Source organism: Ferrigenium sp. UT5, from assembly GCF_045866295.1.
Lineage (GTDB): Bacteria > Pseudomonadota > Gammaproteobacteria > Burkholderiales > Gallionellaceae > Sideroxyarcus.
Window position 1 is genome coordinate 1 of the sequence record NZ_BAAFRY010000012.1, and the last position, 57,497, is coordinate 57,497.

At 59.1% G+C, this 57,497-nt stretch carries 51 protein-coding genes, 1 tRNA gene and 1 pseudogene (1 of these 53 running past the window's edge); 13 read left to right on the plus strand and 40 right to left on the minus strand.

What is annotated here, in order from left to right; translation table 11 throughout:
• Window positions 1–162 precede the first annotated feature (162 nt).
• The 4 genes from ACKTSJ_RS05995 to ACKTSJ_RS06010 form a co-directional block, all read right to left on the minus strand.
• Window positions 163–4,014, minus strand: a complete 3,852-nt coding sequence (locus ACKTSJ_RS05995; protein ID WP_407898365.1) for a methionine synthase — start codon at window positions 4,012–4,014, stop codon at window positions 163–165.
• 142 nt (window positions 4,015–4,156) lie between these two features.
• The gene (locus ACKTSJ_RS06000) at window positions 4,157–6,430 is read right to left on the minus strand and encodes a nitric oxide reductase activation protein NorD (protein ID WP_407898366.1); all 2,274 of its coding nucleotides are present in this window, start codon (window positions 6,428–6,430) and stop codon (window positions 4,157–4,159) included.
• Window positions 6,431–6,460: 30 nt separating this feature from the next.
• Window positions 6,461–7,264, minus strand: coding sequence for a CbbQ/NirQ/NorQ/GpvN family protein (locus ACKTSJ_RS06005; RefSeq protein ID WP_407898368.1), 804 nt, complete (start codon window positions 7,262–7,264; stop codon window positions 6,461–6,463).
• Window positions 7,265–7,386: 122 nt separating this feature from the next.
• Window positions 7,387–8,799 (minus strand): ribulose-bisphosphate carboxylase, encoded by a 1,413-nt coding sequence (locus tag ACKTSJ_RS06010; RefSeq protein ID WP_407898370.1) that lies wholly within the window; start codon window positions 8,797–8,799, stop codon window positions 7,387–7,389.
• Between the two features lie 128 nt (window positions 8,800–8,927).
• On the opposite strand from ACKTSJ_RS06010, the gene ACKTSJ_RS06015 reads away from it, so the two are divergent.
• Window positions 8,928–9,863 (plus strand): LysR family transcriptional regulator, encoded by a 936-nt coding sequence (locus ACKTSJ_RS06015; protein WP_407898372.1) that lies wholly within the window; start codon window positions 8,928–8,930, stop codon window positions 9,861–9,863.
• A gap of 43 nt (window positions 9,864–9,906) precedes the next feature.
• Here the strand turns inward: ACKTSJ_RS06015 and fba are convergent, their stop codons facing one another.
• From fba to def, 12 genes and pseudogenes are all read right to left on the minus strand, one after another.
• Window positions 9,907–10,971 (minus strand): class II fructose-bisphosphate aldolase, encoded by a 1,065-nt coding sequence (fba, locus tag ACKTSJ_RS06020; protein WP_407898374.1) that lies wholly within the window; start codon window positions 10,969–10,971, stop codon window positions 9,907–9,909.
• 60 nt (window positions 10,972–11,031) lie between these two features.
• Complete coding sequence (gene pyk / locus ACKTSJ_RS06025; protein ID WP_407898376.1) at window positions 11,032–12,480, minus strand: pyruvate kinase; 1,449 nt, start codon at window positions 12,478–12,480, stop codon at window positions 11,032–11,034.
• Between the two features lie 15 nt (window positions 12,481–12,495).
• Window positions 12,496–13,677 (minus strand): phosphoglycerate kinase, encoded by a 1,182-nt coding sequence (locus ACKTSJ_RS06030; RefSeq protein ID WP_407898378.1) that lies wholly within the window; start codon window positions 13,675–13,677, stop codon window positions 12,496–12,498.
• A gap of 63 nt (window positions 13,678–13,740) precedes the next feature.
• On the minus strand, window positions 13,741–14,745 hold the full coding sequence (gene gap / locus ACKTSJ_RS06035; protein WP_407898380.1) for a type I glyceraldehyde-3-phosphate dehydrogenase: 1,005 nt from the start codon (window positions 14,743–14,745) through the stop codon (window positions 13,741–13,743).
• A 41-nt stretch (window positions 14,746–14,786) separates the two neighbouring features.
• On the minus strand, window positions 14,787–16,802 hold the full coding sequence (gene tkt, locus ACKTSJ_RS06040) for a transketolase (protein ID WP_407898382.1): 2,016 nt from the start codon (window positions 16,800–16,802) through the stop codon (window positions 14,787–14,789).
• 137 nt (window positions 16,803–16,939) lie between these two features.
• Window positions 16,940–17,227 carry a helix-turn-helix domain-containing protein gene (locus ACKTSJ_RS06045; protein ID WP_407898479.1) on the minus strand — a complete coding sequence of 96 codons (288 nt, stop codon included), beginning with the start codon at window positions 17,225–17,227 and terminating at the stop codon, window positions 16,940–16,942.
• Window positions 17,204–17,563 (minus strand): annotated as a pseudogene (locus ACKTSJ_RS06050) (response regulator); the annotation flags it as partial. The gene ACKTSJ_RS06045 and the pseudogene ACKTSJ_RS06050, both read right to left, overlap by 24 nt.
• Entirely contained in the window at window positions 17,560–19,692 is a 2,133-nt protein-coding gene (locus tag ACKTSJ_RS06055) for an ATP-binding protein (protein ID WP_407898384.1), read from the minus strand. The pseudogene ACKTSJ_RS06050 and the gene ACKTSJ_RS06055, both read right to left, overlap by 4 nt.
• The gene (locus ACKTSJ_RS06060) at window positions 19,689–20,330 is read right to left on the minus strand and encodes a DUF4390 domain-containing protein (RefSeq protein ID WP_407898386.1); all 642 of its coding nucleotides are present in this window, start codon (window positions 20,328–20,330) and stop codon (window positions 19,689–19,691) included. Before ACKTSJ_RS06060 ends, ACKTSJ_RS06055 begins: the two co-directional genes overlap by 4 nt.
• Entirely contained in the window at window positions 20,293–21,570 is a 1,278-nt protein-coding gene (rsmB, locus tag ACKTSJ_RS06065; protein WP_407898388.1) for a 16S rRNA (cytosine(967)-C(5))-methyltransferase RsmB, read from the minus strand. The genes ACKTSJ_RS06060 and rsmB overlap by 38 nt, the downstream gene beginning before the upstream one ends.
• A complete protein-coding gene (gene fmt / locus ACKTSJ_RS06070) occupies window positions 21,567–22,502 on the minus strand; it encodes a methionyl-tRNA formyltransferase (RefSeq protein WP_407898390.1) in 936 nt (311 codons plus the stop codon). The genes rsmB and fmt overlap by 4 nt, the downstream gene beginning before the upstream one ends.
• A 9-nt stretch (window positions 22,503–22,511) precedes the next feature.
• Window positions 22,512–23,015, minus strand: a complete 504-nt coding sequence (gene def / locus ACKTSJ_RS06075; protein WP_407898392.1) for a peptide deformylase — start codon at window positions 23,013–23,015, stop codon at window positions 22,512–22,514.
• Between the two features lie 89 nt (window positions 23,016–23,104).
• Between def and ACKTSJ_RS06080 the strand changes: the two genes are divergently transcribed.
• The 6 genes from ACKTSJ_RS06080 (at window position 23,105) to ACKTSJ_RS06105 (ending at window position 28,917) form a co-directional block, all read left to right on the plus strand.
• Window positions 23,105–24,133, plus strand: coding sequence for a LysM peptidoglycan-binding domain-containing protein (locus ACKTSJ_RS06080; RefSeq protein WP_407898394.1), 1,029 nt, complete (start codon window positions 23,105–23,107; stop codon window positions 24,131–24,133).
• Window positions 24,134–25,201, plus strand: coding sequence for a DNA-processing protein DprA (dprA, locus tag ACKTSJ_RS06085; protein ID WP_407898396.1), 1,068 nt, complete (start codon window positions 24,134–24,136; stop codon window positions 25,199–25,201). It abuts the gene before it with no gap.
• An 8-nt stretch (window positions 25,202–25,209) separates the two neighbouring features.
• On the plus strand, window positions 25,210–25,665 hold the full coding sequence (locus tag ACKTSJ_RS06090) for a DUF494 family protein (RefSeq protein ID WP_407898398.1): 456 nt from the start codon (window positions 25,210–25,212) through the stop codon (window positions 25,663–25,665).
• A gap of 6 nt (window positions 25,666–25,671) precedes the next feature.
• Window positions 25,672–28,281, plus strand: a complete 2,610-nt coding sequence (topA, locus tag ACKTSJ_RS06095) for a type I DNA topoisomerase (protein WP_407898400.1) — start codon at window positions 25,672–25,674, stop codon at window positions 28,279–28,281.
• A gap of 92 nt (window positions 28,282–28,373) precedes the next feature.
• Window positions 28,374–28,712: a zinc ribbon domain-containing protein YjdM gene (locus ACKTSJ_RS06100; RefSeq protein ID WP_407898402.1), complete on the plus strand. Its 339-nt coding sequence runs from the start codon at window positions 28,374–28,376 to the stop codon at window positions 28,710–28,712.
• A 4-nt stretch (window positions 28,713–28,716) separates the two neighbouring features.
• Window positions 28,717–28,917 (plus strand): hypothetical protein, encoded by a 201-nt coding sequence (locus ACKTSJ_RS06105; protein WP_407898404.1) that lies wholly within the window; start codon window positions 28,717–28,719, stop codon window positions 28,915–28,917.
• 80 nt (window positions 28,918–28,997) lie between these two features.
• Here ACKTSJ_RS06105 and ntrC read toward each other — a convergent pair whose 3' ends face one another.
• The 5 genes from ntrC to ACKTSJ_RS06130 all read right to left on the minus strand — a co-directional run bounded on the left by ntrC (window position 28,998) and on the right by ACKTSJ_RS06130 (window position 34,881).
• Window positions 28,998–30,401: a nitrogen regulation protein NR(I) gene (ntrC, locus tag ACKTSJ_RS06110; protein ID WP_407898406.1), complete on the minus strand. Its 1,404-nt coding sequence runs from the start codon at window positions 30,399–30,401 to the stop codon at window positions 28,998–29,000.
• Window positions 30,398–31,474, minus strand: coding sequence for a nitrogen regulation protein NR(II) (glnL, locus tag ACKTSJ_RS06115; RefSeq protein WP_407898408.1), 1,077 nt, complete (start codon window positions 31,472–31,474; stop codon window positions 30,398–30,400). Before glnL ends, ntrC begins: the two co-directional genes overlap by 4 nt.
• Before the next feature lie 36 nt (window positions 31,475–31,510).
• Window positions 31,511–31,987: a DUF4124 domain-containing protein gene (locus ACKTSJ_RS06120; protein WP_407898410.1), complete on the minus strand. Its 477-nt coding sequence runs from the start codon at window positions 31,985–31,987 to the stop codon at window positions 31,511–31,513.
• 113 nt (window positions 31,988–32,100) lie between these two features.
• Entirely contained in the window at window positions 32,101–33,516 is a 1,416-nt protein-coding gene (glnA, locus tag ACKTSJ_RS06125) for a type I glutamate--ammonia ligase (RefSeq protein WP_407898412.1), read from the minus strand.
• A 189-nt stretch (window positions 33,517–33,705) separates the two neighbouring features.
• Window positions 33,706–34,881 (minus strand): cation diffusion facilitator family transporter, encoded by a 1,176-nt coding sequence (locus ACKTSJ_RS06130; RefSeq protein WP_407898414.1) that lies wholly within the window; start codon window positions 34,879–34,881, stop codon window positions 33,706–33,708.
• Between the two features lie 76 nt (window positions 34,882–34,957).
• Here ACKTSJ_RS06130 and ACKTSJ_RS06135 point away from each other — a divergent pair, with 76 nt between their 5' ends.
• Window positions 34,958–35,410 carry a rhodanese-like domain-containing protein gene (locus tag ACKTSJ_RS06135; protein ID WP_407898416.1) on the plus strand — a complete coding sequence of 151 codons (453 nt, stop codon included), beginning with the start codon at window positions 34,958–34,960 and terminating at the stop codon, window positions 35,408–35,410.
• Between the two features lie 159 nt (window positions 35,411–35,569).
• Here ACKTSJ_RS06135 and ACKTSJ_RS06140 read toward each other — a convergent pair whose 3' ends face one another.
• Together ACKTSJ_RS06140 and ACKTSJ_RS06145 are read right to left on the minus strand one after the other, a co-directional pair.
• Window positions 35,570–36,397: an undecaprenyl-diphosphate phosphatase gene (locus tag ACKTSJ_RS06140; RefSeq protein ID WP_407898418.1), complete on the minus strand. Its 828-nt coding sequence runs from the start codon at window positions 36,395–36,397 to the stop codon at window positions 35,570–35,572.
• 36 nt (window positions 36,398–36,433) lie between these two features.
• Entirely contained in the window at window positions 36,434–36,709 is a 276-nt protein-coding gene (locus ACKTSJ_RS06145) for a DUF1289 domain-containing protein (RefSeq protein WP_407898420.1), read from the minus strand.
• Between the two features lie 25 nt (window positions 36,710–36,734).
• On the opposite strand from ACKTSJ_RS06145, the gene ACKTSJ_RS06150 reads away from it, so the two are divergent.
• Together ACKTSJ_RS06150 and mpl are read left to right on the plus strand one after the other, a co-directional pair.
• Window positions 36,735–37,088 (plus strand): DMT family protein, encoded by a 354-nt coding sequence (locus ACKTSJ_RS06150; protein ID WP_407898422.1) that lies wholly within the window; start codon window positions 36,735–36,737, stop codon window positions 37,086–37,088.
• Between the two features lie 89 nt (window positions 37,089–37,177).
• On the plus strand, window positions 37,178–38,584 hold the full coding sequence (gene mpl / locus ACKTSJ_RS06155; RefSeq protein ID WP_407898424.1) for a UDP-N-acetylmuramate:L-alanyl-gamma-D-glutamyl-meso-diaminopimelate ligase: 1,407 nt from the start codon (window positions 37,178–37,180) through the stop codon (window positions 38,582–38,584).
• A gap of 72 nt (window positions 38,585–38,656) precedes the next feature.
• Here mpl and ACKTSJ_RS06160 read toward each other — a convergent pair.
• From ACKTSJ_RS06160 to ACKTSJ_RS06180, 5 genes are all read right to left on the minus strand, one after another.
• A tRNA-Pro gene (locus tag ACKTSJ_RS06160) sits at window positions 38,657–38,733 on the minus strand.
• A 6-nt stretch (window positions 38,734–38,739) separates the two neighbouring features.
• Window positions 38,740–39,702: an octaprenyl diphosphate synthase gene (ispB, locus tag ACKTSJ_RS06165; RefSeq protein ID WP_407898426.1), complete on the minus strand. Its 963-nt coding sequence runs from the start codon at window positions 39,700–39,702 to the stop codon at window positions 38,740–38,742.
• A 57-nt stretch (window positions 39,703–39,759) separates the two neighbouring features.
• Entirely contained in the window at window positions 39,760–41,028 is a 1,269-nt protein-coding gene (locus ACKTSJ_RS06170; RefSeq protein ID WP_407898428.1) for an MFS transporter, read from the minus strand.
• Window positions 41,021–41,626: a hypothetical protein gene (locus tag ACKTSJ_RS06175; RefSeq protein WP_407898430.1), complete on the minus strand. Its 606-nt coding sequence runs from the start codon at window positions 41,624–41,626 to the stop codon at window positions 41,021–41,023. Before ACKTSJ_RS06175 ends, ACKTSJ_RS06170 begins: the two co-directional genes overlap by 8 nt.
• A gap of 37 nt (window positions 41,627–41,663) precedes the next feature.
• Window positions 41,664–43,085 carry an exo-alpha-sialidase gene (locus ACKTSJ_RS06180; protein ID WP_407898432.1) on the minus strand — a complete coding sequence of 474 codons (1,422 nt, stop codon included), beginning with the start codon at window positions 43,083–43,085 and terminating at the stop codon, window positions 41,664–41,666.
• A 209-nt stretch (window positions 43,086–43,294) separates the two neighbouring features.
• Between ACKTSJ_RS06180 and ACKTSJ_RS06185 the strand changes: the two genes are divergently transcribed.
• A complete protein-coding gene (locus tag ACKTSJ_RS06185) occupies window positions 43,295–44,572 on the plus strand; it encodes a protein kinase domain-containing protein (protein WP_407898434.1) in 1,278 nt (425 codons plus the stop codon).
• A 35-nt stretch (window positions 44,573–44,607) separates the two neighbouring features.
• Here the strand turns inward: ACKTSJ_RS06185 and rfbB are convergent, their stop codons facing one another.
• The 4 genes from rfbB to ACKTSJ_RS06205 are packed head-to-tail and all read right to left on the minus strand — an operon-like array spanning window position 44,608 to window position 48,937.
• Entirely contained in the window at window positions 44,608–45,669 is a 1,062-nt protein-coding gene (gene rfbB / locus ACKTSJ_RS06190) for a dTDP-glucose 4,6-dehydratase (RefSeq protein ID WP_407898436.1), read from the minus strand.
• A 33-nt stretch (window positions 45,670–45,702) separates the two neighbouring features.
• Entirely contained in the window at window positions 45,703–46,968 is a 1,266-nt protein-coding gene (gene waaA, locus ACKTSJ_RS06195; protein WP_407898438.1) for a lipid IV(A) 3-deoxy-D-manno-octulosonic acid transferase, read from the minus strand.
• On the minus strand, window positions 46,965–48,131 hold the full coding sequence (locus ACKTSJ_RS06200; RefSeq protein ID WP_407898440.1) for a glycosyltransferase family 9 protein: 1,167 nt from the start codon (window positions 48,129–48,131) through the stop codon (window positions 46,965–46,967). The genes waaA and ACKTSJ_RS06200 overlap by 4 nt, the downstream gene beginning before the upstream one ends.
• A gap of 38 nt (window positions 48,132–48,169) precedes the next feature.
• Entirely contained in the window at window positions 48,170–48,937 is a 768-nt protein-coding gene (locus ACKTSJ_RS06205) for an exodeoxyribonuclease III (RefSeq protein WP_407898441.1), read from the minus strand.
• A gap of 95 nt (window positions 48,938–49,032) precedes the next feature.
• Between ACKTSJ_RS06205 and pyrE the strand changes: the two genes are divergently transcribed.
• Together pyrE and ACKTSJ_RS06215 are read left to right on the plus strand one after the other, a co-directional pair.
• Complete coding sequence (gene pyrE / locus ACKTSJ_RS06210; protein ID WP_407898443.1) at window positions 49,033–49,674, plus strand: orotate phosphoribosyltransferase; 642 nt, start codon at window positions 49,033–49,035, stop codon at window positions 49,672–49,674.
• A complete protein-coding gene (locus ACKTSJ_RS06215; protein ID WP_407898445.1) occupies window positions 49,674–50,285 on the plus strand; it encodes a DUF4124 domain-containing protein in 612 nt (203 codons plus the stop codon). The genes pyrE and ACKTSJ_RS06215 overlap by 1 nt, the downstream gene beginning before the upstream one ends.
• Here the strand turns inward: ACKTSJ_RS06215 and ACKTSJ_RS06220 are convergent, their stop codons facing one another.
• From ACKTSJ_RS06220 to atpA, 8 genes are all read right to left on the minus strand, one after another.
• Window positions 50,286–50,924, minus strand: coding sequence for a carbonic anhydrase (locus ACKTSJ_RS06220; RefSeq protein ID WP_407898447.1), 639 nt, complete (start codon window positions 50,922–50,924; stop codon window positions 50,286–50,288). It abuts the gene before it with no gap.
• Complete coding sequence (locus ACKTSJ_RS06225; protein ID WP_407898449.1) at window positions 50,921–51,802, minus strand: phosphoribosylaminoimidazolesuccinocarboxamide synthase; 882 nt, start codon at window positions 51,800–51,802, stop codon at window positions 50,921–50,923. Before ACKTSJ_RS06225 ends, ACKTSJ_RS06220 begins: the two co-directional genes overlap by 4 nt.
• Before the next feature lie 16 nt (window positions 51,803–51,818).
• Window positions 51,819–52,310, minus strand: coding sequence for a 5-(carboxyamino)imidazole ribonucleotide mutase (purE, locus tag ACKTSJ_RS06230; RefSeq protein WP_407898451.1), 492 nt, complete (start codon window positions 52,308–52,310; stop codon window positions 51,819–51,821).
• Window positions 52,311–52,496: 186 nt separating this feature from the next.
• Window positions 52,497–53,498, minus strand: coding sequence for a class 1 fructose-bisphosphatase (locus ACKTSJ_RS06235; protein WP_407898453.1), 1,002 nt, complete (start codon window positions 53,496–53,498; stop codon window positions 52,497–52,499).
• Between the two features lie 371 nt (window positions 53,499–53,869).
• Window positions 53,870–54,295: a F0F1 ATP synthase subunit epsilon gene (locus ACKTSJ_RS06240; protein WP_407898455.1), complete on the minus strand. Its 426-nt coding sequence runs from the start codon at window positions 54,293–54,295 to the stop codon at window positions 53,870–53,872.
• A 15-nt stretch (window positions 54,296–54,310) separates the two neighbouring features.
• Window positions 54,311–55,732, minus strand: a complete 1,422-nt coding sequence (gene atpD, locus ACKTSJ_RS06245; protein WP_407898456.1) for a F0F1 ATP synthase subunit beta — start codon at window positions 55,730–55,732, stop codon at window positions 54,311–54,313.
• Between the two features lie 63 nt (window positions 55,733–55,795).
• A complete protein-coding gene (gene atpG / locus ACKTSJ_RS06250; protein WP_407898458.1) occupies window positions 55,796–56,662 on the minus strand; it encodes a F0F1 ATP synthase subunit gamma in 867 nt (288 codons plus the stop codon).
• Window positions 56,663–56,675: 13 nt separating this feature from the next.
• Window positions 56,676–57,497 carry the 3' portion of a F0F1 ATP synthase subunit alpha gene (gene atpA / locus ACKTSJ_RS06255; protein WP_407898460.1) on the minus strand. The gene runs 720 nt beyond the window's last position, so 822 of the gene's 1,542 nt are visible here — the last part of the coding sequence; its start codon lies beyond the right edge, outside the window; the stop codon is at window positions 56,676–56,678.

Genomic DNA, 57,497 nt, shown 5'->3' on the forward strand with positions numbered 1-57,497 from the left:
TAGCTCACCTCCAGCGGAATCGACCACTGGACGTTACTTGAACCGGAATATGGGTAAACTGATTTCAAATCGGCACCAAAATATTTGCGCCACAAACCCACCCGTTATTGACCTTCGTGGCGAGAATGACTAATTTAACCGGACACTACTGCACTCTTCCCATTAGTAACTCAACACCGGCGCCAGCCACCGCTCCGCCTCTTCCACCGTCCAACCCTTGCGCTGGGCATAGTCCGCCACCTGATCCTTGTCCACCTTGCCGGTGGCGAAGTATTGCGCCTGCGGATGCGAGAAGTAGAAGCCGCTGACAGCTGCGGTGGGCAGCATGGCGTAGCTGTCGGTGAGGGTGATGCCGGCGTTCTGCGGGGCTTGCAGCAGCTCGAACAAGGGGGCCTTCTCGCTGTGTTCGGGGCAGGCGGGATAGCCGGGCGCGGGGCGGATGCCGCGATATTTCTCGGCGATGAGGTCGTCGTTGCTCAAGCCTTCCTCTGCGGCGTAGCCCCAGAACTCGCGGCGCACGCGCAGGTGCAGATGTTCGGCGAAGGCTTCGGCCAATCTATCCGCCAACGCCTTCAACATGATGGCGTTGTAGTCGTCGTTCTGCTTTTCGAATTCCGCCACGCGCGCGTCGATGCCGATGCCGGTGGTGACGGCGAAGCCGCCGATGTAGTCCTTCACCTTGCTGTCCTTGGGTGCGATGTAATCGGCCAGACAGTAGTTCGGAATGTCGGCAGGTTTCTTGGTTTGCTGGCGCAGGTTGTGCCAGGTCATCGCCACCTTGTCGCGAGTGTCGTCGGTGTAGATCTCGATGTCGTCGCTGTTCACAGTGTTGGCAGGGAACAGGCCGAACACGGCGTTGGCAGTGAGCCATTTCTCTTTGACGATCTTATTCAACATGGCCTGCGCATCGGCGAATAGTTTGCGCGCTTCCACGCCCACCACTTCATCGTCCAATATCTTCGGGTAGCGTCCGGCCAGTTCCCATGCGTTAAAAAACGGCGACCAGTCGATGAAATCCACGAGGGTGTCGAGCGGATAGTTTTCCAGTTTTTGCACGCCGAGCAGCCTGGGTATGGGCGGTGTGTATTGCGTCCAGTCTGTTTTCAGCCCGTGCGCGCGCGCGTCGGCCAGGGTGACATAAGCCGCATTGCTTTTTCTGGCTTCGTGCTTTTCACGCACTGCGGCGTAATCATTCTTGATCCCGGCAATGTATTCATGGCGCGAGGTCAGGCTCAACAGATTGCTGCACACGCCCACCGCACGCGAAGCATCGACTACATATACGGTCTGCCCGCTCGGATAATTGGGTTCGATCTTCACCGCCGTATGCACGCGCGAAGTCGTCGCGCCGCCGATCAGCAGCGGTATCGTGAAGCCCTGGCGCTCCATCTCTTTCGCCACGTGCGCCATCTCTTCCAGCGACGGCGTGATGAGGCCCGACAGGCCGATGATGTCGGCCTTGTGTTCGCGCGCGGCATCGAGGATCTGCTGGGCGGGCACCATCACGCCCATGTTCACCACTTCGAAGTTGTTGCACTGCAACACCACGGTTACGATGTTCTTGCCGATGTCGTGCACGTCGCCCTTTACCGTCGCCATCACGATCTTGCCCTTGGTGCTGGTATCTCCCGAGCGCAGTTTTTCAGCTTCGATGTAGGGGATGAGATGCGCCACCGCCTGCTTCATCACGCGTGCGGACTTCACCACTTGCGGCAAAAACATCTTGCCCGCGCCGAACAAGTCGCCGACCACGTTCATGCCGGTCATCAGCGGACCTTCGATGACCTCGACCGGGAACCTGGCTTGCAGGCGCGCCTCTTCCGTGTCTTCGACGATGTAGGTCGTGATGCCGCGCACCAGCGCGTGGGTGAGGCGTTCCTGCACTGTGCCGTTGCGCCATTCCAGGTCTTCGACCTGTTCCTTGCCGCCGCCCTTGAAGTTCTCCGCCAGCGTGACCAGTTTCTCGCCCGCATCGGGATGACGGTTGAGCACCACGTCTTCCACCGCGTCGCGCAAGTCCTTTGGCAACTCTTCGTACACACCGAGCTGCCCCGCATTGACGATGCCCATGTTCATGCCCGCATGAATAGCGTGGTACAGGAACACGGTGTGGATCGCTTCGCGCACCGGTTCGTTGCCCCGGAAGCTGAACGACACGTTGGACACGCCACCGGAAATCTTCGCGTAAGGCAGATTTTTGCGGATCCATTCACAGGCCTGGATGAAGTCCACCGCGTAGTTGTTGTGCTCTTCGATACCCGTGGCGATGGCGAAGATGTTGGGGTCGAAGATGATGTCCTCGGGCGGGAAGCCGATGCCTGGATCGAAGCCACTACCTTGTCCCCTCTCCCCTCGGGAGAGGGTTAGGGTGAGGGCATCCTCTGACGCATTCCCGCTATCATCAAGCGACCCCCCACCCCCGCCCTCCCCCGGAGGGAGAGGGAGTGAGGTCGCTTCACTTTTGAAACGCGCCGGGTCTCCCGCCAGCAAGCGATAGGATCTCTCACAAATCTCGATCTTGCGCTGATAGGTGTCGGCCTGACCTTGCTCGTCAAAAGCCATCACCACGGCGGCCGCACCGTAGCTGCGCACCAGCCGCGCTTGCTGCAGGAATTTCTCTTCGCCCTCCTTCAGCGAGATGGAGTTGACGATGGCCCTGCCCTGCACGCACTTCAAGCCCGCCTCGATGATGCTCCACTTGGAGGAGTCGATCATCAGCGGCACCTTGGAGACGTCCGGTTCGGAGGCGATCAGGTTGAGGAATTTCACCATGGCGGCTTCGCCGTCCAGCATGGCTTCGTCCATGTTGATGTCGATGACCTGTGCGCCGGTCTCCACCTGCTGCTTGGCGACTTCCAGCGCCTCGTCGTATTTTCCTTCCAGCACCAGGCGTTTGAATCGGGCGGAACCCGTCACGTTGCAGCGTTCGCCCACATTCACGAACAGGGACTGCTCGCCGATGTTGAACGGCTCCAGCCCCGACAGGCGGCATTCGCGAGGAATGTCGGGAATCTTGCGCGGCGGAATGTCTTTGACCACCTCGGCGATGGCCTTGATGAACGCCGGCGACGTACCGCAGCAACCGCCGACGATGTTGAGCAGACCGCTCTGTGCCCATTCCCTGATGTGGCCGGACATGTTTTCCGGTGTGTCGTCGTAGCCCGTCTCGGCCAGCGGATTGGGCAGGCCCGCGTTGGGGTGGGCACTCACGTAACAGTTGGCGACGCGCGACAGCTCTTCCACATACTGGCGCAATTCGGCCGCGCCCAGCGCGCAGTTGAGGCCGATGGAGAGCGGCTTGGCGTGCGCCAGCGAGTTGTAGAAGGCTTCGGTCACCTGGCCGGTCAGCGTGCGGCCCGAGGCATCAGTGATGGTGCCGGAAATCATGATCGGCAATTCCGTACCGCGCTCGGCGAACACCTGTTGCACCGCGAAGATCGCCGCCTTGGCGTTGAGCGTGTCGAAGATGGTCTCGATCAGGATCAGGTCCGCGCCCCCGTCCATCAGGCCGCGCGTGCATTCGGCGTAGTCGGCCACCAATTGGTCGAAGCTGATGTTGCGCGCCGCCGGGTCGTTCACGTCGGGCGAGATGGTGGCGGTCTTGTCGGTGGGGCCCAACACGCCCGCGACGAAGCGCGGCTTGTCAGCAGTTGAGAATTCATTGCAGGCTTCGCGCGCCAGCGCGGCACCGGCCTGGTTCAGCTCGTAATTCAGCGCCTCCATGCCGTAGGCTTTGAGCGTGGTCGCATTCGCGCCAAAGGTGTTGGTCTCGATGATGTCCGCGCCCGCCGCCAGATATTCGCAATGGATGCCCTTGATGACTTCGGGCTTGGTCAGCACCAGCAGGTCGTTGTTGCCCTTGAGGTCGCGCGGCCAGTCGGCGAAGCGCGTCCCGCGATAGTCGGCTTCGCCCAGCTTGTGGCGCTGGATCATGGTGCCCATCGCCCCGTCGAGAATGAGGATGCGCTGTTGCAGGAGTTTTTCGATGGGATGCGACCCGAACTGAAGTTTCATGGATTCTTTGCTTAAAAATTAAGCGCGGATTTTATCATGCACGAATTCCGGTACAACGCTGTCTTATCTTGCTGAATGAACCTCGGGAATTCATTTTTGCAGTGGGGGGCAGCTGCGATGCACAGAAGTCCGATTTAATGTTTCACTTCGTCAAAGATATGAAAAGCTCGGGTAGCTTTTCAGGCAACTGCGCGACGTTGTCCACGATGGTGTACTGCCTGCCGAAAATGTCTGCCACATACTCGTCCGCCTTGGCATCGAGGTTGATGCAATAACTGTAGATGCCCTGCCGGTCCAGTTCATGCACGGCCTGTTTCGCATCCTCGATCAGGATTCGGCCATCCTTGCTGTCAATGTCGGCGGGCTCGCCGTCGGTGAGGATGAGCATCAGCTTCTTGTCCGCCTGTTGCTGCGCCAGGTAATGCGCGGCATGGCGCATCGCCGCGCCCATGCGCGTGGAATAGCTGGCTTGCATCGCAGCCAGCCGACTCTTCACCGTATCGTCCCACGGCTCGCTGTAACCCTTGATGTGCAGGTAGCGCACGTCGTGGCGCGTGTTGGAGTGGAAACCGGCAATGGCAAACGGGTCGCCCAGTTGTTGCACCGCCCACGCCAGTATCGTCACGGCTTCCTGGCTCAATTCGAGGATGGTCTGCTGGCTGCCCGAGGCTTTTTCATTGAGCGATGCGGACAGATCCAGCAGCACCATCACGGCGATGTTGCGCCCGTCGTTGCGGTGGCTCATGTTGATGCGCGGATCGGGTTGCGCGCCGCTCCTGTAATCCACGATGGAGCGCAAGGCGACATCCAGGTCGAGTTCGCTGCCTTCTTCCTGGTAGCGGATGCGCACCTTGTCCTGCGGTTTGAGCAGGTCGAGGAGTTTCTTCAAGCGTTTGGACAACCCGGCGTGTTTTTCCAATAATTTGTCGATGTCGGAAGCCTTGCCCTGCGGGTGCAAGCCCTCGTACAGGGTGACCCAGTCGGGGCGGTATTGCTGATGGCGATAGTCCCATTCGGCGTAGTGGCGCGGCGGCAAGCCCTGCGGCTCTTCCGGTTCCGGCGGCTGCTGCTCCTGATCGGCAGCGTCCTCGTCTTCTTCCTCCTCGATGAACAGCCACAGGTGGCGGTTGTCATCGCGCCAGGGCACTTCCGTGTCCTCGAAATGCACGTCGGGCAGGTAGTCGCTGTGTTGCGCGGTGCGCGCGATGAACAACACCGCCAGCTCCACCATGTCCTGCGTGCTGCCGTCGTCCTGCTGCATGCGCTGGTGGAAACGCGCGGCGAATTCGGCCACGCGTTCGTTCTGATAGGGATGCGCGCCATCCAGAATCGCGCGCGACAGCATGGCCAGGCGGTGGCGCACTGCCGAAACCTCGCGCCCCGCGCACGCGTCTTCCTTGGGTTGCGGATGCAGTGCCAGGAACAGGCGGCGCAGGCCGGGATATTCGCGCATGGCCAGATATTCCACGCGGCTGTCCTCGAACACCTCCAGCGCGAAGCGTTGCAGGACACTCAAATTGTCCGCGATGATGGCGCGGCTGTAGCGGCGGTGGGCGGCGATGTGCGCCAGCATGGCGCGATACACATTGAGCCCGGCGACTCCGTTGCAGTCCTCGCACACGTCGGGCAGGCGTATGCCGTGCGCGTCGAACCAGGGTTGCGTCGCATGCTGCGCCTCGACGAACACGGTGGGATAGGGATGCAACACCGCTTCGTCGCGCCACAGCCCGCGCAGCAGCAGGTCGAGCTTGCGCTCGTGATCCTGCAGCAGCGTGCCGTGGCGTTCGCGCTGCAACACCGCGCGGCTGTCGGCCGATTGCAGGCTGAAGTATTCGATCTGCCGCTCCGGATGGTCGTTGTAATAAGCGATGCCGTAGTCCACCCAGTTGCGCAGCCCGGCCAGCGACAGTTGCGCCAGCAGGAATGGGGTTTGCTTGAACAGCTCCGGCAAACCAGGGCTGGCGAAGGTCTGGTGGATGCCGTGTACCGAACCCGTGGTGCGCGTCATCAAGCCTTCGGCGATACGCAGATATTCACCATACAGTTCCGGTGTTTCCAAACGGCGTGCGCTGGCTGGCAGAGATTGCAGGAAGGGCACGATGGCCGGGCCGTTGGGCGAGCGTGTCATCTGCTGCACGAAAGCAATGGTGGGCTCCAGCGCGGCTTCGCCCAGCACACGCGCCACTTCCGGCCACTCCTCCAGAAAGATCAGTAACGGCTCCGCGCCGCGCCCCATCTTGCCCAGAAAACGCGCATTTTCGATGTAGTCATGCAGCCCCTGCGCCGACAACACGCTTTGCGCGCGGTGCAGACACTCGGGAAACACCGCCGCCACGCGCGGAAATTTGCAATTGAGCTGCGCCCAGTAGGGCATCAGCTCCTGCGGCATTTCATCCGTGGGCAAGGGGTTGGCCATCTGCTCAATCCATCATCGCTTGCGTTGCGATCAACCGAACGTCGCCGCGATGGCGTGATCCAGTGTGTCGCGGATGTCGGCATCGTCGGTGATCGGGCGCACCAGCGCCATGCGGCAGGCAGCTTGCGACTCGACCCCGCGCTTGATCAGCGTGGCGGCATACACCAGCAAGCGGGTGGAAATGCCTTCGTCGAGACCATGCCCCTTGAGATTGCGCGCGGCCTGGCCGATCTGCACCAGCTTCTCCGCCAGCGCGCGCTCGATGCCAGCCTCCTTGCTCAGGATGTCTGCCTCGATGGCGGGCGCAGGATAATCAAACTCGAACGCGGCGAAACGCTGCTTGGTGGATTGTTTCAAGTCCTTCATCAGCGACTGGTAGCCAGGGTTGTAGGAAATCACCAGTTGAAAATCGGGATGCGCTTCAATCAACTCGCCTTTCTTGTCCAGCGGCAGGGTGCGGCGGTGGTCGGTCAGCGGGTGGATGACGACGGTGGTGTCCTGGCGCGCCTCGACGATCTCGTCCAGATAGCAGATCGCACCGATGCGCGCCGCCGTGGTGAGCGGGCCATCCAGCCAGCGCGTGCCGTTGGCATCCAGCAGATAGCGCCCGACCAGGTCGCTGGCGGTCATGTCTTCGTTACATGCCACGGTGATCAGCGGCTTGCCGAGTTTCCACGCCATGTATTCGACAAAGCGCGATTTGCCGCAGCCCGTCGGGCCCTTCACCATGACCGGCAGGCGCGCGGCGTAAGCGGCTTCATACAACAGCACTTCGTCGCCCTGAGCTTGGTAGAACGGCTCCTTGCCGACGGTGTATTGATTCTGGTTGGTCATCTTTGACTCCTGTTCCGCATGTGCCCTCACACGCAAAACGGTATTAAATCCTGGAAAAAAACGCCCCCAGCAAGTGGGGGCGCATTTTTATTGCTTTTAGCTATGCAGCCTGAACTTGCAACTTATTTGTGTGCGCCAATCTTGTCCCGCCAGCCCGGGAACAGCTTGTCGGCATCCTTGGGGAAGGAATCAAAGGCGCGGGCGAACTCCTTGTGGGTCTTCGCGTATTCGATCGGATCGGTACCGGACTTCCAGCACTCGTAAGCCTGGCCGAGGGAGATACCACCGGCTGCCGGGCTGTCGATGTGACCGAAGGAACCACCGCCGCAGGTGTTGATCACGTTGCCGTGGCCAAGGTTCTGGAAGAAGCCAGGCAGACGCAGCGCGTTCATACCGCCGGAGATGATCGGTGCGGTCGGCTTCATGCCGTACCACTTCTGGTAGAAGTAAGGTCCCTGGCACTCGTCGCGCTCCAGCATGTAAGCCAGCACGGTTTCCTTGGCGTGGCCTTCCATCTTGCCGTAGCCCATGGTGCCGGTGTGAATACCGGAAGCGCCCATCAGACGGGAGAGCTTCATGTAGCACACGGGATCCATACCCATAGGCGACTTGTAGGAAGTCAGCGCGCCATGGCCAGCACGGTGGAAGTGCAAGAAGGTGTCCGGGAAGGCGCGGCGGCAAGTCGTCACACCTGCGGGGCCGGTCACGAAGCCATCCACCAGGAAGGCAACGTGCTTTTCGGAACCGATCTTGGCGAATTCGCCCAGGATGTATTCGCCGCGCTTGATCATTTCGCCGTGGAAGTCAGCGGTCACGTTCGCGGAGAACAGCTTGGCTTGGCCGGTTTCTTGTTGGGCACGATCCATGGACTGCACAACCTTAGGAATGACCACTTCCATTGGGCAGAATGGTTGGTTGGCTTGTGGTTCGTCGTTCTTGATGAAGTCGCCGCCCAGCCAGAAGTCGTAACAGGCCTTGGCGAACGGATCAGGACGCAGACCCAGCTTCGGCTTGATGATGGTACCGGCGATGTAGCCGCCGTTCACTTCCGGACGACCCAGCACCTTCCACAGGTCAGCGATACCGGCGCTCGGACCATCGAACTTGCGGATCATGACTTCAGGTACCAGGAAGTCCAGCATGCGCAGGCCGACGTGGTCGCCCATACCCTGGTTGTTACCCAGGATCAGGGACCACATATGGGACACGTTGAAGTGGCCGTCGATCAGGTTGGGGTCGAACAGTTCGACCGGGTAAGCGATCTTCATCAGACCGCCGCCCTTCACAGGATCGTCACCGAATGCAGTCTCGTCCACTTCATAGACCAGCGCGTCAACGCCGCGCGTGAAGTCGTCGGTGGTGGACACTTCCACGTTAGTACCAGTAGAAGATTCAGCGGCAATGTGCGATGCCACTTCCAGGAAGCCATGTCCCTTGGCCGGCTTCAGCTTGTACGCCACCAGCAAATGTTTGCCACCGGCAATCAGGTCAGCTTCTTTCAGGTTAAGGTTGGAATAGCGATTCGATTGATCCATTGCGTTCTCCTCTTGTCGTTGAAATGTTCTTGCTACGGGTTGGACTTTACGGCCTTGCTAATATAAATAATAGTCAAATGTTTTTATCAGAACCATAAGTTAATCTTATGGTTTAAAATTCCGCCACCATGCTGCCATTGAGTTTGCGACAACTGCAGGTTTTCGAGAGCGTCGCGCGCCATTTGAATCATTCGCGCGCCGCTGCTGAATTGTTCCTGTCGCAACCCGCAGTCTCCATGCAGATCAAGCAGGCTGAACAGACTATCGGATTGCCCCTGTTCGAGCAAGTCGGCAAGGCACTGTTTTTGACCGAGGCGGGACGCGAAATGCTGCATTACGCCCGCGCGGTATTGCAATTGATGCAGGAGATGGAGGGCGTGTTCGATGCCATGAAGGGTCTGGAGCACGGTCATCTGAACATCACCGCCGTCAGCACCGCAAATTATTTCATGCCGCAACTGCTGGCGCGGTTCATCCAGGCCCACCCCAGGATTCAAGTAGGGCTTTCCGTCGCCAACCGCGACGCCGTGATGCGCCAGCTCGCGGACAATATCGCCGATCTCGCCATCATGGGGCAACCGCCGCAGGGGACCGACATGCTGGCCGAATCTTTTCTGCCGAACCCGCTGGTGGTGATTGCGGCCCCTGCCCATCCTTTGGCAAAACGTAAAAAGATCAAGGCTCAAAATCTTGCCAGCGAAACGTTTCTGCTGCGCGAGAAGGGCTCCGGCACGCGGGCCGTGGTCGAGCGTTATTTTGACAGCCATGCGCTGCCCTTGCCGGCGCACATGGAGATGGACACCAACGAGGCCATCAAGCAGTCGGTGCAGGCCGGAATGGGGATCGGCATCATCTCGCGCCATGCCATTGAACTTGAGCTGGAAACCCGGCGTCTGTTGGTGCTCGATGTCGAAGAATTTCCCATTGTGCGGCACTGGTACCTCGTGCAACGCAAAGACAAGCGTCCTTCCTTGGCCTCTGCCGAATTCGAACGCTTTTTGCTTTCACAATCACACAAAGCGGGAGCAGCCAGCGTTGCGGTGAAGCACCGCGCGCCAAAATAAAAGCGGCCCGAAGGCCGCTTTATGCTTGCCAAGCCAACTTTGCTTACTTGATGATTGCGTTCAGTTCGCCCTTGGCATAACGGTTTGCCATCTTTTCCAGCGAGATTGGTTTGATCTTGTCGGCCATCCCGGCAGAGCCGAAGGCTTCGTAGCGCGACTTGCACACGGCACGCATCGCCTTGGTGGTTTCGGCGAGGAACTTGCGCGGGTCGAAGTCCTTGGGGTTCTGCATCAGATAACGGCGTGTCGCGCCGGTGGAGGCCATGCGCAGGTCGGTATCGATGTTCACCTTGCGCACGCCATGCTTGATGCCTTCGACGATTTCGGCCACCGGCACCCCGTAGGTTTGAGGCATCGCGCCACCGAATTCGTTGATGATTTTCAGCCATTCCTGTTCCACCGAGGAAGAGCCGTGCATCACCAGGTGCGTGTTGGGGATGCGCGCATGGATCTCCTTGATGCGGCTGATCGCCAAGGTGTCGCCTGTGGGCGGCTTCGTGAACTTGTATGCACCGTGCGAGGTGCCGATGGCGATGGCCAGCGCATCCACCTGGGTCAGCTTGACGAATTCGGCCGCTTCATTCGGGTCGGTCAGCAACTGGTCGTGGCTCAGCACACCTTCCGCGCCGTGGCCGTCTTCCTTTTCGCCGTGGCCGGATTCCAGGGAACCCAGGCAACCCAGTTCGCCTTCGACCGAAACACCCACCGCGTGCGACATTTCCACCACGCTGCGCGTCACGTTGACGTTGTATTCGAACGACGAAGGCGTCTTGCCGTCGGTCATCAGCGAACCGTCCATCATCACGCTGGAGAAGCCAGATTTGATGGCGTTGATGCACACGGCCGGCGATGCGCCGTGGTCCTGGTGCATGACGACGGGAATGTGCGGGTACATCTCGACCGCTGCTTCGATCAGATGGCGCAGGAACGGTTCGCCCGCGTATTTGCGCGCGCCGGCCGAGCCTTGCATGATGACCGGGCTGTTGCATTCGTCAGCCGCTTCCATGATGGCTTTGACCTGCTCCAGATTGTTGACGTTGAATGCCGGCAGGCCATAGCTGTGTTCTGCGGCGTGATCGAGTAGTTGACGCAATGAGACGAGTGCCATTTCTTCCTCCTGATGAAATAAAAATTCAGATCTATGTAGCGTTCGTTAAAAGCTGGTGCATTAAAGACTATTTTTGCGGTGGTCGCCAACCTTGACGATCTTGAGGGTATTGGTATGGCCGGATTTTCCCACCGCTTCGCCCACGGTAATCACGATCAGATCACCCTCTTCGACATAACCCAGTCTGACCAACTCCAGCTCCGCGTCGATCAGTTCCTGTGCGGTTTGCTTCGCCCTGTCACTCGGGAACAGCACCGGATGCACGCCACTGAACAGCGTCACTTTGGTCAGCGTCTCGGTCACCGGCGTCATGGCAAAGATCGGCACACTCGCGTTCACGCGCGACATCCACAGCGCGGTCGAACCGGATTGGGTCATCGCGACGATGGCCTTGACCTTGAAATGGGAAGCCGCAAACAATGCCGACATGGCGATCGACTGGTCGATGCGGGTAAATTTCTGGTGCGCGCCGCGGCGGTCGATCGCATGATCCTCCGCTTCACGTTCCGCCTTGAGACAAATGCGCGCCATCGCCTCGATGGTTTCCACCGGATAATCGCCGACCGCCGTTTCCGCCGACAACATCACGGCGTCGGTTCCGTCCAGCACGGCATTCGCCACATCGGATACTTCGGCACGGGTCGGAATCGGGCTGGTGATCATCGACTCCATCATCTGGGTGGCGGTGATGACCAGCCGGTTCCTGGCGCGCGCCAGCCGGATCATTTTCTTTTGCAGGCCCGGCACGGCCGCATCGCCGACTTCCACCGAAAGATCGCCGCGCGCCACCATGATGGCATCGGACGCATCGATGATGTCGGCCAAAACCGGAATCGCTTCGGCGCGCTCGATCTTGGCCATCAGCATGGACTTGCCCCCGGCCGCATGCATCAGTTCGCGCGCCAGCTTCATGTCGTCCGCGGAGCGGGGAAACGACACCGCCAGATAGTCTGCCTTGATCAGGGCTGCCGTCTTGATGTCTTCCTTGTCCTTCTCGGTCAGGGCCGGCGCAGTCAGTCCGCCGCCCTTGCGATTGATCCCCTTGTTGTTGGACAGCACGCCGCCGCGCACGACCACGCAATGTACTTCCGCCCCTTTGACTGCCGTCACGTGGAATTCCAGCATGCCGTCGTTGAGCAGCAACACCGTGCCCGGCTCGACATCATCAGGCAATTCCTTGTAATCCAGGCCGACGCGCTCCTGGTTGCCCAGGCCGTCCAGTGCCGCGTCCAGAATGAAGGCATCCCCTTTTTTCAGGACGATCTTGTCATTCTCGAATTTGCGCACCCTGATCTTGGGGCCCTGCAGATCGGCCAGAATCCCCACGGTGCGACCGACCGCTGCGGCGGCCGCGCGCACGGTTTCGGCACGCTTCATGTGATCCTGTGCCGAGCCATGCGAGAAATTCATCCGCACCAGATCGACTCCGGCGCGGATCATTTGCTCCAATACCTTCCGATCGCTGGAGGCGGGCCCCAGCGTTGCAACAATTTTGGTTCTACGCAGCATGTGATTCCTGATGAATTATTGTTTGGCGCGTTCTTCCAGAATCGCCACCGCCGGCAAAGTCTTGCCTTCGAGGAATTCCAGGAACGCTCCGCCAGCGGTGGAGATGTAGGACACCTTGTCGTAGATATCGTACTTCTGGATCGCCGCGATGGTGTCGCCGCCGCCCGCCAACGTGAACGCCTTGGTATTGGCGATCGCCATGGCGATTGTTTTGGTGCCTGCGCCGAACTGGTCGAACTCGAACACGCCGACCGGACCGTTCCACACCACGGTGCCCGCCTGCATGATGATGTCGGCCAACTGCTGCGCAGACTTTGGGCCGATGTCGAAAATCATGTCGTCGTCGGCCACATCGCCCGCGTCTTTCAGGACAGCGGGCTCGTTGGCATCGAATTTCTTGCCGCACACCACATCCACCGCGATGGGGATGGTCGCGCCACGCGCCTGCATCTTGGCCATCAGCGCTTGGGCGGTTGGCACCAGATCATCCTCGCACAGCGACTTGCCCACATTCTTGCCGGCCGCCTTGAGGAAGGTATTGGCGATGCCGCCACCGACCACCAGTTGTTCGCACTTCTCGGACAAGGACTCCAGCACGGTCAGCTTGGTCGAAACCTTGGAGCCGCCGACGATGGCCACCATAGGCCGCGCCGGGTTGAGCAGCGCCTTGGTCAGTGCTTCCAGTTCCTCGGTCAGCAAAATGCCTGCGGCCGCGACCGGGGCGAATTTTGCCACGCCGTGGGTCGAGGCTTCGGCGCGGTGAGCCGTGCCGAATGCATCCATCACGAATACGTCGCACAGCGCGGCATATTTCTTCGCCAGTTCATCGGTGCTTTTCTTTTCGCCCTTGTTGAAGCGGCAATTTTCCAGCAGTACCAATTCGCCCTCGGCAACGTTGAAACCTCCGTCCACCCAGTCCTTGATCAGGCGCACGGGCTTGCCCAGCTTGTTGGCGATGGTGTCGGCCACGGGCTTGAGCGAATTCTCTTCAGAATACTCACCTTCGGTTGGGCGCCCCAGATGGGAAGTTACCATCACCTTGGCGCCTGCTTTCAGTGCCGCGTTGATGGTCGCCATGGAGGCGGTGATACGTGCATCGGAAGTCACTTTCCCGTATTTCACGGGGACATTCAAATCGGAGCGGATCAGGACGCGTTTGCCCTTGAGATCCAGATCGGTCATTTTGATCACAGACATGATTTTTCCTTTGAACTCGCTTGAAGAAAAAGGGCTGGCATGGCCAGCCCTGATCGGGACAAATTACTGGGCGATGTGGCGTACCAGACGCATCAGGTTGCAGGTGTAACCATACTCGTTGTCATACCACGCCACGACCTTGACGAAGGTTGAGTCCAGCGCAATGCCGGCTTCCGCATCAAACGTGGAGGGCTGGGAACAGCCGCGGAAATCGGTGGAAACCACTTTCTCGTTGGTGAACCCGAGCACGCCTTTCAAAGGGCCGCTCTCGGAAGCCGCCTTCATCGCAGCCACGATTTGTTCGTAGGACGCTTCCTTGTTCAGTTCGCAGGTCAGGTCAACCACCGACACATCGGAGGTGGGCACGCGGAATGCCATGCCGGTCAGCTTCTTGTTCAACGACGGGATCACTTTGCCGACTGCTTTGGCTGCACCGGTAGAAGAAGGAATGATATTTTCCAGAATGCCGCGACCACCGCGCCAGTCCTTGTTGGACGGGCCATCGACGGTCTTTTGAGTAGCCGTCGCCGCATGCACGGTCGTCATCAGGCCGCGCTTGATGCCGAAGTTGTCATGCAACACCTTGGCGACCGGGGCCAGACCGTTGGTGGTGCAGGAGGCTGCGGACACAATCGCATCGCCCTTGTAGGTTTCGTGGTTCACGCCATACACGAACATCGGAGTGTCGTCCTTGGAAGGAGCGGATTGCACCACTTTCTTGGCGCCGGCGTCGATGTGCTTCTGGCAGGTTTCCTTGGTCAGGAAGAAACCGGTACATTCGATCACGATGTCCGCGCCGACTTCGTTCCATTTCAGATTGGCCGGATCGCGTTCGGCGGTCAGGCGAATGTTTTTGCCGTTGACCACCAGATTGTTTCCACTGACGGACACGTCGCCGTTGAATCGACCGTGCACGGAATCGTATTTCAGCATGTAGGCCAGATAGTCCGGCTCGAGCAGGTCGTTGATCGCAACGACTTCGATTTCAGGAAAATCCTTGGCGGCCGCACGGAATACCATGCGACCGATACGACCAAAACCGTTGATGCCAACTTTAATTTTTGCCATGTTCTCTCTCCCTTTAAAAAATTTTAAATAACCGATTCGCTTCAGAGCACGCCCTTGACGGCCTTAACCACGTTCTCCACGGTAAAGCCGAAGTGCTTGAACAGCTCCGGTGCCGGCGCGGATTCGCCGAAGCTATCCATGCCGACCACCGCCCCATCCAGTCCGACGTATTTGTACCAGCCGCCGGTAACGCCCGCTTCGACTGCAACGCGCTTCATTCCCTTCGGCAGAACACTGTTCTTGTACGCCTGATCCTGCAGATCGAACACGTTGGTCGATGGCATTGAGACCACGCGCACGTTCACGCCTTCTGCGGCCAGGGCGGCTTGCGCCTTCATCGCCAGATCGACTTCCGATCCGGTCGCGATGATCACCGCTTGGGCTTTGCCGCCAGCCGCTTCGGACAGGATGTAGCCGCCCTTGCGGATATTGGCGATTTGCGCCGCATCGCGTTTCTGGAACTGCAGGTTCTGCCGGCTGAAGATCAGACTGGATGGGCCATCCTTGCGCTCGACCGCAGCCACCCAAGCCACCGCCGATTCGACCGTATCGCACGGACGCCAGACTTGCATGTTCGGGATGTAGCGCAGGGTCGCGGTCTGCTCGACCGGCTGGTGGGTCGGGCCATCCTCGCCGAGGCCGATGGAGTCGTGGGTAAACACGAAAATCACGCGCTGCTTCATCAGCGCCGACATGCGTAGCGCGTTGCGTGCATATTCGGAGAACATCAGGAACGTGCCGCCGAACGGCAGGAAGCCGCCGTGCAGCGCCATGCCGTTCATGATGTGCGACATGCCGAACTCGCGGACGCCATAGCTGATGTAGTTGCCCGGTTTTTTGCCGCTGACATGGTGCGCGCCCGTCCAGTTGGTCAGGTTGGAACCGGTCAGGTCGGCCGAGCCACCAAGGAATTCGGGCAGCGCCGGTTGCAGGCCGTTGATGGCGTTCTGCGAAGCCTTGCGGGTGGCAACGGTCTCGGCTTTCTCGTTGGTCTTGGCGATGAACTCGGCCGCATGCGCCGCCCAGTTGGCCGGCAGTTCACCCTTGATGCGGCGCTCGAACTCGGCGGCTTCCTTCGGGAATGCCTTCTTGTATTCGGCGAACTTGTTGTTCCACAGCTTTTCCAGTCCTTCGCCCTTGGTGCGGGCATCCCATGCGTCATAAACGTGCTGCGGAATCTCGAACGGCGGATATTTCCAGCCGATGTGCGCGCGCGTCGCGGCGACCTCGGCATCCCCCAAGGCTGCACCGTGCACATCGTGGGTGCCTTCCTTGTTGGGTGAGCCGGCGCCAATGATTGTTTTACAGCAAATCAAAGTGGGCTTGTCGGTGACCGCCTTGGCCGCATTGATCGCGGCGTCGATCGCCTCTGAATCATGCCCTTGCACGTTGGCAATCACATGCCAGCCGTAGGCTTCGAAGCGCTTCGCCGTGTCATCGGTGTACCAGCCATCGATGTGGCCGTCGATGGAAATGTTGTTGTCATCCCAGAACGCGATGAGCTTGCCCAGCCCCCAAGTGCCGGCCAGCGCGCAGGCCTCGTGCGAGATGCCTTCCATCATGCAGCCGTCGCCCATGAATACATAGGTGTGGTGGTTGACTATTTCGTGCCCGGGCTTGTTGAATTCATTCGCCAACAGCTTTTCCGCCATCGCCATGCCCACCGCATTGGTGATGCCTTGGCCGAGTGGGCCGCCGGTCGTTTCCACACCCGGGGTATAACCGTATTCGGGGTGGCCGGGGGTCTTGGAATGCATTTGGCGGAAGCGTTTCAGTTCTTCCATCGGCAGGTCGTAACCGGACAGGTGCAGCAGCGCATAAACCAGCATGGAACCATGGCCGTTCGACATCATGAATCGATCCCGGTCAGGCCATTTCGGATTAGCCGGGTTGTGGCGCAGATGGCGATTCCACAACACATCGGCGATCTCGGCCATGCCCATCGGCGCACCCGGGTGACCGGAATTGGCCTTCTGCACTGCGTCCACCGCCAGCATGCGGATCGCGCCAGTGATGTCATTGAATTTGGGTGGGGTAACGTTGCGCGCTGCTGCCATTTTCGATTCTCCTCCAGAAAAACTTATTGGGATTAGGACGCTATAGGACTGAAATTCGATGCCGATTATGCACCAGCGGGCTGGTGCAGGGCAACTTTGCCCGCTTTTCTGCGTCAACTGGCCGGGAAAAGGACTTGCTAGCTCGCCGGTCGTTTGGGTGGTTTTAGACCGAGTTGCTTGAGTTTACGGTACAAGTGCGTCCGTTCAATCCCGATCTTGTCGGCAAGTTCAGATAAATTTCCCCGCGCAGTTTCGAGATGATATTTCAGATATAACGTATCGAAATGCTCGCGCGCTTCCCTGAAAGGAAGCTCAAGCGGCAGCTCGACCGTCGTGCACCCCGGGTTCTTTGCCTGATCATCGGCTGCCAACACAGGGGGGCATGACAATGCCTGATATTGCTGTAGTGTCTGTTCTATCGTCATCAGCAGCTTTTTCAGCGCAATCGGTTTTTCCAGGAAATTTACCGCGCCAATCCGGGTCGCCTCAACCGCCGTTTCAATGGTACCGTGTCCCGACATCATCACCACCGGCACATTCAATGATCCGGCGGCAACCCATTCCTTCAGCAGCGTCAGCCCGTCCGTATCCGGCATCCAGATGTCGAGCAATACAAGGTCGGGTTGATGTTTGATCTGCTGCCGCGCCTGTTCCGCATTTTCCGCCAACAGCACCCCGTAGCCTTCGTCAAACAGGATCTCGGACAGCAACTCGCGAATACCGGCTTCGTCATCCACCACCAGAATACTTTTTGTTGTCATGCCATTTCCCCCGTTTTCGCTCCCAGCACCGGCAACAAAATCACGATACAGGACCCGCTGCCCGTGGTGCTCTGTATGGAGATGCTGCCGCCGTGCTCTTCCACAATTTTCTTGACGATGGGCAAACCGAGGCCCGTCCCTTTTGGTTTGGTCGTGGCATAAGGCTCGAACGCCCTGGACAAGAAATTTTCCGGAAAACCGCTGCCATTGTCGCTCACCGTCAGGCGCAACATGCCTCGCTCCGCATCCGCGGTGGCCAGCACAATCTGCCGGTTTTCCACCTGCTGCAACGCGTCGTGTGCGTTTTGCAGCAAGTTATGAATCACCTGTCGCAGCCGCGTCGGATCACCGTTGATGCGAAATTGGGTGGCCTCCAGACGCAATTTGATCGGGCTGCTGCTGGCTTCATACAAACCCATCACCTCAACCAGCAACTGATGCAGGTCGAGCGGTGATAGCGCGGCCGCAGGAGCGCGCGCATAGTTGGCAAAATCGGTCACCATGCTTTTCATCGCCGCGACCTGACTCACAATGGTCGCCGTCGCCCGCCCCAATAACTGCGCGTCTTTTTCGTCGAGTTTTTCGGCCAGTTTGTGCTGCAGGCGTTCGGCAGAAAGCTGGATCGGCGTGAGCGGATTCTTGATCTCGTGCGCCAGCCGGCGTGCCACCTCGCCCCAAGCCGCCTGGCGCTCTGCCTGCAACAGGTAGGTAATATCATCGAACACCACCACGTAATCAAGCCGGCCTGCAGAAGCGAGACGGGTGACGCGCAACAAAAGGACCTGATCGCCATTCTTGCTCATCCGTTCGATCTGTTTTTGCCAAACCGCCGTTATTCCGGGCTCGATCCCCTGCCGGATCGCCTCGATAAACGGGCGCAACAGAATGTGTTGCTCTGCCAATTGTTGCAGGCTCCGGCCGTGAAGTGCGCCTTCTTCCAGTTCAAGGATGCGCGATGCGCTGGCGTTGTCGGAACGGACAATCATGTGTTCATCTACAACAAGCACCCCGGAGGACAAGTGCGCCAAAACGCTTTCCAGATAGCCCTTGGCTTCCTCGACCTGTTGTTGCTGTCGTTGACCCAACAACTTGGCGCTCGACAACTGGGCCATCATTTGATTAAACAGCGCGGTCAGACCGCCCAGTTCGTCGTTGCTGTGAACGGGGTAGGTGCCACTGAAGTCCCCGCTTGCCACGGCCCGCGTCCCCGCTGCCAGTACGGCCAGCGGCGCGCTGATCTTTGCACTCCAGTAAAACGCCGTCGCCAAGGCACTCAATAACACGATCAACAACGACAACGTTAACGTGATGCCATACAAGCGCTTCAACCCCAGCCTGGACAAGGAAAGTTGCCGGTAATCGCCGTACACGCCCCGCACGATTTCTGCATCGAGCGCCAGCTGCGCCGGAACGGGCTGGGTAAACTGCAACAACAGGGGCGCCCTCCACCGCGTTGAACGAATGGGTACAATGACCTGCAATAGCAGATTGCCGTCCTGTAGGGTGTCAATCCGCCGATAACTTCCCTTTTGCCACGCTTCCTCCAGAACGGGGCGGAGGGGCTTTTCCACAGCGTCTTGGCGCGCTCCGGCAACGGCGTGCAATTCCCCGTTAAGCCCGAATACGGCCAATTTTTGGGTGACACCTTCGTCAATGAAGCGCTTGAGGGTTTGGGCATGGCGCGCGGGAATCTGTTCAGCCAGAATCAGTGCGACGAATCGCCCCTTTTTCTCCAATTCATCCAGCCCGTTTTCAAGTGTACTGCGGGCCAGATTCAAGCCTCCTTCCAGCGCTTTTTCTACCCGCACGTCAAACCAGGATTCGATGCTTTTCTCCAGAAATTGAACTGAAACGGCATAGATCAGCAATCCGGGCAGCACCGCGATGAATGAAAAGAACAGCGCCATGCGCAGGGTGAGTTTTGCGCCGTAAATTTGCAGGCGCAATTTGCGACGCAACAGCCATACCTGATAAGCCACCAGCGCCAACAAGCCCGACACCAGGGCGCCGCTCAGCCAAAGCAGCGCGGTATAGTTGCGCGCATAGAATCCGGTATTGCCGCTGGCATTCACCAACAGATACAGCAACGCCGCGCCAGCCAATGCGAAGATCATCACCAGGTATTTCATGGCGCACGCTCTTCTGCCGAAGTACTCGCCTTGATTTCCCATTGAAACGTTTCTGATTTGACATCCCACTGTTCGCTGGTCATCGCATTGATTTGCAAGGGTTTTGGCAACTGGCTAACGTCCAGGCTCAATGCGGCTGCGGCATCGATCCGACTGCCTTTTTTAAACCAGCGGGAAAAACGGCCACCCCCTGCGTTGCTCAATTCTGCCGGCTCGATGGGAAGGGTGGAAATGTGCCCGATAGCGCGCAACGCGTCTTCCAGGGTGGCGAAGCTTTGATACAAGCCGCCGCGACTGATGCGGTACTGCCCGGTAAGGGCATTGAACGAGAGCTTGCTGGTCTGCCGATACATTGCAATCTCGGCATCCGGCCAATACCAGCGGGAACGATGCAGGGAAAGCTCGCCCACAAAATAGAGCGTCACGTTATGGCGCAATGCATCTTCCACTTGGGGGGCTAACTGGATGTTGAAATCGGCAGACAATACATACCCTGCACTGGTCAGGCGCGCTTCGGCGGTATCGATACTGATCCCGGCGGCGAACGTGGAACGCGCAAAGATCAGCAGTATGCCGAGTGCCAGCCAGCGCCACCAGCGATCAGAATTTTTTGCGCAACAGGGCATAAAAAAATCCATCTTGAACTTCGTTTGGCAGCAATTGCCCGGCCTGTCCGACCACACACGGCAGATTGATTTCTTCCGCTTCGGCCTCCGGGTGCATCTGAAGGAACTGCGCGATGACTTGCCCGTTCTCGCGCGCAAAAACAGAGCAGGTCGCGTACAGCAATTTACCATCGGCTGCCAATAGCGGCCACAACGCCTCCAGGATCTGTGCTTGCTGGCGGGCGAACCCCTCGATATCGGCCGGGCGACGCAGCCATTTGATATCGGGATGGCGGCGTACCACGCCCGAGGCGGAGCAGGGCACATCGGCCAGAATGCGCTGGAATGGTTTGCCGTCCCACCAGCTTTGCGGATTGGCCGCATCGCCGCAGATCAGTTCTGCCTTGAGTTCGCCGCGCTGCAAGTTCTGCCGCACCCGCTGCAAGCGCAGTTCGTCCTTGTCCACCGCCACCAGTTCGATATCCGCGCGCTCCAGTAAATGCGCGCTCTTTCCACCCGGCGCAGCACACGCATCCAGCACCCGCATTCCCGCCGCTGCGCCCAGCAGGTGCGCGGCATATTGTGCTCCTGCATCCTGTACCGAGACCCAGCCTTCGGCAAATTTTGGCAGCCTGTCCACCGGCACGGGTTGCGTCAAAATCAGGGCGTCCGGATCCACAAGAATCGCCGCCATGTTTTCCCGTGCCAGCATTTGCTGGTAGGTTGCGGCCGAGCATCGGCGCGCATTGACCCGCAAGGTCATCGGCGGATGTTGATTGCCCGCCTCCAGAACCGCATCGGTTTTTTCTCCATAGTGTGCGCGCAGCTGGCTGATCCACCAGCGCGGATACGCGTAGCGAGTGGCCGGGTCTGCGTCCGCTTCCCTCCGTAACTCGACTTGGCGGCGCTGAAAGTTGCGCAATACTGCATTGACCAGTGTGCCCGTCGCCGCATTGCGCCGCTTGGCTGCGCGGACGGCCTGGTCCACAATCACATGCGCCATGCTTTTGCTGTATTCGAGCTGGTACAGCGCGACCAGCATCAGATAACCGAGCAGGGGATCGCGCACCGCCCGCAGCAACAGGCATTCGAGGAAAAATTGCAGGCGGCCGAAATAACGCACTGTGCCGTAGCTTAAATCCTGCAATGCGCCGCGCTGTTGCGGGGTGTATTGCGGATGTTCCCGCAGGCTTGCCTGCAATGCCTGATCCAGATTGCCGCCCTCCATCACGCGTTGCACAAGACGGGCAGCTTCTGTCTGAATGATATTCACGCGGGACTCATGCCGAGGCGGTCGCCCACTTTGAGCGAAAAACCCTGGATGAACTGCGCGGCCGGCAAGGCTTTCCCTCCCGGTTTTTGCAATACCTCCAGTACCAGCGAGCCAGCCCCGCACGCGACCTTGATCCCCGTGCCGTTGATTTCCAGCACCGTGCCGGGAAGGCCTGACGCTGTCCCGACGCCGGCCTTCCAGATTTTGAGCAGGGTTTCATTCGCCTCGGTAAAAGCGGTTGGAAACGGATTGTAAGCACGCACGGCACGCTCCAACTCAACAGCGGACCGGCTCCAATCCATGCGCGCTTCCTGCTTGTTGAGTTTTGCCGCATAACATGTCCGGCTCTCATCCTGTTTCTGCGGGTGCAGCGCCCCTGCCGCCAGTAAATGCAAAGTTTCGATGAGGCTCTCCGCTCCCAGTGTCGCCAACTTGTCATGCAAGGTCTGCGCCGTATCACTCCCTGCTATCGGGCAGGTTTTTTGCAGCAGCATATCCCCCGTATCCAGCCCTGCGTCCATCTGCATGATGGTGATTCCGGTCTCGTTATCACCGGCCAGAATCGCGCGCTGAATCGGCGCTGCGCCGCGCCAGCGCGGCAACAATGAGGCGTGGATATTCAGACAACCGAAGCGCGGAATTTGCAAGACCGACTGCGGCAGAATCAAGCCATAAGCAGCGACCACCATTACATCCGCCTGAAGCTCGCGTAACGTCTGCTGAATGCTTTCTGCCTTCAGGCTATCCGGTTGAAGCACCGAAAGGCCATGATTCAGGGCCAGCTGTTTGACCGGGCTGGCGGCCAGTTGCATTCCGCGCCCCGATGGCCGGTCCGGCTGAGTCAGCACCGCGAGAATCTGATACGGCTTCTCCAGTAGCGCGTTCAATGCGCTGGCGGCAAATTGCGGTGTCCCGGCAAAAACGATCTTCACGTCTGGCCGTTACAACGTCTCGCGACGCTGCTTTTTCAGCTTGGCGCGGATGCGGGTTTGTTTGAGATGCGAAAGATGTTCGACGAACACATGCCCCTCCAGATGATCCATTTCATGCTGGATGCAGACTGCCAGCAAGCCGTCTGCAGTCAAAGTGAACGGTTCGCCAGACTCATTCAGCGCCCGCACCGTCACACGCTCCGCCCGCCTGACTTTTTCATAGATTCCCGGAACCGAAAGGCACCCTTCTTCACCTTCTTCTTCGCCGCTTTGCTCGATCAGTTCCGGATTGATGAATACCTTCAGATCGTTGTGCGCTTCCGAAATATCCATGACGATGATACGTTCATGCACGTCAACCTGGGTTGCGGCGAGACCGATGCCGGGTGCGGCATACATGGTTTCACTCATGTCCCGGATCAGGCGACGCGTTTCATCGGTCACCGCGACAACCAGTTTGGCCACTTTGTGCAAGCGGGGATCGGGGTATTGCAGAATGGGTAGAAGCGCCATAAATGCTTGCCAACTGAATAGACTAGATGCAGAATTTAAACCGGTGCACAAACTTTGCACCGCATTCCATTACTTTGCCGGGGTTTTCCATGCGCAAGATTATATCGCTGATTTGTCTCCTGTTGCCCATTCTCGCCTCCGCTGACGTGCTGCAAATCCGCGAAGATGCTCCCGACCGCTATGTGGTGGTGAAGGGGGACACCCTCTGGGATATTTCTTCCCGCTTTTTCCGGGATCCGTGGAAGTGGCCGGAAATCTGGGCGCTGAACAAGGAGGCCATCAAGGACCCGCACTGGATTTACCCGGGCGATGTGGTTTACCTCGATCGAAATACGGGCCAGCTGACCGTCAATGCGCCCGCTCCCCCCCCTGCCGATCCGGTAAAACTCGAACCAAAAATTCGTGTCGTTGCACAAAATTCAGAAGCGATTCCGGCCATTTCACTCAACACGATTAGACCGTTCCTTGGACGCCCTTTGGCGGTGGAAAACGAAGAGCTTGAATCCGCCCCCAAGTTGGTCGGCACCTATGAACAGCGCCAACTCCTTTCAGCGAACGATGTGGCCTACGCACAGAACATGCCAACAAACCAGGGGTTGCAATGGCAGATCTATCGACCTAATGTCGAATTTGTCGATCCTGACACTGACGAAGTACTGGGCCAGGAAGTGCTGTATCTCGGCGATGCCTCCGTCGAAAAATTTGGCGATCCCAGCACCCTGCGCATCACCAATGCCGTTCTGGAAATCAACAAGGGCGATTATTTTGCCCAGGCTGCTTCCGGATACGCGGCGGATTTCGTCCCCCACGCGCCGCAAAATCAGATTTCAGCCAAGGTCATTTCAATCTATGGCGGCGTCCAGCAGGCAGGCCAGTATTCTGTCATCACCCTGAACAAGGGGCGGCGTGACGGGGTTGAAGCCGGCCATGTTTTCGCCCTCTATCAAAAAGGAGAGGTGCTCAAAACCAAGGGCTGGTTCACCCCCAACATCAACTTGCCCGATATGCGTTATGGCCTGGTCATGGCGTTCCGGGTATTCAATAAAGTCTCCTATGCGCTTGTGCTTGAAACAAAGCTGCCCGTGCAATTGCTCGACAGCGCGCGCAACCCGGAATAAATGGCGCTTGAACCCGGCCTGACCGACTGGCTCAGGCTGTGCCACGTTTCGGGACTGGGCAGCGAGGGCCTGCGCAAACTGTTGCAGGCGTTCGGTTCACCCACCGCCGTGCTGCAACAATCTGTTTACTCTCTTTCACACTACGTCAAGCAACCTGTGGCTCGCGCCATCGGCGAAGAATTGGATGAAGCTGCCATCGCCCAGGCTGCAAACTGGCTGGATGACCCGCTCAACCGCATTCTCACTATTGCGGACGATGATTTCCCCCAGGCGCTGCTGAACATCCCCGATCCTCCGTTGTTGTTATACGTCAAAGGGCGGCTCGATCTGCTCAACCGACCTTCCCTTGCCATCGTGGGAAGCCGGAACGCGACGGCACAAGGTATCCGCAATGCGGAAGCTTTTGCCAGAGCCGCATCCGAATCCGGTCTTTGTATCATCAGCGGCCTGGCGCAAGGCATTGATGCCGCTGCCCACCGCGGGGGTCTGCAAGCGGCAGGCGCCAGTCTCGCCGTGGTGGGAACAGGACTGGACAAGGTTTATCCCGCATCCAATCGCGAACTGGCGCACGCGCTGGCGCAACAGGGCTGCATCATTTCAGAGTTTCCGCTGGGGACCCCGCCCTTACCGGCAAACTTTCCGCGCCGCAACCGCATCATCAGCGGCTTGAGCCTCGGCTGCCTGGTGGTCGAAGCGGGATTGCAAAGCGGCTCGCTGATTACCGCACGCATGGCGCTGGAGCAGGGGCGTGATGTTTTTGCCATCCCCGGCTCCATCCATTCGCCCCAATCCAAGGGATGCCACAGTTTAATCAAGCAGGGCGCCAAACTGGTCGAAGGTGCCCAGGATATTTTGGAAGAACTGGGTTACCACCCCAAAGCCGCTGTGACTTCCCAGCCCTTGCAGCATTCCTTGTTCAATTATCTCGGCTTCGATCCGGTCGATGGCGAAACACTTGCCCAGCGCAGCGGCTTGACGATATCGGAGCTATCCGCCATCCTGTTACAACTTGAGCTGGAAGGCGCAATTACAACTCTGCCCGGCGGGCGCTATCAACGGATCAACTGAATTCCTCCATGTTCGATATTTTGATTTATTTGTTCGAGAGTTACTCTGACGCGGGCAGCTACCCCGAATCTGACCGGCTTTCCGCCAAGTTAAGCGCGGCCGGATTTGAAGAAGACGACATCCATCAGGCGCTTGCCTGGTTGTCTGGATTACGGGAACTTTCTGCCGCAACCTACCCGGAATCCATCAACCAAGGCGGTCTGCGTTGCTATACCAGCTTCGAGGCCCAGCGCGTCAGCGAGGAGGGTTTGCGCTTCATCTCCTTTTTGGAACACAACAAGATCATCACTCCGATCGAGCGTGAAATGATTATCGACCGTGTCATGGCCTTGGGACGCGACAAGCTTTCCCTGGACAAAGTGAAATTGATCGCTTTGATGGTGCTCTGGAATCAGCATGACGATCTGGATCCCCTGTTGATCGAAGACTTGCTCACCCCGGCAGACGCCACCCAAATCCACTAATCGCCCATGCCAAAAAACCTGCTGATCGTCGAGTCGCCAGCCAAGGCCAAGACGCTGAAAAAATATTTGGGCAAGGATTTTGAGGTGTTGGCCTCGTACGGCCATGTGCGCGACCTCGTGCCAAAGAACGGCGCCGTTGATGTCGAGCACAACTTCGCGATGAAGTACGAGACCATCGCGCGCAACGCCAAACATGTGGATGCCATCGCCAAGGCCGCCGCTGCGGCCGATATGATCCTGCTCGCACCCGACCCGGATCGGGAAGGTGAGGCGATCGCATGGCATATCTCGGAATTGCTGAAAGGTAAGCGCGCACTCAAAGGCAAAACCATGAAGCGCGTGGTGTTCTACGAAATCACGCAATCGGCAGTGCAGGAAGCGGTCGCGCACCCGCGCGAGATTGCGATGCCGCTGGTGAATGCGCAACAGGCGCGGCGCGCGCTGGACTATCTGGTGGGCTTCAACCTGTCGCCGCTGCTGTGGCGCAAGATTCGTCCGGGCCTTTCTGCCGGCCGCGTGCAAAGCCCGGCGTTGCGGCTGATTGTCGAGCGCGAGCTGGAAATTGAGAAGTTCAAGTCGCAGGAATACTGGACGGTGCATCTGGACAGCCAGAAAAACAAAATTCCATTTACCGCAAAATTGTTCCAATTCCAAGGCAAAAAGCTGGAACAGCTGACAATTGCCGGAAAAGCTGACTATGACGCCATTCACGCCAAGCTCGCTGGCGCCAAGTTGCCGCCCAAAGTGGTGCGCGTGGAGAAAAAGGGCAAACAGCGCAGCCCATCCGCGCCGTTCACCACCTCAACCCTGCAGCAGGAAGCGGTGCGCAAGCTGGGAATGACTTCCGAGCGCACCATGCGCACCGCACAGTCGTTGTACGAGGGTGTCGATATTGGCGGCCAGACGGTCGGCCTCATCACCTACATGCGTACCGACTCGGTGAATCTGGCAAACGAGGCCGTCGCCGAAATACGGCAGTACATCAAGGACACCTTCGACGGCGAGTATTTGCCCGCCAAACAGCCGCTGTACAAAAGCAAGTCCAAAAACGCACAGGAAGCACACGAGGCGATTCGCCCGACTTCCATCCTGCGCACACCGGACAGCCTGCGCGACCACTTGAACATTGACCAGATGCGCCTGTACGAAATGGTGTGGAAGCGCACGCTGGCATGCCAGATGGCGCCCGCGCGCTTCGACACCGTCAGCGTCGATATCCGTCTCTCCAGCGACGACACGCTATTCCGTGCTTCCGGCCAGACTTTGGTGTTCCCCGGTTTTATCGGCGTGTACATGGAAGACGTGGACGACGCCGAGGAAGAAGACAGCGCAAAATTGCCGCCTCTCAACGAAGGTGACGTTCTACCGTTGGATAAACTTTACGGTGAGCAGCACTTTACCCAGCCTCCGCCACGCTACTCCGAAGCCAGTCTGGTGAAAACACTTGAGGAGCATGGCATCGGCCGTCCTTCCACCTACGCCACCATCATCTCCACGCTGCAGGCGCGCGAATACGCCACGCTGGACAAGAAACGCTTCATGCCCACCGACGTGGGCCGCGTCGTGATCAAGTTCCTGACCGAACATTTCACGCGCTATGTGGACTACGGTTTCACCGCGAACTTGGAAGATGAACTGGACGAGGTGTCCGAGGGCAAGCGCGATTGGATCCCCGTTCTCGATGCCTTCTGGAAGGGCTTCAACCAGCTCATCGTCGATAAAAAAGACGTCGATCGTCCCGGCACCGAGATATTGGAAGAGGCCTGCCCCAAGTGCGGCAAACCCCTGTCCAAACGTCTCGGCAAGCGCGGCAGTTTCATCGGTTGCACCGGCTACCCCGAGTGCGATTTCACTCGCAGCCTGGGCGGCGAAGAGGATGCGGGCGAAGCGCGCAAAGAATTGGGCAAACACCCCGAGACCCAACAGTTGGTGCTGCTGTTGCGCGGCCCTTACGGCCCTTACGTGCAGCTAGGCGAAGTGGTGGAGGGCGAGAAAGCCAAGCCCAAACGCGTGTCCTGGCCCAAGGAATTGCCGCTGGAACAAGCCGATCTCTCCCATGCCCTGAAGCTGCTTTCCTTGCCGCGCGACCTAGGTCTGCACCCGGAATCCGGCAAGAAGGTCATCGTCAACATCGGTCGCTTCGGCCCCTACATCGGGCATGACGGCAAGTTCAAATCCATCCCGCGCACCGACAACATCTTCGACATCGCGCTAGACCGCGCCGTGGAACTGCTGGCGCAAGCCAAAACCAGCGGCAACACCGTGTTGCGCACGCTGGGTGAGCATCCTGATGACAAAACTCCCGTGGAAATCTGCAGCGGTCGCTACGGCCCTTACGCACGCCACGGCAAAGTGAACGCTACCTTACCCAAGGATGTAACCCCGGAAGCCGTGACACTGGAAGAAGCACTGGAATTGATCGCCGCCAAAGCCGCGAAAGGTGGGACAGGCAAAGCCAGGGGCGCGAAAAAGCCGGCAACAAAGAAAGCCGTGCCCAAGACCACCCAAGCAAAAGCGGCGGCGAAACCCAAGACTGCCTTAAGAAAGAGAAGCACTGCATCTGAAGCGGTCCAATCCAGGCCCATAACGAAAAAGGCCGCCAAGAAATTGAACTGAATCTGCCAATGCTTTGGCTTGAATCAAGTGTGGCTGAGAAATCCAAGTTCGAACCGATCACCACCAAAAACATTCGTTTAACAGGAAATATTATGTCAGATTTACCGCTGTGCCCAAAATGTAACTCCTCTTTCACCTACGAAGACGGCGATAACTACGTCTGCCCCGAGTGCGCACACGAATGGCCCAAGGTCGCTGCCGAGGCAGTCGAAGAAAAGAAGGTGTTCAAGGATGCCTTCGGCACGGTTCTGAATGACGGCGACACCATCACAGTCATCAAGGACCTGAAGATCAAGGGCTCGTCTTCGGTGGTTAAGGTCGGCACCAAAGTGAAGAACATCCGTCTGGTGGATGGCGACCACGACATCGACTGCAAGATCGACGGCATCGGTTCCATGTCGCTGAAATCCGAATTCGTCAAGAAAGCCTGATGCCGTGGGCGGCTGGGGCTGTCCGCACGAGCTGGATGGCAAGTGCCAGAAGGTACTGAATCGGCCTTGTGACATCGGCATGAAAGGCTGCGTGCTGGCGGGGCGTTTTCGTTTTGCGGACGAGCGCAAGAACCGTCAGAAGCAGAACAAAGCGGGCGAGGTTGGAGGGAAGTCGCCAACCGATACAAAATTTCTGAAGCGTTGAGGTGAATTTGTGGGTCGGGTTTTAACCCGACTTGGTCGATATTTTGCAGTTCTCTGTCGGGTTAAAACCCGACCCACATTTCAAGCTGCACCGGTATCGTCCAGGCCAAGTTCTTGAATCTTCCGTGTCAGCGTGTTGCGCCCCATGCCGAGCAGGGTTGCGGCTTCGATCCGACGCCCGCCGGTGTGCTGCAAGGCCTGGGTGATGAGGGTGCGCTCGAATTCCTTGGACAGCGTATCGAGGATGTGCGGCTCGCCGCGCTGTAGCGCGAACGCCGTCTGTTGTGCCAGCAGCGCGCGCCAGTCCCCCGCCGAAACGGCGGCGGGCGAGCCCTCGCGCCATTCTGCGGGCAGGTCGGCGATCTCGACCTGTTGCGTCGGCGTCATCACGGTGAGCCAGTGGCACAGGTTCTCCAGTTGGCGCACGTTGCCGGGTATGTCCTGCGCGGCAAGATAATTCAGCGCGGCCTCGCTCAAGGTCTTCTGCTCCACGCCCAGCTCCTTCGCGCTCTTTTGCAGGAAATGTTTGGCCAGCAGCGGGATGTCTTCGCGCCGCTCGCGCAACGGCGGCAGGCGCAGGCGGATGACGTTGAGACGGTGGAACAGGTCTTCACGGAACAATCCCTGCTTCACCCGCTCATCCAGATTCTGGTGCGTGGCGGCGATGATGCGCACATTGGCCTTGATCGGCTGATGGCCGCCGACGCGGTAATAATTCCCATCCGACAGCACACGCAACAGACGCGTCTGCAACTCGGCCGGCATATCGCCGATCTCGTCGAGGAACAGCGTGCCGCCCTCGGCTTGTTCAAAGCGGCCGTGGCGCGTGGTATTGGCGCCGGTGAACGCTCCCTTCTCGTGGCCGAACAGCTCCGACTCCAGCAGGTCCTTCGGAATGGCGGCGGTGTTGATGGCGACAAAGGGCTTGTTGGCGCGCGCGCTGTGGCGGTGCAGTGCTTGCGCGACCAGTTCTTTGCCGGTGCCCGATTCGCCGTTGATGAGCACGGTTGCGTTGGAAGCGGCGAGGCGGCCGATGGCGCGGAACACCTCCTGCATCGCCGGGGCGTGGCCGAGGATGTCCGGCGCTTCGGTGATGTCCATGCCCTCACTCTGTTTGCGCTGGCTGTGTGCGAGTGCACGGCGGATCAGTTCCACGGCGTGGTTCACGTCGAATGGCTTGGGCAGATATTCGAATGCGCCGCCCTGGAACGAGGACACCGCGCTTTCCAGGTCGGAATATGCAGTCATGATGATGACCGGCAGCGCGGGATGGTCACGGCGCAACGTCTGCAGCAGGTCAAGTCCGGAGCGGCCCGGCATGCGGATATCGCTGATGACCATCCGCGGCAGGCCGTGCGGCAGATCTGCCAAGGCCTCGTCGGCCGAAGCGAAGCTCTTGTATTCGATCTCCTCGCGCGCGAGGGCTTTTTCCAGCACCCAGCGGATGGAGCGGTCGTCGTCAATGATCCAGACAGGTTTGCTCATGATTTATTTTCCAAAGGATTGAGCGGGAGCATGACCGTAAAGCAGGTGCGCCCGGGCTCGCTTTCAAATTCGATGCTGCCCTGATGGCGGCTGACGAAATCCTGTGCCAAGGTCAGCCCCAGACCATGGCCGTCGGCGCGACCGGAGACCAGCGGATAAAATATCGTGTCGTGCAGATGGCGCGGAATACCGGGGCCGTTGTCGATGATCTGCACGGCAATCGCCAGGCGATGGCGTTTTTTCATCAACGTCACCTGGCGCGCGATGCGGGTGCGTAAAATGATCCTGCCTTTGCCTTGCATGGCCTGTGCCGCATTGCGCACGATGTTGAGCACGACCTGGATCAGTTGTTCCTTGTCGCCGTCCAGTTCCGGCAGACTCAAATCGTAATCGCGCTGGATCAGCAACTCCTCCGGCATTTCGGCCATTACGACACTGCGTACCCGTTCGAGCACTTCATGGATGTTGAGTGCACTGAAATGGGGCGCCTGTTGCGGCGTGAGCAGTTTTTCCATCAACGTCCGCAGGCGGTCTGCTTCCTGAATCACGACCTGGGTGTATTCGCGCAGAGCAGGCCGCTCCAATTCCTGTTCCAGCAACTGGGCCGCGCCGCGGATTCCGCCCAGTGGATTCTTGATTTCGTGCGCCAGATTCCGCAACAGCAGACGGTTGGCCTGGGTCTGGTCGTGCATCTGCTCCTCGCGCGCCAGTTTGAGCGGGCGCTCGATGGCGTGGAATTCCAGCAGCAGTGCATAGGGAGGCAGTTGCAGCGGGGTCACGGTGCAACTCAGGTGCAACTTGTGGCCGAGGGTGTGCGTTCCCAAAGTCAGATCGTGTTCGATATGGCTGGCGTGGTTGGCCAGTGCCGACCGGATCGCACTGAAAAGCTGGTCGGCGAGGGTAAATGCGGACTGCAAAGGGTGGCCCAGCAGATTGCTATGGCTGATCTCGAACAGGTGCTCGGCGGCCGGGTTGAGGAAGACGATGCGCGACTGCTCGTCCAGCAACATGACGGCAGTCGCCAGGGTTTCCAGACCGGGAACGGGGGTGTTGTTAAGGGGCAGGCGGTTCATGTCGGGGACAGCAGCAGAAAACATGCCAACCCGGTTTTACTTGAGGTTTGCCAGTTCAGTCTGCAGCGCCTTGATGTTTTCTTCGTGAGCCTTCACTGCTTCCTGCGCGAGACGAACGTTTTCTTCATACTGGGCGACGTTGCGGAACGTTTGTCCATTGGCGTTCTGATAGACCATGGGGGTGTCCTGCGCTACCTGCAGCTTTTCGCGTGCCGCCTGCAGGGCCGCTTGTTCGCTGGATAGTTCATCTTCGAGGATCTTGCGGCGTCGGTCGTCCCGCTGGTTTTGCGTTTCCTTATCCACGCGCGCGAATTCGCTGGACGTCTCGCGTGTCCTGGCTTTGGAAGCGGGCATGGTGTTCAGGGGATCAAGCTGAAGTTTGCGCGCGCCCTTGACCGGCTCGCTCGAATAGGTCACGCGCCCGTCCTTGCCCACGTGTTTGTAGATTTCCGCATGCGCGATGGCACTGAACGCAAGCGTGCAGCACAGGATCGACAGGGGAAGCAGTTTCATGGTCAGACCTCGAAACAGGATGGGGTGGAGTATAGGTTAAGGCTGGACAGGTGACAAACCACAAAAAGAAACGGAGCCGCGCGGGCTCCGTTTCTGCAACACCCCCCGGAAAATCAGAGGCTGTAGTACATGTCGAACTCGACCGGATGGGTAGTCATGCGGATCTTGTTCACTTCGTCCATCTTCAACTCGATGAAGGCATCGAGGAAGTCGTTGGAGAACACGCCGCCACGGGTCAGAAACTCGCGATCCTTGTCCAGCGCGGCCAGTGCTTCATCCAGCGAAGCACACACGGTTGGGATCTTGGCATCCTCTTCCGGCGGCAAGTCGTACAGGTTCTTGTCAGCCGGATCGCCGGGGTGAATCTTGTTCTGGATGCCATCCAGACCGGCCATCATCAGCGCGGAGAAACACAGATAAGGATTCGCGGTCGGATCCGGGAAGCGTGTCTCGACGCGGCGCGCCTTATCGCTCGCCACGTGCGGAATGCGGATGGACGCGGAACGGTTTTTTGCCGAATAGGCCATTTTCACCGGCGCTTCATAGTGCGGGACCAGACGTTTGTACGAGTTGGTGCTCGGATTGGTGATCGCATTCAGCGCCTTGGCGTGCTTGATGACGCCGCCGATGTAGTACAGCGCGGTTTCGGACAGGCCGGCATAACCGTTGCCGGCAAACGTGTTCTTGCCGTCCTTCCAGAGCGACTGGTGCACGTGCATGCCGGAACCGTTGTCTCCGACGATGGGCTTGGGCATGAAAGTGGCCGTCTTGCCATATTGGTGGGCCACGTTTTGCACCACATATTTCAGGGTCTGGGTCCAGTCTGCGCGCTTCACCAGCGTGGTGAACTTGGTGCCCAGCTCGCACTGGCCCGCAGTCGCGACCTCGTGGTGATGGACTTCGACCGGGATGCCGATTTCTTCCAGCGCGAGGACCATTGCGGCGCGGATGTCGTTCAGGCTATCCACCGGCGGAACCGGGAAATAGCCGCCCTTCACCATCGGGCGGTGTCCGGTGTTGCCACCTTCGAAACTTTCGCCGGACGACCAGGCCGCTTCTTCGGAATTGATCTTGAGCGAGCAGCCCGACATATCGACATGCCACTGCACCGAATCAAAGATGAAAAATTCGGGTTCCGGACCGAAAAAGGCGGTGTCGCCGATGCCGGTCGATTTCAGATAAGCCTCTGCGCGTTTGGCGATGGAGCGCGGGTCACGGTCATAGCCCTTGCCGTCGGTGGGTTCGATCACGTCGCAGGTCATGACTAGGGTGGGTTCTTCGAAAAAGGGATCGAGATAGACAGAGTCAGGATCCGGCATCAGCAGCATGTCGGATGCCTGAATCCCTTTCCAGCCAGCGATGGATGAGCCATCGAAGGCGTGGCCTTCCTCGAATTTGCTCATATCGACCGCACTGACCGGCATGCCCACGTGCTGCTCCTTGCCGCGGGTGTCGGTAAAACGCAGATCAACGAATTTGATGCCTTGCTCCTTGATCATCTTCAGAACGTCGGCGGCTGTTTTGGACATACTCGAATCTCCCAATAAATTAAATCAACATGAGTTAGATGAAACGAACCAGGTAAATAGTACGCAATGGCTTGAGCAGAAACTGTGCCACCACGGCCAAACAAGTTCAGGCGCGCATTGTGCCATATTTAAGCGGCCGTGGCGGGCGGACGATCGCCCATAAATGGGGCACAGCAGGCTCTTGACGCACTAATCTGGTGCGACACTCCGGTAGAGCGTCAGACGGCGAAAATACGGGTCGTCCGCCGCGATAGCGGCACATTGTTTCTTTAGAGCAGCCAAATCGAGGTCTGCATCCAGCAACAGGTCCGCATCCACCTTGCCGTCCAGATAGTGCAGCACGATACGGGTGGAAGCGGGCAGCTCGTAACCGAGGCGTTTGTACAGATGCGCCAGCAACAGGTGGCGCTGCGGGAGACGGGCATTGGGTTTGGTCTGCAGGTCGTCTTCCGGATCGATGTGCACCATCACATCCAGGACATGGTGCTGTTTCAGCACCGCACTGCGCGCCGCCTCGGCGATGTAGTGTCCCTCCGACACGCTGATGCGGGGATCGACGATGATGTGCGCATCGACCAGCGCATTATCCGCCATCTTGCGGGTGCGCAATTCATGCAGGCCCATCACGCCGGGTACCGCTTTCAGGGTGTTGCGGATGGCGCGCACTTCGTCCTCGTCCAGCCCGGTATCCACCAGTTCCAGAAGGGCATCGCGCGCGAACTGGATGCCCATGTAGGCAATCATCACGCCGACCACGCCGGCCGCGACCAGATCAAGAAAGGTATAGCCCAGCAGGTTGCCGATGATGCCCACGATGACCACCAGCGACGACGCGGCGTCGGAACGCGCGTGCCACGCATTCGCCACCAGCATCTGCGAACGCACGCGTTTTGCCACCGCCAGCATGTAGCGGAACATGCCTTCCTTTGCGGCGAGCGCAATCAGCGCAACCCACAGCGTATAGGGATGGACGGCATGGATCTGTTCCGGATGCTGCAGGCGCATGCCCGTGGCGATGAGCAGGCCGACACCGAGCGCCGCCAGGCTGGCGCCGAGGATTAGCGAAGCCGCTGTCTCGATGCGCGCGTGCCCGTAGGGATGATTGGCATCCGCGTGCTTGTTGCCGTGGCGGTTGGCGAACAACACCAGCACGTCGGACAACAAATCGGCGAAAGAATGCAGACCGTCCGCCATCAGCGATTGCGACTTGCCGAAGAAACCGGCCAGCACTTGCAGAATGGACAAGGTCAGGTTAATCAGGATGCTGACCCACGTGCTTTTGCGTGCCGCAGCAAAGCGCAGCGGATGCGCAGGTTCGAACGCGGCCACGCGATCGTGCGCCGGTGCGTGCGTGTGATTTTTCATCGACGATGCGATAGTATGCAGACGGGTGTGCAGGATAGCACCGGACATCGATGAGATTAAAGACAGGTCATAAAAAATGGGAAAAATCACCGCAATATTGAAATCCGCACAACTTCGCGCCAAAGAAGCAAATTTGCCCTACGAAGGCGCGCTCACCCCTGAAGAAGCCTATGAAATCTGGCAGACAGCGCCCGGTGCGAAACTGGTGGATGTACGGACCCGCGCCGAAATCGATTGGGTCGGACGCGTTCCAGGCGCGGTCGAAATCGAGTGGATGGGTTATCCCGGCATGAAGCCGAACCCCAATTTCATGGCCGCCCTGGAACAGCAGGTGGACAAGGAATCTTTGCTGCTTTTCCTTTGCCGCAGCGGGCATCGTTCCCATGCGGCGGCGGCCCTCGCCACCCAGGCAGGCTTTGCCGATTGCTACAACATCCTCGAAGGATTCGAGGGCGACAAGAACCCCGGCAATCAGCGCAATATCTTGAACGGGTGGCGTGCGGCCGGACTGCCGTGGGAGCAAAGCTAGTGGAACTGGGCCAGCGCAGACACCTATCAAAGCTTTTGTGGGTCGGACTTCAGTCCGACGTGTCGGGTTAAAACCCGACCCACAGGGTGCGCCATTGGGTTTGTGGGCCGGTTTCTCTGCCGTGACCGTTAGCAGCAATCAGCAAGCAACACTTGCTCATTACGCCGCCGACCAGTTCACGGCACCGCTGTAGGCGGTAGCCAGCACGATCAGGCCGAACACGATGCGGTACCACGCGAACACGGTAAAGTCGTGGCGGCTGATGTAGCGTAGCAGCCCGCGCACGGCGATGAAGGCGCTGACGAAAGAGGCAACGGAGCCGACCAGGAAAATGCCGAGGTCGTCCGCGTGGAAGTCGTGCCGGTATTTCACCACCTCGTAGATCGTGGCGGCCGTCAGGGTGGGGATGGCGAGAAAAAACGAGAATTCGGTCGCCGCCTTGCGCGACAGTCCGAAGAACAAACCGCCGATGATGGTCGAGCCGGAACGCGAAGTGCCGGGGATCAGCGCCAGCGCCTGTGCCAAACCCATCTTCAGCGCGTCTTTCCAGTGCATGTCGTCCACGCTTTGGATGCGTTCCGAGTGCTGCCGTTTTTCCGCCCACAGAATGACGAGACCGCCGACGATGAACGCGAGTGCGACCGGAACGGGGGAGAACAGGTGCGCCTTGATCGCTTTGCCGAACAGCAGCCCGAGAATCGCCAGCGGCAGGAACGCGATGAACAAATTCAGGGTAAAGCGTTGCGCCGCCTCCTGTTTTTGCAGCAGCCCGGATGTGACCGAACCCAGCTTGGCGCGGTATTCCCAGCAAACCGCCAGAATGGCGGCGAACTGGATGACGATCTCGAACACCTTGCCGCGCTCGTCGTTGAAATCCAGCAAGTCGCCAACGAGGATCAAATGTCCGGTCGAGGAAATGGGCAGGAATTCGGTCAGGCCTTCGACGATGCCGAGAATCGTGGCTTTGAGCAACAGCAGGATATCCATAAATTATTTATCCCCGCACAGACGGGGTTCCGGTAATCAAATTGACGAATGCGGTTTGGCGAGCAGGGCAATGCGCCAGTTGACCGCGCGCCGTTCCGTTTCGTTCATCTCCACCCAGCGTGTGATCTCGTCGAAAGTGCGCAGGCAACTGCGGCAAACTTCGTCGCCCAGCACGGTCGTGCAATGGCCGATGCACGGGGAGTCAGCGCTAATTTCGACGGGAATGGAGAAAATCGGGACGGCCATGGCGCGATTATACCTGCCCTGGAGGCGCTGGCTGACCGCAGGCAATTGCGCCACAATGCGCGCCATCGTCCGCGACCGTCATGCAACGAAAATGAACCTGATTTCGAATCCGCTCCTGATCACCGCGCTGATGCTGGCCGTGTCCAACCTGTTCATGACCTTCGCCTGGTACGGACACCTGAAGAATTTTGCTTCCTCGCCCTGGTATGTCGCGGCGCTGGCAAGCTGGGGCATCGCGCTGTTCGAATATCTGATCCAGGTGCCCGCCAACCGCATCGGCTATACCCAGCTTTCACTCGGGCAACTGAAGATATTGCAGGAGGTCATCACATTGACCATCTTCGTGCCGTTCGCGGTGATGTACATGAACCAGCCGCTGAAGCTGGATTATCTATGGGCGGGGCTGTGCCTGATGGGTGCGGTGTATTTCATTTTCAGGACGTAAATTTCCGGGTGTAGGATCGCGCCCTGCGCGCGAACATTTGCAATCGCGCGCAGGGCGCGCTCCTACAATTGGCAACGGGTAAATTAAAAATGAGCCAACCAAAACACATCCATATTCTTGGTATCTGCGGCACCTTCATGGGCGGCATTGCCGCCATCGCCAAACAGGCGGGCTATCGCGTCACGGGGTGCGATGCCAACGTCTATCCGCCGATGAGCACGCAGCTCGAAGTACAGGGGATCGAACTCATCGAAGGATGGGGCACGGAACAGCTCGACCTGAAGCCGGACATATTCGTGATTGGCAACGTGGTGTCGCGCGGCAACCCGCTGATGGAAGAGATACTGAACCGCAACCTGCCCTACGTCTCTGGCCCGCAATGGCTGGCGCAAAACATCCTGCACGACAAATGGGTGCTGGGCGTGGCGGGCACGCACGGCAAGACCACCACCGCCTCGATGCTGGCCTGGATCCTTGAACACGCGGGGCTGAACCCCGGCTTCCTCATCGGCGGCGTACCACAGAATTTCGGCATTTCGGCGCGCCTCCCCTCTCCTGCCGGGGGAGGGGCTGGGGGTGGGGGATTCTTTGTCATTGAGGCCGACGAATACGACACCGCCTTCTTCGACAAGCGTTCCAAGTTCGTGCACTACCACCCGCGCACTGCGGTGCTGAACAACCTCGAATTCGACCATGCCGATATTTTTCCCGATTTGATCGCCATTGAAACCCAGTTCCACCATCTGGTGCGCACCGTGCCCGGCAACGGGCTGGTGGTATGCAACGGCCGCGAGGCATCGTTGGCGCGCGTTATTGCACGCGGCTGCTGGACGCCGGTGGAGACCTTTGGCTTTGCCGCTTCTACTCCCTCTCCCGCCGGGGGAGGGGCGGGGTGGGGGAAAGGCTGGCAAATTGATGAAGAGGAAAATGTTTACTTCGATGGCCAAGTACAAGGCGCGCTGCAATGGGAGCTGATGGGCGAACACAACCGCATGAACGCCTTGGCCGCACTCGCCGCTGCGCGCCACGCGGGCGTACCCGTTACGCAAGGACTGGCTGCACTGGCCGAATTCAAGAACGTGAAACGCCGCATGGAAGTGCGCGGCACGGTTCGCGGCATCACGGTGTATGACGACTTTGCGCACCACCCCACCGCCATCGACACGACCGTTGCCGGACTGCGGCGCAAGGTGGGCAAGGCACGCATCCTCGCCGTACTGGAACCACGCTCCAACACCATGAAGCTGGGCGTGATGAAAGCTGCGCTTCCGGACAGTCTGAAAGATGCAGACCTGACCTTCTGCTATGCCGGCAATCTAGGCTGGGATGCGCGCGGCGCGCTCGCGCCGCTGGGCGACAAGGCGGTGGTGAAGGATGATCTCAATGAACTCATTGAGGCCATCGCCAAGGTCGCGGAAACCGGGGATCACATCCTGGTGATGAGCAACGGCGGGTTTGGCGGGATACACGAAAGGCTGTTGAAGCGTTTGAAGTAAACATTTGCCGCCTTAACGGCATGGCTTTGCTTGGCAGGAACAAATGGGGCAATCGAAAAATCCGACCAGAAATGGTCGGAGTGAGAGGATTCGAACCTCCGACCCCTGCGTCCCGAACGCAGTGCTCTACCAGGCTGAGCTACACTCCGATGAAACTAAAATTGCCGCGTGGCGGCAAAGTGGGGCAATTCTAACAGAGCGCGCTTGAATTGCGTATCCCTAAATGCAGAAATCGCGGCGCAGGCCGCCTCGGCTTCCTGCACTGCCCGTTGCCGCGTGAATTCGAGCGCCCCGGTGGCGAGAATGATTGCCTGCACTTCCGCCAGCTTGGCGATATCACCCTGTTCGATGGCGTTGCGCACCACGGCGGCCTGTGCCGGCGTGCCGTGCTGCATGGCATGGATCAGGGGCAGCGTGGGCTTGCCTTCGGCCAGATCGTCGCCGAGATGCTTGCCGGTCTCCGCCTCATTCGCGGAATAGTCCAGCACATCGTCGATCAGCTGAAACGCGGTGCCGAGGTGCATGCCGTATTTCGCCGCCGCCGCTTCGTCCGCCGCCGATGCCTGCCCCAGAATGGCACCCAGGCGCATCGCCGCCTCGAACAGCTTGGCGGTCTTGCAGTGGATGACGCGCATGTAGTTCGCCACGTCCACATCGGCATCGTGGCAGTTGAGCAGTTGCAGCACTTCGCCCTCGGCGATGATGTTGGTGGCATCGGACAAGACCTGCATCACGCGCATCTCGCCCACGCCCACCATCATCTGGAACGCACGCGAGTAGAGGAAGTCTCCGACCAGCACGCTGGCCGCGTTGCCGAACAGCGCGTTGGCCGTCTCGCGCCCGCGCCGCAGGTCGGATTCGTCCACCACGTCGTCATGCAGCAGGGTCGCCGTGTGGATGAATTCGACCACCGCCGCCAGCTCGTGATGATGCGTGCCGCGGTAACCGAAGGCCTGTGCCGCCAGCAGCACCAAGGCCGGACGCAGGCGTTTGCCGCCACCGTCGATGATGTATTCGCCGACCTGGCTGACCAGCGCCACTTCGGAATGCAGGCGCGCACGGATCACCGCATCGACCGCGGCCATGTCCGGCGCGAGCATCTTTTTCAGACTATCCAAGGAATTCCCCCATCCGCATCAGGCGCGTGACGCGCTCTTGTGAAGGTGCGCATTCTCTCACAAATGCCCCCTGCGGCGGCGCATCAGCGCGTAGCCGGTCGCCACACCCACCGCGCTCAAGGCCATGACGTACCAGGCCGGCATGTTGGCTCCAACTACCGGCAGCAGCAGGCTGACCAGCACCGGCGTCAGGCCGCCGAACACGGCATAGGCGAGATTGTAGGAAAAGGACAGGCCGGAGAAACGCACCGCCGGCGGAAACAGTTGTACCGCTGCGCCGGGCACGATGCCGATGACGCCGACGCAGAAGCCGGACAGGGCATACAGGGCATTGATGTGCTGTGGGGCAAGCGCCATCTGCCGGTAGAACAACCACGACGTTGCTCCCAGCGCGATGCAGCCCAGCGCCAGCACGCGCCCGGCGCCGAAGCGGTCGGCCAGCGCGCCGAACACGATGCAGCCCAGAGTCAGCGCCAGCGTGGCGTAGCTGTTGGCCTCCAGGGCGACGGCGGCGGGAACGGCGAAGAGCTTCTGCACCAGCGTCGGCGTCATCAGAATCATCACCACCACGGCGGCGGAGAGCAGCCAGGTCAGCAGCATGGTCAGCACGATCGCCGGGCGGTGCGCGCGCACCACGGTCTTCAGCGGCATTTCGTCCGCCAGTTGCCGCCGCGCCTGGAGTTCCTTGAACACCGGTGTCTCCTGCAAATACTGGCGCAGCCATACCGCCAGCAAGCCGAACGCGCCGCCGAGGATGAACGGCACGCGCCAGCCGCCCGCCAGCAATTCGTCCGGCGTATAACTGCGGGTGACGGCCATCGCCACCAGCGAGCCCAGCAGGATGCCGCCAGTGAGTCCGGCGGTCAGCGTGCCGCAGGCGAAGCCGACATGGCGTGGCGGCACATGTTCCGCCACGAAGACCCAGGCACCGGGAATCTCGCCGCCGATGGCCGCACCCTGCAGCATGCGCAGCAACAGCAACAGCAGCGGCGCCCAGATGCCGAGCACGGCATAGGTCGGCAGCAGGCCGATCAGCAGCGTCGGCAGCGCCATCAGCAGCACGCTCAGCATGAACATGCGCTTGCGTCCGAACAGGTCGCCGAAGTGCGCCATGATGATGCCGCCCAGCGGCCGCGCCAGATAACCGGCGGCGAAGATGCCGAAGGTCTGCGCCTGGCGCAGCCAGTCCGGCATGTCGGGCGGAAAGAACAGTTGCGAGATGACGACCGCAAAGAAGATGAAGATCACGAAATCGTAAAACTCGAGCACGCCCCCCAGCGCGGAAAGCAGGAGCGTGCGATAGTCGTTGCGGGTCAGTTTATGCACGTTTCCTCCATGCGCTTTGCAGCCCTATTTTCAGGGTCGCCCCCAGCGCGTACAGCGCCAGCGGCGCGTCCAACAGGTAGTCCCACAGGTTGGTCGATTCGTACCAGGCCAGGCTCCAGCCGGTAACCGCGAGGGCGATGGCCAACGGCAACAGGGTGAACCCGCGCCGCATCGCCCACAACGCGAGCAGTGCCAGCATCACGATCAGGCCAATGCTGCCGAAACCGGAACGATAGGGATCGAGCGGCCCCAGGCCCAGTGCGAACGGATACAGCAGCAGCGCCATCACGCTCAGGAATGCCAGCAATGCAGTGCGTTCCCGCACGTCCCCAAGGCTGCCCGCCGCCGGGTTCAGGCGCGCGATGAGCGCACTGGCCAGCAGCAACACGCTGGTCAGGCTCAAGTCGCCCACCATGCCGCGCAACCAGCCCGCCAGCGACAGGCCGAACACGGGCATCATCACCAGCACGTAGAGTCCCACGCAGAAAAATGCACGGCGCAACGGTGCCAAGCGCCGCACGAAGGGCAGGCGCACGGCCAGCGACAGCCACACCAGCGCCAGCCCGGACAGCCCCGTCCAGTCGGTGAAGGCCATCATCGGCAGCGCTCCGCGAAACAAGCTGGAACTCCCGCGTTCATGGCATCTCCTGCACGCGTTGTTTGAGCCAGGCCGGATCGATGCGCACGTGCTTGATGAAAGTGCGGTTCCAGGTATAAGCCAGATGGATGTCGCCGTTGCGGGTCTGGAGAACGGCGGGGTCGGTGAACGCGAAATGGCACCCTTCCTCCTTGCGCACACCGAATTCGGCCAATGCAACATAAGGCGCCAGTTGAGTCGCATCCGCACGGCGTAATACCGGATCACTGCTACGTAACAGGTTGCCCACCACTTCAAGGCAGGCCGTTTTGGATAACTGTGCGTTGCGCAGGCCGCTCATTTCTTCCAGCCGGTGCAGCTCGCGCCAGTGCTGTCCGCCGTCAACCGACCGTTGCAGGCTGAGCGATTCGTATCCATGCGCCTGGTCGTTCAGCACGCTTATCAGGTCGCCATCATTCAACCTCACCATGGCCGCCATCGCATTGGAATTGGACAGGGTGAGGCCTTGCACGGTCGGCCAGTGTCGCCCGCCATCGCGGGTGGCGATGCTCCTCATCTGTGCCGCGCTTGCGGCACCGCTGACACGACCCAGCACCTGTGCCTGTTGCAGGTCATGCACCAGGAGCACCGTAGATGACATCCTTTGCCCCGCTACGCTCAGGCGCTGTTTGTCGATCACTTTTCCCGTCTTATCCAGGCGCAGGATGGCCGCAAACTGTCCGCCAAAATCATGGTTCACCAGCAGACCGAGCGTGCCATCCGCATACAGGAATGGGGCCTGTTCAATCCGGGTGCCGAGCGGCACAACAGGAGCGGTTACCAAATGACGCGGTTGGCTCCAATGCTCGCCTTCGTCAGTAGAGGTGATCAATACGATTGCATTGCCGCGCCAGGAATCGCCAACGTAGAACAGCCAAATTTCACCGTTCGCCGCGCGTGCCGCCACCGGATTGCCGATGTTTGCAATATACCGGTTAAGGTCACGCTGGGTGTTCGCCCGCCCGGCCACCCGGTTCGCTTCGCTCCATACATCGCGTATCGGATCAAACACCGCGCTGTTGATTGTGACTTCCCCGGCGTCCGCACGGCTGGACGAGCGCCAGAAGGCGCGCACGCGTCCGTCCCGCAGTTCAAGCAATGACACGCCATCGACCCAATCCGATTGTTGCCCGGAAGCGAAGTGTGCATTCAGCTTCCCCATGATCGGCGGCGGTGATAGGGGTGTGCCGGTTCTGGTTTTTTTACGGTCGGACGCCGGCCCGGGCAATGCGCCCTGCGCCACAGGTTGTGGCATCCGGAATCCGAACGTGAACTGCCAGCCTGAAGCCTTGAACAGGGCCAGCATGAAAGCGCACAACACGCATAGCAGGAACGCAAAACGGGCGTATTCTGTTTTCAACAATTTGCGCTGTTCGGCCGGCAAGGGATGCCCCTGTAATTCTTTCTGCGGCAAGGCCATTACACAAAATCACCAGGCGATTAAACGGGGTTTGCAAGAAGAGGCCGGGATTAACCCCAAAGCCGCGTCAGCCCGATGCGACACGGCCCGCGATTATCGGATAAAGTTCCCCTTGGAACAAGCCGTAGTGATGTTTGTTCGCCGCTGTTCGCCCCTGCTTGCTTGGTGTACATTTCCGCATTATCGGTTCATCTTCAAACCCCGGTGAAATGACCCCTCCCCCCTTCCTCGGCCAATATCGTCTGCTGCGCAAACTCGGCGAGGGGGCGACCAGTGTCGTCTATCTGGGGCTCGATCCATTCAAAAATCGCCAGGTAGCGGTCAAAATCATCAAATCCGAATTTCTGGACGACCCGCGCAACGGCCGCCAGAACCGCAAGCAACTGCAAAATGAAGCCGCCCTGGCGGGCAAACTGATTCATCCGCATATCGTGGAGACGTATGAGGCGGTGCTCGCTGACGAAATCAGCTATATCGCGATGGAGTATGTCTCCGGCGGCACCCTGGAGCAATATATCCACGCCGATAATCTGTTACCGCTCGACCGAGTGGTGGAAGTTCTTTATCAATGTTGCCGGGCGCTCAACTATGCCCAGTATCACGGCGTCATCCACCGCGATATTAAACCGGCCAACTTGCTGCTGGACGCGTCCGGCGTGATCAAGATTTCCGATCTTGGCGCGGCGACCCGAATGGATATCGAACAGACGCAGAGCAATATCGGTTCGCCCAATTACATGTCGCCCGAACAGGTGCGCGGTGAATCCGTATCGCACCTGACCGATATTTATTCGCTGGGGGTGGTGATGTACCGCCTGCTGACCGGCCACTCGCCCTACAGCCCGAAGAATCTGGCGCATCTGTACCAACAGATCATGCAGGAAACACCGCCCCCGCCCACCCTCCTGCGCAAAGACCTGCCGTTGCCACTGGAACGCATCGTGTTGCGCGCATTGCAAAAAGACCCGGTACAGCGCTACCCCAGTTGGCGCGATTTTGGCAACGAACTGGCCGCACTCGGGCATTTTGAGCAGGGCGACCTGGAAGTCAACGAGAGCGAGAAGTTCAATATCCTGCGCAGTCTGCAGTTCTTCGAAGACTTCAGTGATATCGAATTGTGGGAAGTTCTGCGCATAGGCGAATGGCAAAAACAGCCGGAAAAGACCGTGCTGATGCGCGAAAACGAGATGAGCGACGCGTTTTACATCCTGATCGAAGGCAGTGTCAGCGTAACCCGGGGAGCGCGCCTGCTGATTGCCCTGCGCAATGGTGATTGCTGCGGCGAAATGGCGCATATTCGCGGTCAGCAGTTGCCGCGTTCCGCCACGGTTACCGCCAATACCGAGATCACCGCCATGAAAATCGAGCCGCGCCAGCTCGCACAATTATCCGAGGCCTGTCAGAGCCACTTCAATCAGGCTTTTCTGTACGTGCTGGCCGAGCGTTTGCGCCTCTCGGATGACCGTTTTTCCAAACTGACCAGCTAATCCCGTGTGCATGGATGGGGCCGGCCCGGCCAAAATCATGGTCTGCTGGCGTATTGTTTCCGCACCCAATGCTGGTATTCGCCGCTGGTGACGTTGTTCACCCAGTCCGTGTTGGCCAGATACCACTGGACCGTCTTGCGCAGCCCGGTCTCGAAAGTCTCCTCCGGTTTCCAGCCGAGTTCGCGTTCGATCTTGCCGGCATCGATGGCATAGCGCTTGTCGTGCCCGGGGCGGTCGGCCACATAGGTGATGAGTCTTGCATGGGGTGCGCCCTGCGGATGCAATTCGTCCAGCGTTGCGCAGAGGGTCTGCACCACGTCGAGATTGGTTTTCTCGTTCCAGCCGCCGATGTTGTACGTCTCGCCGGGAGTGCCTTTCTCCAGAACCCGGCGCAGCGCGCGCGCGTGGTCATCGACATACAGCCAGTCTCGGATGTTGTCGCCCTTGCCGTAGATGGGCAGCGGCTTGCCGTTGACCGCATTCAGGATCACCAGCGGGATGAGTTTCTCGGGGAAATGGTACGGTCCGTAATTGTTCGAGCAGTTGGTGGTGACCACCGGCAGGCCGTAGGTATGGTGCCAGGCACGCACCAGATGGTCGCTCGACGCCTTGCTGGCCGAGTAGGGCGAGTTAGGCTCGTAAGCCGTTTCCTCGGTGAAGAACCCCTGTTCGCCGAGGCTGCCATACACCTCGTCGGTGGAAATGTGGTGGAAGCGGAAGGCGGCCTTGCGCGCGGTGTCCAGCCCGTTCCAGTAGGCGCGTGCCGCCTCCAGCAGGGTATAAGTGCCGACGATGTTGGTCTGGATGAAATCCGCCGGGCCGCTGATGGAACGGTCCACATGCGACTCTGCCGCCAGGTGCATGATCGCATCGGGTTGATGCTCGCGGAACACGCGCGCCACTTCGGCGGCATCGCAGATGTCCACCTGTTCAAAGCGGTAACGCGGATGATCCGCAACGGAAACCAGCGATTGCAGGTTTCCGGCATAGGTCAGCTTGTCCACATTGACCACGCTGCAATCGGTATCGTTGATGAACTGGCGCACGACGGCGGAGCCGATGAAACCGGCGCCGCCGGTGATGAGGATGGTTTTCATGGGAGGCATTCTATCAAATGCGATGAACGGAATTTACGGGTTACGGTCGAGCAGATTGTCGATCAGGGACACCGCACGCTCGGTCGCCCCCTGGTTCGCCTCGACGAATCGCCGGCCTGCCTCGCCCATTGCCTTGAGCCGCGCGGGGTCGTACATCAGCACGTTGAGCAGGTGCACCAGATCGTCCGCGTGCTGCACGCGCAGTGCCGCCCCGTGCGCAATGGCGGCCTCGGCGGCTTGGGTGAAATTGAACGTGTGCGGCCCGATCAGCACGGGTTTGCCCACCGCGCAGGCCTCGATCAGGTTCTGCCCGCCCAGCGGCAACAGGCTGCCGCCGATAAAGGCCGCGTCGCAGGCGGCGTAATAGGCGAACAGTTCGCCCATGCTGTCGCCCAGCACCACCTGCGTATCGGCGGCAATCGGCGCGTTCGTGCTGCGCCGCTGCATGCGGTAGCCCTTCTGCTCGATCAGCCGCGCCACTTCATCGAAACGCTGCGGATGGCGCGGCACAATGACCACCAGCAAGTAATCGACGGCGGCGTACTCCAGCGCATTCAGCAATAGTTCTTCCTCGCCTTCGCGCGTGCTGGCCGCGAGCAATACCGGGCGCAGCGCGCCGAAGCGCTGGCGCAATTCCGCGCCGCGCGCAAGCAAGTCCGGCGGCGGCAGGATGTCGAACTTGAGGTTGCCCATCACCGGCACGGCGCGGTTGCCCAGGCTGGCCAGGCGCAGCGCGTCCTCCTCGGTTTGCGCGGCGATCAGCGCGAGTCCGTGCAGGCCCTCGCGGGCGAGCGAACGGAAACGCGCATAGCGGCGCGCCGACCTGGGCGAAAGGCGCGCATTCAGCAGCAGCAGCGGAATATTGCCGGTGTGGCAGGCATCAATCAGGTTGAACCAGATTTCCGTCTCCAGCAGGACGCCGATTTTCGGCTTGAAATATTCGAGGAAACGCCGCACCGCAAACGGATAGTCGTAAGGCAGATACACGCGCAACACATCGTCGCCATAAAGCTGCTCGCTGGTGTTGCGTCCAGTGGGCGTGATATGCGTGAGCAAAATCTGATGGCCGGGATGGCGCGCGCGGAGTTGCTGCACCAGTGTGACGGTTGCGCGCGTCTCGCCCACAGAGACGACATGCAGCCAGATGACCGGTTTGTCCGGCGTCACGGCATAGCGGCCAAAGCGCTCTCCGGTGTGGTTCAGATATTGCCGCTGGCGGCGCGCGCGCCAGAGCAGATGCAAAAACACATAGGGCAACAAGACCCAGAGCAGCGCGGTATAAAAAAAGCGCGGATTCAACGTGTCATTCCTTCGTCGGGTTGGCCATTTTCCGGGGCGGCATGATGCGGTGCCTTCTCCAGCACCCTCGCCAATTGTAGTAGCACCTCCTCCACCCCGATCAGCGCCATCGCATCCATATGATGAACGCGTGTATTCCACGGTAATTGTTCCGGATTCTTGCCCATAAATTTCCCGACCGCTTGCGAATAACGATCAACGCAATATCCCGCTTGCTGGTAAGGCCCGGTCAGTTTGGGCGAGGCCACCGCGTAGAGCCCGACCACCGGCGTGTCCATGGCGCGTGCGATATGCACCGAGCCGGTGTCGGGTGCCAGCAACACATCTGCCTCGCCCAACAGCGCGGCTAATTGCTTTGGTGTGGTCTTGCCGCACAGGTTGCGCGTGCGTTCAGGGGCGATGTGTGCCAATTGCTCACACAGTTTGAGTTCGGCATGGGTGTTGCCGCCCGTCAGCAGCACGCCGCAATCCCATCGCGCGGTCGCCCGCTCGATCAAGGTGGCATAGCGGTCGGGCAGCCAGTTGCGTTCCGCTTTGCTGGCGTTGGGGTGGATCGCAATCCAGCAGACAGGAGAAACTGCAGACGTTCCCCGATCCGGGATCAGGGATTGCAGCTGAACTTTCGCCCACTGGATATCGGTTGCATTCAGCGGCAATTCCCAGGTTGCAACCGCCGGTTCCTCCGTCAAGGTTTCCACGAAAGACAGAAAACTATCGACCAGATGCGTATCGCGGAAAGGAATGTGCCGGTTGCAGAACAGCCATTGACCCTCGCGCGCGCGGGTACGGTCGAAACCAATCTTGAGCGGGGCATGCAACGCCGGATACAGCAGGTTGATGCGCAGGTTGGCCTGCATCGCCAGAACCACGTCGAAGCGACGTCCGCGAAACAGACGGTAAAAGGTGCAATAGTCAATCAACGAGCGCGGCTTGTCGATCACCACAAAATCCACCCCGTCCATGCCCTGCAACAACGCATAAGCGAGCGGGCTGGTGATCCAGGTAATCGTCGCCGCAGGCCAGGCGTGGCGCAACGCCCGAACTGCAGCCGCCACCATGACCACATCGCCCAGGGCGGAAAAGCGGACGACGGCAATGTGTACAGGGGAGTCGGCTGGAAATAGCACGCGTGACGAATGGAAATCGAGAAAGAATGGGCGCATTGTAGGTCGGACTCAAGTCCAGCAGCAAACTCCCCCGCTCACGCCCTGTAGTCCACCATCATCGGTGCATGGTCGCTGAAGCGTTGTTCCTTGTAGATACCTGTCGAAACCGCCTTTTCTGCGATGCTGGGGGTGGCAACTTGGTAATCCAAACGCCACCCCACATCCTTGGCCCACGCCTGCCCCCGATTCGACCACCAGGTGTAGGCCTCGAGTTCGGGGTGCAATTTGCGGAAGACGTCGATGAAACCGACCTCGTTGAACAGCTCGGTGAGCCATGCGCGCTCTTCGGGCAAAAAGCCCGAGTTCTTCCTGTTCCCTTTCCAGTTCTTCAGGTCCTTTTCGGTGTGGGCGATGTTCCAGTCGCCGCACACGACGATGTCTCTGCCGCTGGCAAACAGCTTCTTCATGTGCGGCATGAAGGCTTCAAGGAATTTGAATTTCACGGCCTGGCGTTCTTCGCCGCTGGAACCGGACGGCAGATACAACGACACGACGCTGAGGTTGCCGAACTGCGCTTCGATGTAGCGCCCTTCGACATCGAACTCCGGGATGCCGAGGCCAAGGATGACCTTGTCTGGTTTTCTTTTGCAGTAGATGCCCACGCCGCTGTAACCCTTCTTTTCGGCGTAGTGGAAATAGCCGTGGTAGCCGAACGGGGCGAGCATGTCGGGGGTCATGTCTGCGGCTTGGGCTTTTAGTTCCTGCACACACAGGATGTCAGCATCCTGCTGGCCGAACCATTCGAGAAAACCTTTGTTGCAGGCGGAACGAATGCCGTTGAGATTGAGGGTGATGATGCGCATGTTGTGCCTCTGGATTTTTGAGCGGGCATTATAATGGCGACCTTGTTGCAGCGGCTTTTCCCCGGGTCTCTGTGGTGGACTTTTTTGAGGTTTTCATGCACGCATATCGTCAGGATTTCATCCGTTTCGCTGTCGCACAGAAAGTCCTGTGCTTCGGCGAGTTCCAGACCAAGGCGGGCCGTCTGTCGCCTTACTTTTTCAACTCCGGCCTGTTCCAGGACGGGGCAGCGCTGCGCGCGTTGTGCCAGTTCTACGCGCAGGCCATCCTCGCCTCTGGCGTCAAGTTCGATATGTTGTTCGGCCCCGCCTACAAGGGCATCCCCTTGGTCGCGGGGACTTCCATCTCGCTGGCGGAGCAGGGGCGCAACGTGCCTTATTGCTTCAACCGCAAGGAAGCGAAGGACCACGGCGAGGGCGGCACGACGGTGGGGGCGAAGCTACAGGGCGATGTGCTCATCATCGACGATGTGATCTCGGCGGGCACCTCGGTGCGGGAGTCCATCGAGCTGATTCGCGCTGCGGGGGCGACACCGTGCGGCGTAGTGATCGCACTGGATCGCATGGAGCGCGGACAGGGCGAGTTGTCGGCGGTGCAGGAAGTGCGCCGGGATTACGGATTGCCGGTCATTTCCATCGCATCGCTGGACGATCTCTTGGCTTATTTGCAGGGGCGGGCGGAACTGGTGCAGAATCTGCACGCGGTGCAAACTTATCGTGACCGTTACGGGGTGAAATGATGAAATGTTCCAGACTGTTGATAACCGCAGTTGCCTTGTTTGCCACGTTCTCGCTGAACGTCGAGGCCAAACTATACAAATGGGTGGACAGCAACGGCACCACCCATTACGGCGAGACCATCCCGCCCGAGTATGCCAGCAAGGAAGCGGTCAAACTGGAAAAAGGACGGATTCATCAGCGCGACGAGGATCGCTCCAAGCAAGGTCAGAAACAGGCGATCAGAGACCCGGAGGCCGAAAAAAATCGCATCGAGGCGGAGCGGCATGACAACGCGCTGCTGAATACCTACAGCTCAGAAAAGGAAATCGATCTGGCCCGGGACCGCAACTTGCGGCAGGTCGAGGCACGCACGAATAGTTTTTCCGTACTATTGAGATCCGCGCGTGAGAATCTGGCTTCCCTGCAACAAGAGGCCGAAAATGCGACCAAACAGGGTCGCAAGGTATTCAAATCGCTCGAGGATGATATTGTTGAGGCAACCGCTCATATCGCCCAACTTGAAAAGGATCTAAATCAGAGTTTGAAAGAAACAGAGGCTGTCAAAGCGCGGTATGCGGCCGACAAGGCGCGCTACCGCGAATTAAAAGGCCTCCCGCCGGCAGTTCAATAATCAGACCGGCTCGAACTGTCCTCGGGCTGCGGTATATTGCAACAGCTGTCCGTGCTCGATATCAAAATACCAGCCGTGCAGGGCCAGCGTGCCTGTTGCCACACCGTCGCGCACCCAGCTGAATGTCTTCAGATTGTCCAACGAGCACAGGATCGCCTCCTGTTCGCAAGCGCGTTCGAGCTCATTTTGCTTTAATTGCGGATGCCTCTTCAGCACCTTCTGGCGCGCCGCCTCGGCCACCCCCATCCAGTTGCCGACATAACTTGCCTTTTCTGTACTCACGCCATTGCCGGCCAGCAACGCACGGATGCCTCCGCAGTGCGAATGTCCCAGCACGATGATGTGTTCGACTCCGAGGATACGCACACCGTACTCCAACGCGGCACTGGTGCCATGCCGGCCGTGGTCGGAATCTTCCGCCGGTGGAATGAGATTGGCGACATTGCGGATGACGAATAAATCGCCCGGAGCGCACTCCATCACCAGCGCAGGGTCAACGCGCGAGTCGCAGCAGGCAACCACCAATATTTTGGGGGACTGCCCATCCTGGACCAGTTGTTTGTACAGGGCATCAGCCGCCCCGAAATGCTTTTGCCGGAAGCGGTGAAATCCCGAAATGAGTTCGGCAGGATTGGTCATGCACCCAGCAGACGCTGGGCCTCGCGGTATTTTTCGGCGGTTTTCTGCAGCACGTCAGCGGGCACCTGCGGTGCCGGCGGCTGTTTGTTCCAGCCCGATGCTTCGAGCCAATCGCGCACGAACTGCTTGTCGAAGCTGGGCGGATTACTGCCGACCTGGTACTGGTCCGCCGGCCAGAAGCGCGAGGAGTCCGGCGTCAGCGCCTCGTCGATGAGGTAAAGCTTACCGGCGGCATCAGTACCGAACTCGAACTTGGTATCGGCGATGATGATGCCGCGTGTCAGGGCGTAATCCGCAGCGGCCGTGTAAAGCGCGAGGGTCGCCTTCTTCACTTGTTCGGCCATGGCCGGGCCCAGCAGTTTCTGCACGTGTGCAAAGCTGATGTTCTCGTCGTGCTCGCCCACCGCCGCCTTGCTCGAAGGCGTGAACAGTGGCTGCGGCAGTTTCTGCGCTTCCTGCAATCCGGCGGGGAGCTCGATTCCGCAAACGGCACCGGTCTTCTTGTAATCCTTCCAGCCGGAGCCGACCAGATACCCGCGCACGATCGCCTCGATCGGCAAGGGCTTCAACTTCTTGGTGACGAAGGCGCGCCCGCGCACCTGCGTCCGTTCATCCTCGGTCAGCACAACGGATTCCGGGGTAATGTCGGTGAGGTGGTTGGGAATCACGGGTGCCAGCCGCTTGAACCAGAAATTCGACACGGCCGTCAGCACTTCGCCCTTGCCCGGAATGGGGGTGGGCAGGATGACATCAAAAGCCGAGAGACGATCGGTCTGCACGATGAGCAGGTGCTCGCTATCAATCTCGTACAGATCGCGCACTTTACCGCGATGCAGGAACTTCAGACTGGGCAGATTGGATTCGTGCAGGACGCTCATGATGGACTCGGTAAAATTACAAATCGGGCAAGCGGGTCGCGGCAATTTGCGCGGCCTGTTGCTTGCGATAATCGGCCAACTTCTGCGCCAGTTGCGTGTCATTCAAGGCCAGTGTGGCGACTGCGAACAGCCCCGCATTGGCGGCCCCCGCTTCGCCGATGGCAAAAGTCGCAACCGGAATGCCTTTGGGCATCTGCACGATGGAGAGCAACGAGTCCATGCCCTTCAGATATTTGGAAGGGATGGGGACGCCCAGCACCGGCAGTGTGGTTTTGCCGGCAATGACACCGGCAAGGTGCGCCGCCCCTCCCGCGCCAGCGATGAAGCATTGCACGCCGTTTGTGCTCATTTCATGAATGTAGTCGAACAACATGTCGGGCGAGCGGTGCGCCGAAATCACGCGCGCGTCATATGCTACCCCGAAATCCTGCAACGCGCGGGCAGCCTGCTGCATGATTTCCCAATCATTCGCACTGCCCATGACGATGGAGACGCGTGGTTTGCTCATGTCGCTTCCTTGATCTTCACCCAAACTTGAGTAGCCACGGATGAGCACGGATACACACAGATCGTTCCGGCACTCCTGCGGAGTGGGTTAGCTCCGTATCAATTCGCACCCTTCCGCGGCATGTTGTATTTTGCAATCATTTCAGACGTAACAACGCCCCCGTTGCCGGGGGCGTCGGTCCATGCATCAGGCGCCCTTGTGGTAGCTGACGGCGCGCTCGACTTCATTCTTCGATCCCAGGATGACCGGCACGCGCTGGTGCAGCCCTTGCGGTTGCAAGTCCATGATGCGCTCGCGTCCGGTGGAACTCACGCCGCCGGCCTGCTCGACGATGAACGACATCGGGTTGGCTTCGTACATCAGGCGCAGCTTGCCTGCCTTGGCCGGATCCTTGGTATCGAACGGGTACATGAAAATCCCGCCGCGCGTCAGGATACGGTGCACTTCAGCCACCATGGAAGCAACCCAGCGCATGTTGAAATTCTTTTCGCGGCCGCCGTCCTTGCCCTTCACGCATTCCTCGACGTAACGCTGCACCGGTTTTTCCCAGTAGCGCTGGTTGGACATGTTGATGGCGAACTCGTTGGTGTCGGCAGGAATCTGCATGTTCGGGTGGGTCAGGAAGAAGTCGCCCACATCGCGGTCCAGGGTGAAGCCGTTCACGCCGTGGCCAGTGGTGATCACCATCATGGTGTTCGGGCCGTACAACGCATAGCCGGCACAGACCTGCTTGGTGCCCGGCTGCATGAAATCGGCGGCGGTCGGATTGGTCACGCCTTCCGGACAACGCAGGATGGAGAAGATGGTGCCGACGGAAATGTTCACGTCGATGTTGGAGGAACCGTCGAGCGGGTCAAAGGTGATCAGGTACTTGCCTTTGGGATACTTGGCCGGAATCGGGTAGATATCTTCCATTTCTTCCGAGGCCATCGCAGCCAGGTGGCCGCTCCATTCATTGGCCTTGATGAACACTTCATTGGTGATGATGTCGAGTTTCTTTTGTGTCTCGCCCTGCACGTTCTCGCTGCCGGCGCTGCCCAGCACGCCAATCAGCGCGCCCTTGTTCACGTCGTGCGCGATTTGTTTGCAGGCCGAAACGACATCGCTCAACAGCCCGGTGAAATCGCCGCTCGCATTCTGGACATGGCGCTGCTCTTCGATGATGAATTGGATCAGACTCTTGCTCATGCTGGTTTCTCCTCGTAGTTTATTTTAAATTTAGCCGACTGATTCTACTGCTTTGGGGCTGTACACTCTACGACTATATGCCTGCTGGATGAACGTCTGAGCCTGCACTGCGCATAGAATTGGCGTTTCTTTCGATCTTTTATCAACGCCCAAACCCGGCAGAAAAGTTGTTCATTCTGCTCCTGGCCTTTGCGTGAGTGGAGATGACTTATCTATATTTTTTTTTGCGGTTGGCAGGAGCAAAGATTGAATCAACTTGGCTGGACCGTTTTCGTTGGTTGAACTGTGTGAATTTTTCTCTTTTTCGGACTTTCACAACCAACCCCACATGCGTGACAAACCGATTTTTGTGTGGTGTTACACCCGCCCGGCTAGTGGGTATGCTTGCGCAGTTGCTGGATGGCACGGAGCTGGGCAATCGCCTCAGCCAGCTCGGCCTGTGCCGCAGCATAGTCAATGTCGGAAGTGCGATTCTTCATCGCCTCCTCGGCAGCCTGTTTCGCTTCGATGGACCGCGCCTCGTCGAGATCGGCACCGCGGATGGCCGTATCTGCCAGAACCGTGATGATATTGGGCTGGATTTCCAGCATGCCGCCAGAAACATAGACCAACTCCTCTTGCTCCTGGTCCGGCCGCTTGATGCGCACCGCGCCGGGCTTGATGCGGGTCAGTAGTGCGGTATGGCGCGGGTAGATGCCCAGTTCCCCCATTTCGCCAGGTACGACGACGAATTCGGCCAGACCGGAAAAAATCTGCTCTTCCGCGCTCACCACATCCACATGTACGGTCATTGCCATGGTAGCTCCCATTGTTTATTGCAGGGTCTTGGCCTTCTCGACCGCCTCTTCGATGCCGCCCACCATGTAGAACGCCTGTTCCGGCAAATGATCGTACTCGCCATCAACAATTGCCTTGAAGCCCTTGATCGTGTCCTTCAGCGTTACATATTTCCCGGGTGCGCCGGTAAATTGTTCTGCTACGTGGAACGGTTGCGACAAGAAGCGCTGGATCTTGCGCGCACGGGCGACAGCCAGCTTGTCTTCGGGGGCCAGCTCGTCCATGCCCAGAATAGCGATGATGTCACGCAGTTCCTTGTAGCGTTGCAGGGTCTGCTGCACGCGGCGTGCCACGGTGTAGTGCTCTTCACCCACGACCAGCGGATCGAGCTGGCGCGAGGTGGAGTCCAGCGGATCGACTGCCGGGTAGATACCCAGCGAGGCGATGTCGCGGGACAACACGACGGTGGAATCCAGGTGCAGGAAGGTGGTTGCCGGAGACGGGTCGGTCAAGTCATCGGCAGGGACGTACACGGCCTGGATGGAAGTGATGGATCCCACTTTGGTCGAGGTGATGCGCTCTTGCAGGCGTCCCATTTCTTCAGCCAGGGTCGGTTGGTAACCCACGGCAGACGGCATACGCCCCAGTAGCGCGGACACTTCGGTACCGGCCAATGTATAACGATAAATGTTGTCCACGAAGAACAGGATGTCGCGGCCTTCGTCGCGGAATTTTTCGGCCATGGTCAGACCGGACAACGCCACGCGCAAACGGTTGCCGGGCGGCTCGTTCATCTGGCCGAACACCATCGCCACTTTGGACTTGGTGAAGTCTTCCCTGTCGATAACGCCCGCATCCGTCATTTCGTGATAGAAGTCGTTGCCTTCGCGGGTGCGCTCTCCCACCCCGGCGAACACCGACAGACCGCTGTGCTGCTTGGCGATGTTGTTGATGAGTTCCAGCATGTTCACGGTTTTGCCCACGCCGGCGCCGCCGAACAGGCCGACCTTGCCGCCCTTGGCGAACGGGCAAACCAGGTCGATCACCTTGATCCCGGTTTCCAGCAATTCAACCGAAGGAGAAAGTTCGTCAAATTTTGGGGCTGCCTGGTGGATGGCGCGCTTTTCGTCGCTCTTGATCGGACCGACTTCATCGATCGGGCGACCGAGCACGTCCATGATGCGGCCCAAAGTTCCCGTGCCCACCGGGACCTGGATCGGATTGCCGGTGGCGTTGACCGCCATGCCGCGGCGCAAACCGTCGGAGGAGCCCATGGCGATGGTGCGCACGACCCCGTCGCCGAGTTGCTGCTCAACCTCGAAGGTCAAGCCGGGTTCGGCTGTCGAGTTACCCGCGTCTGCCAATGTCAGCGCTTCGTAAATCCTGGGCATCTGGTCGCGCGGAAATTCGATGTCAACCACCGCGCCGATACACTGAACAATCTTTCCTTGACTCATTTTAAGATTCCCCGTCTAAATTAATTCTTAAATTCTTTGCCAAACCCGCAGTCATTCCTGCGCTTACTCCAGCGCAGCCGCGCCGCCAACGATTTCAGATATTTCTTTGGTGATCGCAGCCTGGCGTGCTTTGTTGTAAACCAGCTTGAGTTCGCTGATGACGCTCTTCGCGTTGTCGGAAGCGGCTTTCATCGCCACCATGCGCGAGCTTTGTTCTGCCGCGATGTTTTCAACAACGGCCTGATACACCAGAGATTCGACATAGCGCATCAGCAATTCGTCGATCACTTTCTTGGCATCCGGTTCGTAGATGTAATCCCATGTTGCATCGCTGGTTCCGATTTTCTCTCCAGTCAGCGGCAACAACTGCTCCACGCGCGGTTCCTGGCGCATGGTGTTGATGAAGTGGTTGTAGCTCAAGTAGATCGCATCGATTTCTCCGGCAACGTATGCATCCAGCATCGCCTTTACCGTACCGATCAGTTTTTCGACATGCGGCACATCGCCCAGTCCGACCATGTGAGATCGGACTTTTGCCCCGATGCGGTTCATGAAACCGAACCCCTTGTTCCCGATTGGACAAACGAGGAGGCCCTTGCCCTCACCCTCCCAGTTTTTCATCTCGTTCACGGCCAAGCGCAGCAAATTGGTATTCAAACCGCCGCAAAGCCCTTTGTCCGAGGTAACCAGGATCAGACCAACGTTGCTGATCTTGTCGCGTTTTGCCAGGAATGCGTGCTTGTATTCCGGGTTGGCGCGCGACAGGTGGCCTGCAACGTTGCGGATCTTCTCGGCATAGGGACGGGCGGCGCGCATGCGTTCCTGCGCTTTGCGCATCTTTGCCGCTGCCACCATCTCCATCGCACGGGTGATCTTGCGCGTATTTTCTACGCTCTTGATCTTGGTGCGAATCTCTTTACTGCCGGCCATAACTCACCTCGCCTTAATAAACTGCGGTTGCCTTGAACGAATCAATGGCTGCTACCAGCAATTTTTCGTTATCCGCCGACAGGTCCTTGGTGGTTTCAATCGCATCCATCAGATCTTTGTTCTTCGAACCCAGGTGCGCGTGCAAGGCGGCCTCGAAGGCGAGGACCTTGGGCACGGCGATATCGTCGAAGTATCCCTTGTTCACCGCAAACAGCGTGGCAGCCATTTTGGACACCGACAAAGGAGCATATTGAAGTTGCTTCATCAGCTCCGTCACGATCTTGCCGCGCTCAAGCTGCTTGCGGGTCGCCTCATCCAGATCAGAAGCGAACTGCGCGAACGCAGCCAGTTCACGATATTGTGCCAGTGCCAGACGCACCCCGCCGCCCAATTTCTTGATGACCTTGGTCTGCGCGGCTCCACCGACGCGTGAAACGGACACACCGGCGTTGATCGCGGGACGGATGCCGGCGTTGAACAGGTCGGCTTCCAGGAAAATCTGGCCATCGGTAATGGAAATCACGTTGGTCGGCACGAAGGCGGACACGTCGCCAGCCTGGGTTTCGATGATCGGCAATGCGGTCAGAGAACCGGTCTTGCCTTTGACGGCGCCTTTGGTGAAAGCTTCGACGTACTCGGCGTTCACTCGAGCTGCGCGCTCCAGCAAGCGGGAGTGCAGATAGAACACGTCGCCGGGGTAAGCTTCGCGGCCGGGCGGGCGCCGCAACAAAAGGGAAATCTGCCGATACGCCCAAGCCTGTTTGGTCAGATCGTCATACACAATCAGCGCGTCTTCGCCGCGGTCGCGGAAGTACTCGCCCATGGTGCAACCAGC

Bases quoted from the DNA above. Each gene is read 5' to 3' on its own strand.
- ACKTSJ_RS05995 (WP_407898365.1), bottom strand. From the start codon at position 4,014: ATGAAACTTCAGTTCGGGTCGCATCCCATCGAAAAACTCCTGCAACAG.
- ACKTSJ_RS06000 (WP_407898366.1), bottom strand. From the start codon at position 6,430: ATGGCCAACCCCTTGCCCACGGATGAAATGCCGCAGGAGCTGATGCCC.
- ACKTSJ_RS06005 (WP_407898368.1), bottom strand. From the start codon at position 7,264: ATGACCAACCAGAATCAATACACCGTCGGCAAGGAGCCGTTCTACCAA.
- ACKTSJ_RS06010 (WP_407898370.1), bottom strand. From the start codon at position 8,799: ATGGATCAATCGAATCGCTATTCCAACCTTAACCTGAAAGAAGCTGAC.
- ACKTSJ_RS06015 (WP_407898372.1), top strand. From the start codon at position 8,928: ATGCTGCCATTGAGTTTGCGACAACTGCAGGTTTTCGAGAGCGTCGCG.
- fba (WP_407898374.1), bottom strand. From the start codon at position 10,971: ATGGCACTCGTCTCATTGCGTCAACTACTCGATCACGCCGCAGAACAC.
- pyk (WP_407898376.1), bottom strand. From the start codon at position 12,480: ATGCTGCGTAGAACCAAAATTGTTGCAACGCTGGGGCCCGCCTCCAGC.
- ACKTSJ_RS06030 (WP_407898378.1), bottom strand. From the start codon at position 13,677: ATGTCTGTGATCAAAATGACCGATCTGGATCTCAAGGGCAAACGCGTC.
- gap (WP_407898380.1), bottom strand. From the start codon at position 14,745: ATGGCAAAAATTAAAGTTGGCATCAACGGTTTTGGTCGTATCGGTCGC.
- tkt (WP_407898382.1), bottom strand. From the start codon at position 16,802: ATGGCAGCAGCGCGCAACGTTACCCCACCCAAATTCAATGACATCACT.
- ACKTSJ_RS06045 (WP_407898479.1), bottom strand. From the start codon at position 17,227: ATGACGATAGAACAGACACTACAGCAATATCAGGCATTGTCATGCCCC.
- ACKTSJ_RS06055 (WP_407898384.1), bottom strand. From the start codon at position 19,692: ATGAAATACCTGGTGATGATCTTCGCATTGGCTGGCGCGGCGTTGCTG.
- ACKTSJ_RS06060 (WP_407898386.1), bottom strand. From the start codon at position 20,330: ATGGATTTTTTTATGCCCTGTTGCGCAAAAAATTCTGATCGCTGGTGG.
- def (WP_407898392.1), bottom strand. From the start codon at position 23,015: ATGGCGCTTCTACCCATTCTGCAATACCCCGATCCCCGCTTGCACAAA.
- ACKTSJ_RS06080 (WP_407898394.1), top strand. From the start codon at position 23,105: ATGCGCAAGATTATATCGCTGATTTGTCTCCTGTTGCCCATTCTCGCC.
- dprA (WP_407898396.1), top strand. From the start codon at position 24,134: ATGGCGCTTGAACCCGGCCTGACCGACTGGCTCAGGCTGTGCCACGTT.
- ACKTSJ_RS06090 (WP_407898398.1), top strand. From the start codon at position 25,210: ATGTTCGATATTTTGATTTATTTGTTCGAGAGTTACTCTGACGCGGGC.
- topA (WP_407898400.1), top strand. From the start codon at position 25,672: ATGCCAAAAAACCTGCTGATCGTCGAGTCGCCAGCCAAGGCCAAGACG.
- ACKTSJ_RS06100 (WP_407898402.1), top strand. From the start codon at position 28,374: ATGTCAGATTTACCGCTGTGCCCAAAATGTAACTCCTCTTTCACCTAC.
- ntrC (WP_407898406.1), bottom strand. From the start codon at position 30,401: ATGAGCAAACCTGTCTGGATCATTGACGACGACCGCTCCATCCGCTGG.
- glnL (WP_407898408.1), bottom strand. From the start codon at position 31,474: ATGAACCGCCTGCCCCTTAACAACACCCCCGTTCCCGGTCTGGAAACC.
- ACKTSJ_RS06120 (WP_407898410.1), bottom strand. From the start codon at position 31,987: ATGAAACTGCTTCCCCTGTCGATCCTGTGCTGCACGCTTGCGTTCAGT.
- glnA (WP_407898412.1), bottom strand. From the start codon at position 33,516: ATGTCCAAAACAGCCGCCGACGTTCTGAAGATGATCAAGGAGCAAGGC.
- ACKTSJ_RS06130 (WP_407898414.1), bottom strand. From the start codon at position 34,881: ATGAAAAATCACACGCACGCACCGGCGCACGATCGCGTGGCCGCGTTC.
- ACKTSJ_RS06135 (WP_407898416.1), top strand. From the start codon at position 34,958: ATGGGAAAAATCACCGCAATATTGAAATCCGCACAACTTCGCGCCAAA.
- ACKTSJ_RS06140 (WP_407898418.1), bottom strand. From the start codon at position 36,397: ATGGATATCCTGCTGTTGCTCAAAGCCACGATTCTCGGCATCGTCGAA.
- ACKTSJ_RS06145 (WP_407898420.1), bottom strand. From the start codon at position 36,709: ATGGCGCGCATTGTGGCGCAATTGCCTGCGGTCAGCCAGCGCCTCCAG.
- ACKTSJ_RS06150 (WP_407898422.1), top strand. From the start codon at position 36,735: ATGAACCTGATTTCGAATCCGCTCCTGATCACCGCGCTGATGCTGGCC.
- mpl (WP_407898424.1), top strand. From the start codon at position 37,178: ATGAGCCAACCAAAACACATCCATATTCTTGGTATCTGCGGCACCTTC.
- ACKTSJ_RS06175 (WP_407898430.1), bottom strand. From the start codon at position 41,626: ATGATGGCCTTCACCGACTGGACGGGGCTGTCCGGGCTGGCGCTGGTG.
- ACKTSJ_RS06180 (WP_407898432.1), bottom strand. From the start codon at position 43,085: ATGGCCTTGCCGCAGAAAGAATTACAGGGGCATCCCTTGCCGGCCGAA.
- ACKTSJ_RS06185 (WP_407898434.1), top strand. From the start codon at position 43,295: ATGACCCCTCCCCCCTTCCTCGGCCAATATCGTCTGCTGCGCAAACTC.
- rfbB (WP_407898436.1), bottom strand. From the start codon at position 45,669: ATGAAAACCATCCTCATCACCGGCGGCGCCGGTTTCATCGGCTCCGCC.
- ACKTSJ_RS06200 (WP_407898440.1), bottom strand. From the start codon at position 48,131: ATGCGCCCATTCTTTCTCGATTTCCATTCGTCACGCGTGCTATTTCCA.
- ACKTSJ_RS06205 (WP_407898441.1), bottom strand. From the start codon at position 48,937: ATGCGCATCATCACCCTCAATCTCAACGGCATTCGTTCCGCCTGCAAC.
- pyrE (WP_407898443.1), top strand. From the start codon at position 49,033: ATGCACGCATATCGTCAGGATTTCATCCGTTTCGCTGTCGCACAGAAA.
- ACKTSJ_RS06215 (WP_407898445.1), top strand. From the start codon at position 49,674: ATGAAATGTTCCAGACTGTTGATAACCGCAGTTGCCTTGTTTGCCACG.
- ACKTSJ_RS06220 (WP_407898447.1), bottom strand. From the start codon at position 50,924: ATGACCAATCCTGCCGAACTCATTTCGGGATTTCACCGCTTCCGGCAA.
- ACKTSJ_RS06225 (WP_407898449.1), bottom strand. From the start codon at position 51,802: ATGAGCGTCCTGCACGAATCCAATCTGCCCAGTCTGAAGTTCCTGCAT.
- purE (WP_407898451.1), bottom strand. From the start codon at position 52,310: ATGAGCAAACCACGCGTCTCCATCGTCATGGGCAGTGCGAATGATTGG.
- ACKTSJ_RS06235 (WP_407898453.1), bottom strand. From the start codon at position 53,498: ATGAGCAAGAGTCTGATCCAATTCATCATCGAAGAGCAGCGCCATGTC.
- ACKTSJ_RS06240 (WP_407898455.1), bottom strand. From the start codon at position 54,295: ATGGCAATGACCGTACATGTGGATGTGGTGAGCGCGGAAGAGCAGATT.
- atpD (WP_407898456.1), bottom strand. From the start codon at position 55,732: ATGAGTCAAGGAAAGATTGTTCAGTGTATCGGCGCGGTGGTTGACATC.
- atpG (WP_407898458.1), bottom strand. From the start codon at position 56,662: ATGGCCGGCAGTAAAGAGATTCGCACCAAGATCAAGAGCGTAGAAAAT.